The sequence below is a fragment of the Rhodococcus sp. 05-339-2 genome, assembly GCF_002258965.1.
Classification (GTDB): domain Bacteria; phylum Actinomycetota; class Actinomycetes; order Mycobacteriales; family Mycobacteriaceae; genus Rhodococcoides.
Genome location: NZ_NOYW01000021.1, coordinates 341219 through 398719 on the forward strand (window position 1 = coordinate 341219; position 57501 = coordinate 398719).

Annotated in this window: 55 protein-coding genes and 1 other RNA gene (1 of these 56 running past the window's edge); 26 read left to right on the forward strand and 30 right to left on the reverse strand. The window is 65.4% G+C overall.

Annotated elements, in window-relative coordinates; translation table 11 throughout:
- Positions 1-9 precede the first annotated feature (9 nt).
- Positions 10-1503: a CoA-acylating methylmalonate-semialdehyde dehydrogenase gene (locus CH273_RS26105; RefSeq protein WP_032394722.1), complete on the reverse strand. Its 1494-nt coding sequence runs from the start codon at positions 1501-1503 to the stop codon at positions 10-12.
- 112 nt (positions 1504-1615) lie between these two features.
- On the opposite strand from CH273_RS26105, the gene CH273_RS26110 reads away from it, so the two are divergent.
- From CH273_RS26110 to CH273_RS26120, 3 genes are all read left to right on the forward strand, one after another.
- Positions 1616-2512, forward strand: coding sequence for a LysR family transcriptional regulator (locus tag CH273_RS26110; RefSeq protein ID WP_032394452.1), 897 nt, complete (start codon positions 1616-1618; stop codon positions 2510-2512).
- A gap of 191 nt (positions 2513-2703) precedes the next feature.
- Entirely contained in the window at positions 2704-2829 is a 126-nt protein-coding gene (locus CH273_RS28340) for a hypothetical protein (RefSeq protein WP_256978899.1), read from the forward strand.
- A 46-nt stretch (positions 2830-2875) separates the two neighbouring features.
- Complete coding sequence (locus tag CH273_RS26120) at positions 2876-3844, forward strand: cobalamin biosynthesis protein (protein WP_032394450.1); 969 nt, start codon at positions 2876-2878, stop codon at positions 3842-3844.
- Here the strand turns inward: CH273_RS26120 and CH273_RS26125 are convergent.
- The 3 genes from CH273_RS26125 to CH273_RS26135 are packed head-to-tail and all read right to left on the reverse strand — an operon-like array spanning position 3785 to position 5904.
- Positions 3785-4723 (reverse strand): SURF1 family cytochrome oxidase biogenesis protein, encoded by a 939-nt coding sequence (locus tag CH273_RS26125; RefSeq protein WP_032394449.1) that lies wholly within the window; start codon positions 4721-4723, stop codon positions 3785-3787. The genes CH273_RS26120 and CH273_RS26125 overlap by 60 nt on opposite strands.
- 18 nt (positions 4724-4741) lie before the next feature.
- Positions 4742-5215, reverse strand: coding sequence for a low molecular weight protein-tyrosine-phosphatase (locus CH273_RS26130; RefSeq protein WP_032394448.1), 474 nt, complete (start codon positions 5213-5215; stop codon positions 4742-4744).
- The gene (locus CH273_RS26135) at positions 5212-5904 is read right to left on the reverse strand and encodes an HAD-IA family hydrolase (protein WP_032394447.1); all 693 of its coding nucleotides are present in this window, start codon (positions 5902-5904) and stop codon (positions 5212-5214) included. Before CH273_RS26135 ends, CH273_RS26130 begins: the two co-directional genes overlap by 4 nt.
- Positions 5905-5959: 55 nt before the next feature.
- Here CH273_RS26135 and cobC point away from each other — a divergent pair, with 55 nt between their 5' ends.
- The 4 genes from cobC to CH273_RS26155 all read left to right on the forward strand — a co-directional run bounded on the left by cobC (position 5960) and on the right by CH273_RS26155 (position 10090).
- Entirely contained in the window at positions 5960-6997 is a 1038-nt protein-coding gene (gene cobC / locus CH273_RS26140; protein WP_032394721.1) for an Rv2231c family pyridoxal phosphate-dependent protein CobC, read from the forward strand.
- Positions 6998-7011: 14 nt separating this feature from the next.
- Positions 7012-8133: a Nif3-like dinuclear metal center hexameric protein gene (locus tag CH273_RS26145; protein ID WP_032394720.1), complete on the forward strand. Its 1122-nt coding sequence runs from the start codon at positions 7012-7014 to the stop codon at positions 8131-8133.
- A 104-nt stretch (positions 8134-8237) separates the two neighbouring features.
- The gene (locus CH273_RS26150; protein WP_032394446.1) at positions 8238-8975 is read left to right on the forward strand and encodes a zinc ribbon domain-containing protein; all 738 of its coding nucleotides are present in this window, start codon (positions 8238-8240) and stop codon (positions 8973-8975) included.
- A 5-nt stretch (positions 8976-8980) separates the two neighbouring features.
- Positions 8981-10090 (forward strand): bifunctional RNase H/acid phosphatase, encoded by a 1110-nt coding sequence (locus CH273_RS26155; RefSeq protein ID WP_032394445.1) that lies wholly within the window; start codon positions 8981-8983, stop codon positions 10088-10090.
- A 17-nt stretch (positions 10091-10107) separates the two neighbouring features.
- Here CH273_RS26155 and CH273_RS26160 read toward each other — a convergent pair whose 3' ends face one another.
- Positions 10108-11031: a helix-turn-helix domain-containing protein gene (locus tag CH273_RS26160; RefSeq protein WP_230596651.1), complete on the reverse strand. Its 924-nt coding sequence runs from the start codon at positions 11029-11031 to the stop codon at positions 10108-10110.
- Between the two features lie 37 nt (positions 11032-11068).
- Between CH273_RS26160 and CH273_RS26165 the strand changes: the two genes are divergently transcribed.
- Positions 11069-11767: an SDR family NAD(P)-dependent oxidoreductase gene (locus CH273_RS26165; protein WP_032394444.1), complete on the forward strand. Its 699-nt coding sequence runs from the start codon at positions 11069-11071 to the stop codon at positions 11765-11767.
- A 90-nt stretch (positions 11768-11857) separates the two neighbouring features.
- Entirely contained in the window at positions 11858-12460 is a 603-nt protein-coding gene (locus CH273_RS26170; protein ID WP_032394443.1) for a hypothetical protein, read from the forward strand.
- 7 nt (positions 12461-12467) lie between these two features.
- On the opposite strand, the gene CH273_RS26175 is transcribed toward CH273_RS26170, so the two are convergent.
- Together CH273_RS26175 and CH273_RS26180 are read right to left on the reverse strand one after the other, a co-directional pair.
- Positions 12468-13718, reverse strand: coding sequence for an SLC13 family permease (locus CH273_RS26175; protein ID WP_032394442.1), 1251 nt, complete (start codon positions 13716-13718; stop codon positions 12468-12470).
- Positions 13715-14239 (reverse strand): DUF1697 domain-containing protein, encoded by a 525-nt coding sequence (locus CH273_RS26180; protein ID WP_032394441.1) that lies wholly within the window; start codon positions 14237-14239, stop codon positions 13715-13717. Before CH273_RS26180 ends, CH273_RS26175 begins: the two co-directional genes overlap by 4 nt.
- A 71-nt stretch (positions 14240-14310) precedes the next feature.
- On the opposite strand from CH273_RS26180, the gene CH273_RS26185 reads away from it, so the two are divergent.
- From CH273_RS26185 to CH273_RS26205, 5 genes are all read left to right on the forward strand, one after another.
- Positions 14311-14889: a TetR/AcrR family transcriptional regulator gene (locus CH273_RS26185; RefSeq protein WP_230596649.1), complete on the forward strand. Its 579-nt coding sequence runs from the start codon at positions 14311-14313 to the stop codon at positions 14887-14889.
- Positions 14886-16289, forward strand: a complete 1404-nt coding sequence (locus CH273_RS26190) for an MFS transporter (protein WP_032394440.1) — start codon at positions 14886-14888, stop codon at positions 16287-16289. Before CH273_RS26185 ends, CH273_RS26190 begins: the two co-directional genes overlap by 4 nt.
- Before the next feature lie 25 nt (positions 16290-16314).
- Positions 16315-16755, forward strand: an RNA gene (gene rnpB, locus CH273_RS26195) — RNase P RNA component class A.
- Positions 16756-16815: 60 nt separating this feature from the next.
- Complete coding sequence (locus CH273_RS26200; RefSeq protein WP_032394439.1) at positions 16816-16998, forward strand: hypothetical protein; 183 nt, start codon at positions 16816-16818, stop codon at positions 16996-16998.
- A gap of 2 nt (positions 16999-17000) precedes the next feature.
- A complete protein-coding gene (locus CH273_RS26205; protein ID WP_032394438.1) occupies positions 17001-18431 on the forward strand; it encodes an RNB domain-containing ribonuclease in 1431 nt (476 codons plus the stop codon).
- Here CH273_RS26205 and pip read toward each other — a convergent pair.
- The 4 genes from pip to CH273_RS26225 all read right to left on the reverse strand — a co-directional run bounded on the left by pip (position 18421) and on the right by CH273_RS26225 (position 22573).
- A complete protein-coding gene (gene pip / locus CH273_RS26210; protein ID WP_032394437.1) occupies positions 18421-19377 on the reverse strand; it encodes a prolyl aminopeptidase in 957 nt (318 codons plus the stop codon). The two genes, CH273_RS26205 and pip, sit on opposite strands and share 11 nt — an antisense overlap.
- A 1-nt stretch (position 19378) precedes the next feature.
- Positions 19379-19831, reverse strand: a complete 453-nt coding sequence (locus CH273_RS26215) for a hypothetical protein (protein WP_032394436.1) — start codon at positions 19829-19831, stop codon at positions 19379-19381.
- A gap of 41 nt (positions 19832-19872) precedes the next feature.
- Entirely contained in the window at positions 19873-20724 is an 852-nt protein-coding gene (gene panB / locus CH273_RS26220; RefSeq protein ID WP_032394435.1) for a 3-methyl-2-oxobutanoate hydroxymethyltransferase, read from the reverse strand.
- A gap of 118 nt (positions 20725-20842) precedes the next feature.
- Positions 20843-22573: an NAD+ synthase gene (locus tag CH273_RS26225; protein WP_032394717.1), complete on the reverse strand. Its 1731-nt coding sequence runs from the start codon at positions 22571-22573 to the stop codon at positions 20843-20845.
- Between the two features lie 80 nt (positions 22574-22653).
- Between CH273_RS26225 and CH273_RS26230 the strand changes: the two genes are divergently transcribed.
- From CH273_RS26230 to CH273_RS26240, 3 genes are all read left to right on the forward strand, one after another.
- Positions 22654-24222 (forward strand): alpha/beta hydrolase, encoded by a 1569-nt coding sequence (locus CH273_RS26230; protein WP_032394434.1) that lies wholly within the window; start codon positions 22654-22656, stop codon positions 24220-24222.
- A 102-nt stretch (positions 24223-24324) separates the two neighbouring features.
- Entirely contained in the window at positions 24325-25665 is a 1341-nt protein-coding gene (gene glnA / locus CH273_RS26235) for a type I glutamate--ammonia ligase (RefSeq protein WP_032379097.1), read from the forward strand.
- 127 nt (positions 25666-25792) lie between these two features.
- A complete protein-coding gene (locus tag CH273_RS26240; RefSeq protein WP_032394433.1) occupies positions 25793-28840 on the forward strand; it encodes a bifunctional [glutamine synthetase] adenylyltransferase/[glutamine synthetase]-adenylyl-L-tyrosine phosphorylase in 3048 nt (1015 codons plus the stop codon).
- Between the two features lie 9 nt (positions 28841-28849).
- On the opposite strand, the gene CH273_RS26245 is transcribed toward CH273_RS26240, so the two are convergent.
- The 5 genes from CH273_RS26245 to glnA (CH273_RS26265) form a co-directional block, all read right to left on the reverse strand.
- Positions 28850-29833: a glycine betaine ABC transporter substrate-binding protein gene (locus tag CH273_RS26245; protein ID WP_045194853.1), complete on the reverse strand. Its 984-nt coding sequence runs from the start codon at positions 29831-29833 to the stop codon at positions 28850-28852.
- Complete coding sequence (locus tag CH273_RS26250; RefSeq protein WP_032394432.1) at positions 29833-30618, reverse strand: ABC transporter permease; 786 nt, start codon at positions 30616-30618, stop codon at positions 29833-29835. The genes CH273_RS26245 and CH273_RS26250 overlap by 1 nt, the downstream gene beginning before the upstream one ends.
- Entirely contained in the window at positions 30615-31811 is a 1197-nt protein-coding gene (locus tag CH273_RS26255) for an ABC transporter ATP-binding protein (protein WP_032394431.1), read from the reverse strand. Before CH273_RS26255 ends, CH273_RS26250 begins: the two co-directional genes overlap by 4 nt.
- The gene (locus CH273_RS26260; protein ID WP_032394430.1) at positions 31804-32454 is read right to left on the reverse strand and encodes an ABC transporter permease; all 651 of its coding nucleotides are present in this window, start codon (positions 32452-32454) and stop codon (positions 31804-31806) included. Before CH273_RS26260 ends, CH273_RS26255 begins: the two co-directional genes overlap by 8 nt.
- Positions 32455-32630: 176 nt before the next feature.
- The gene (glnA, locus tag CH273_RS26265; protein WP_032368128.1) at positions 32631-34067 is read right to left on the reverse strand and encodes a type I glutamate--ammonia ligase; all 1437 of its coding nucleotides are present in this window, start codon (positions 34065-34067) and stop codon (positions 32631-32633) included.
- Positions 34068-34234: 167 nt separating this feature from the next.
- On the opposite strand from glnA (CH273_RS26265), the gene CH273_RS26270 reads away from it, so the two are divergent.
- Complete coding sequence (locus CH273_RS26270; protein WP_032394429.1) at positions 34235-34699, forward strand: RDD family protein; 465 nt, start codon at positions 34235-34237, stop codon at positions 34697-34699.
- Between the two features lie 39 nt (positions 34700-34738).
- Here CH273_RS26270 and CH273_RS26275 read toward each other — a convergent pair whose 3' ends face one another.
- The 5 genes from CH273_RS26275 to sucB all read right to left on the reverse strand — a co-directional run bounded on the left by CH273_RS26275 (position 34739) and on the right by sucB (position 40202).
- Entirely contained in the window at positions 34739-35494 is a 756-nt protein-coding gene (locus CH273_RS26275; protein WP_032394428.1) for a DUF4191 domain-containing protein, read from the reverse strand.
- A 61-nt stretch (positions 35495-35555) separates the two neighbouring features.
- Positions 35556-36569, reverse strand: coding sequence for a lipoyl synthase (lipA, locus tag CH273_RS26280; RefSeq protein WP_176459221.1), 1014 nt, complete (start codon positions 36567-36569; stop codon positions 35556-35558).
- A gap of 10 nt (positions 36570-36579) precedes the next feature.
- Entirely contained in the window at positions 36580-37365 is a 786-nt protein-coding gene (gene lipB / locus CH273_RS26285; protein WP_032394426.1) for a lipoyl(octanoyl) transferase LipB, read from the reverse strand.
- A 21-nt stretch (positions 37366-37386) separates the two neighbouring features.
- Complete coding sequence (locus CH273_RS26290; protein ID WP_032394425.1) at positions 37387-38277, reverse strand: TIGR01777 family oxidoreductase; 891 nt, start codon at positions 38275-38277, stop codon at positions 37387-37389.
- A gap of 149 nt (positions 38278-38426) precedes the next feature.
- A complete protein-coding gene (gene sucB, locus CH273_RS26295) occupies positions 38427-40202 on the reverse strand; it encodes a 2-oxoglutarate dehydrogenase, E2 component, dihydrolipoamide succinyltransferase (protein ID WP_032394424.1) in 1776 nt (591 codons plus the stop codon).
- Between the two features lie 377 nt (positions 40203-40579).
- Between sucB and CH273_RS26300 the strand changes: the two genes are divergently transcribed.
- Positions 40580-40921: a hypothetical protein gene (locus CH273_RS26300; RefSeq protein ID WP_032394423.1), complete on the forward strand. Its 342-nt coding sequence runs from the start codon at positions 40580-40582 to the stop codon at positions 40919-40921.
- A gap of 49 nt (positions 40922-40970) precedes the next feature.
- Here the strand turns inward: CH273_RS26300 and CH273_RS26305 are convergent, their stop codons facing one another.
- Complete coding sequence (locus CH273_RS26305) at positions 40971-42494, reverse strand: leucyl aminopeptidase (protein ID WP_032394422.1); 1524 nt, start codon at positions 42492-42494, stop codon at positions 40971-40973.
- Positions 42495-42611: 117 nt separating this feature from the next.
- On the opposite strand from CH273_RS26305, the gene gcvT reads away from it, so the two are divergent.
- A complete protein-coding gene (gene gcvT / locus CH273_RS26310; protein ID WP_032394715.1) occupies positions 42612-43712 on the forward strand; it encodes a glycine cleavage system aminomethyltransferase GcvT in 1101 nt (366 codons plus the stop codon).
- A 41-nt stretch (positions 43713-43753) separates the two neighbouring features.
- The gene (locus tag CH273_RS26315; RefSeq protein WP_032394421.1) at positions 43754-44857 is read left to right on the forward strand and encodes a branched-chain amino acid aminotransferase; all 1104 of its coding nucleotides are present in this window, start codon (positions 43754-43756) and stop codon (positions 44855-44857) included.
- Here the strand turns inward: CH273_RS26315 and CH273_RS26320 are convergent.
- The 4 genes from CH273_RS26320 to CH273_RS26335 are packed head-to-tail and all read right to left on the reverse strand — an operon-like array spanning position 44854 to position 47946.
- On the reverse strand, positions 44854-45615 hold the full coding sequence (locus CH273_RS26320; protein ID WP_032394420.1) for an adenosylcobinamide-GDP ribazoletransferase: 762 nt from the start codon (positions 45613-45615) through the stop codon (positions 44854-44856). The two genes, CH273_RS26315 and CH273_RS26320, sit on opposite strands and share 4 nt — an antisense overlap.
- 2 nt (positions 45616-45617) lie before the next feature.
- A complete protein-coding gene (cobT, locus tag CH273_RS26325) occupies positions 45618-46709 on the reverse strand; it encodes a nicotinate-nucleotide--dimethylbenzimidazole phosphoribosyltransferase (protein ID WP_032394714.1) in 1092 nt (363 codons plus the stop codon).
- Between the two features lie 2 nt (positions 46710-46711).
- Positions 46712-47281 carry a bifunctional adenosylcobinamide kinase/adenosylcobinamide-phosphate guanylyltransferase gene (gene cobU, locus CH273_RS26330; RefSeq protein WP_045194867.1) on the reverse strand — a complete coding sequence of 190 codons (570 nt, stop codon included), beginning with the start codon at positions 47279-47281 and terminating at the stop codon, positions 46712-46714.
- Positions 47282-47286: 5 nt separating this feature from the next.
- A complete protein-coding gene (locus CH273_RS26335; protein WP_032394419.1) occupies positions 47287-47946 on the reverse strand; it encodes a DUF3043 domain-containing protein in 660 nt (219 codons plus the stop codon).
- A 100-nt stretch (positions 47947-48046) separates the two neighbouring features.
- Between CH273_RS26335 and CH273_RS26340 the strand changes: the two genes are divergently transcribed.
- The 3 genes from CH273_RS26340 (at position 48047) to CH273_RS26350 (ending at position 50630) form a co-directional block, all read left to right on the forward strand.
- A complete protein-coding gene (locus tag CH273_RS26340; RefSeq protein WP_032394418.1) occupies positions 48047-49120 on the forward strand; it encodes a glycerate kinase family protein in 1074 nt (357 codons plus the stop codon).
- 65 nt (positions 49121-49185) lie between these two features.
- Complete coding sequence (locus tag CH273_RS26345) at positions 49186-49551, forward strand: HesB/IscA family protein (RefSeq protein ID WP_032394417.1); 366 nt, start codon at positions 49186-49188, stop codon at positions 49549-49551.
- Between the two features lie 104 nt (positions 49552-49655).
- Positions 49656-50630 (forward strand): carbohydrate kinase family protein, encoded by a 975-nt coding sequence (locus CH273_RS26350; RefSeq protein ID WP_032394416.1) that lies wholly within the window; start codon positions 49656-49658, stop codon positions 50628-50630.
- 47 nt (positions 50631-50677) lie between these two features.
- On the opposite strand, the gene asnB is transcribed toward CH273_RS26350, so the two are convergent.
- Positions 50678-52606: an asparagine synthase (glutamine-hydrolyzing) gene (gene asnB / locus CH273_RS26355; protein WP_032394415.1), complete on the reverse strand. Its 1929-nt coding sequence runs from the start codon at positions 52604-52606 to the stop codon at positions 50678-50680.
- A 224-nt stretch (positions 52607-52830) separates the two neighbouring features.
- Here asnB and ctaC point away from each other — a divergent pair, with 224 nt between their 5' ends.
- Positions 52831-53910: an aa3-type cytochrome oxidase subunit II gene (gene ctaC, locus CH273_RS26360; protein ID WP_032394712.1), complete on the forward strand. Its 1080-nt coding sequence runs from the start codon at positions 52831-52833 to the stop codon at positions 53908-53910.
- Between the two features lie 18 nt (positions 53911-53928).
- Positions 53929-54345: a cytochrome c oxidase subunit 4 gene (locus CH273_RS26365; protein ID WP_032394414.1), complete on the forward strand. Its 417-nt coding sequence runs from the start codon at positions 53929-53931 to the stop codon at positions 54343-54345.
- Between the two features lie 168 nt (positions 54346-54513).
- Here CH273_RS26365 and CH273_RS26370 read toward each other — a convergent pair whose 3' ends face one another.
- The 3 genes from CH273_RS26370 to qcrA all read right to left on the reverse strand — a co-directional run.
- The gene (locus CH273_RS26370) at positions 54514-54789 is read right to left on the reverse strand and encodes a helix-turn-helix domain-containing protein (protein ID WP_032394413.1); all 276 of its coding nucleotides are present in this window, start codon (positions 54787-54789) and stop codon (positions 54514-54516) included.
- Positions 54790-55018: 229 nt separating this feature from the next.
- Entirely contained in the window at positions 55019-56791 is a 1773-nt protein-coding gene (gene qcrB / locus CH273_RS26375) for a cytochrome bc1 complex cytochrome b subunit (protein ID WP_032394412.1), read from the reverse strand.
- Positions 56788-57501, reverse strand: the 3' portion of a protein-coding gene (qcrA, locus tag CH273_RS26380; RefSeq protein ID WP_230596647.1) for a cytochrome bc1 complex Rieske iron-sulfur subunit. Its footprint extends 495 nt past the window's final position; the window shows 714 of its 1209 coding nt (coding positions 496-1209); its start codon lies off the right edge, out of view; it ends in the stop codon at positions 56788-56790. Before qcrA ends, qcrB begins: the two co-directional genes overlap by 4 nt.

Here is a 57501-nt window from a genome sequence, read left to right on the forward strand (position 1 = left end):
TTTCGGGGCTCAGCTGTTCTCAGGGAAGCCGAGGTTGATGCCGCCGTGGCTCGGGTCGAGCCAGCGGCTGGTGACGGCCTTTCCTCGGGTGAAGAAGTGCACTCCCTCGGTGCCGTGGGCGTGGCTGTCGCCGAAGAGCGAGTTCTTCCAACCGCCGAAGCTGTAGTAGGACATCGGAACCGGGATGGGGACGTTGATGCCGATCATGCCGACCTCGACCTCGTTCTGGAAGCGTCGAGCCGCGCCGCCGTCGTTGGTGAAGATGGCGGTGCCGTTGCCGTAGGGATTGTCGTTGATCAGCTGCAGTGCGTCGTCGTAGGTGTCGACGCGAACGACCGAAAGGACGGGTCCGAAGATCTCGTCGGTGTAGATGCTCATGTCGGGAGTCACGTGGTCGATCAGGGTGGGGCCGAGCCAGAATCCGTCGGTGCCACCGTCGGGCTGGACGGTGCGGCCGTCGACGACGAGGGTGGCGCCTGCCGCTTCACCTGCATCGACGTACGAGGCGACCTTGTCACGGTGTGCCTTGGTGACGAGCGGACCCATGTCTGCCCCTCGGGTGCCGTCGCCGGTGACCAACGGTGTTGTCCGCTCGGCGATCTTGGCGACGAGTTCGTCGGCGATGCTGCCGACGGCGACGAGGGCCGAGATGGCCATGCAGCGTTCGCCTGCGGAGCCGAAGCCCGCGTTGACCATGGCGTCGGCGGCGAGATCGAGATCTGCATCGGGGAGGACGACGGCGTGATTCTTGGCACCGCCCAGGGCCTGGACGCGTTTTCCGTGGGCGGTGCCGGTGGCGTAGACGTACTGGGCGATGGGGGTGGAGCCGACGAAGGAGATCGACTTGATCTTCTTGTTCTCGAGGAGCTCGTCGACGGCCACCTTGTCGCCCTGCAGGACGTTGAAGACGCCGTCGGGTAGGCCCGCCTCGGCCCAGAGCTCGGCGAGCCAGATACTGGCGCTCGGGTCTTTTTCGGACGGTTTGAGGACGACGGTGTTGCCTGCCGCGATGGCGATGGGGAAGAACCACATCGGGACCATGGCGGGGAAGTTGAAGGGCGAGATGATGCCGACCGGTCCGAGCGGTTGACGGATGGAGTAGACGTCGACGCCGGTCGACGCGTTCTCGGTGTATCCGCCCTTGAGCAGATGTGCCATGCCGCAGGCGAATTCGACGACCTCCTGACCGCGGCCGATCTCACCCAGGGCGTCGGAGAGAACCTTGCCGTGTTCGGCGGTGATGATCGCGGCGAGCTCGTTCTTCTTGGCGTTCAACAGCTCTCGGAAGGAGAACAGGATGGAGGTGCGCTTGGCCAGTGAGGTGTCGCGCCACGCCGGGAATGCGGCTGCGGCGGCGTCGATGACCGCACGGGCATCGTCGGTGTCGGCCAGGGTGAGCGTTCCGGTGACCTCGCCGGTGGCGGGGTTGGTGACGGGGGCGGTCCGGTCGGAGACGCCGGAATAGGTCTTTCCATCGAGCCAGTGCGTGATGACGTCGGTCAACGTTCGATCCTTCCATCGGTGTGTCTCGAGTCTCACTTGTACGGATGCACATGTCAAAGGCCAAAACCGCAGATCGCTGTGCAGAAATGCACACCGGCGATATTCTCGGTAGGTGTTCAACGCAGACCATCTCCGCTACTTCCTCGAAGTGTCGAGGACCGGCCGTTTGACCGACGCCTCGCACACTCTCGGTGTCGACCACACCACCGTCGGTCGGCGCATCACGGCTCTCGAGAAGTCGGCCGGGCAGCGCCTGTTCGACAGAACGCCGTCGGGTTGGCGACTGACCGAGGCGGGTCGACGCCTCGTCGCATACGCCGAGACCGTCGAGTCGACACTCATCGCGGCGTTCGAGGATCAGACCTCGGACACCGGCTCCCTGCGAGGAACCGTGCGGATCGCGGCCCCGGACGGTTTCGGAGCGTTCGTGCTGACACCGAAACTGGGAGTACTCCGAGACAAGCACCCCGATCTCGACATCGAACTGGTCACCGCCACCGAGCACAACTCGCTGGCCACCAGGGAGTTCGACATCGCAATCACGTTGGAGCGGCCGTCACCGAGGTTCGTCGTGACTCGCAGGTTGGCGACGTACTCCCTCGAGCTCTATGCGTCCGCCGAGTATCTCGCCGCGATGGCACCGATCAGGACCGTCGACGATCTGCGTGAACACACACTGATCTCGTACGTGGACGCGCTGCTCGATGTGGCACCACTGCGCATCCTGGATGCGATCCTGCCGGAGGGCCGCGCGCAGATTCAGACCAACAACATCACCGGGCAGTGGATCGCGGCGAGATCCGGTGTGGGGATTGCGCCCCTGCCCAGCTATATCGGTGAGCCGGACGGGGCCCTCGTGTCGGTCCTGCCCGGTGTCGTCTCGGTCGAGCGGACGTATTGGACGGTGGTACCGAGAGAGCTGACCGGACTCGCGCGGGTGAAGGCCGTCGACGAATTTCTCCGGTCGGTCGTGACCGACGAACAGCATCTGTTTCCTGTGCCGCAGTAACGACGGGACAAACGCACATCCCGAGAGTGTCGGTGGCCGTTGATATTTGGACGATCCGATGAGAACGACGTCTCGTGACCACGGACACACGTGACGCCGACCTCAAAGGCGTGGGAATCGCCTTACTCGCGGGTAACAATCTGTTACGCCCACATCCGCTCGGCGGATCCACACGAGATTCTGGGGGAATCATGACGATGTTCGTAATGGCAGCAGTCGGCTTCGTAGGAATGGCAATCGCCTTGCTCAACGACGGAAGCGACATCGACTTCCGCAACCGTCAACTGGCAGGTGCGTACCGTCACCGCTGGGCCTGACAGTCCGGTGTCCTGAGCCCGGTGTGCAGTTGGCAAGATTCGTGGGATGTGGACACACCCCCGAGCGATCGGCTTACTGGTCGGCTACGGCCTCGATCGAGTGTTCGCAGACCCGAGACGCTGGCACCCGGTCGCAGGATTCGGGACCACGGCACTGCGCGTCGAACACGCCCTCTACCGCGACAGTCGAGCCTCGGGCGTCGTCCATGCGGCCGCGCTGATCGGCTCGATGACCGCACTCGGCGTCACGTCGAGTCGCGTGGCCGCCCGTGTGGGTGCACCTGCTGAAGTTGCTCTGGTCGCGGCGGCTACCTGGGCCGCGCTCGGAGGCACGTCACTGTCGAAGGTGGGCCGGCAGATGGCCGACCACCTCGACAACGACGACCTCGAGAGCGCGCGCGCACTGCTGCCGTCACTGTGCGGTCGAGATCCGGAACCACTTGACTCCGACGGCCTCGCACGCGCCGCCCTCGAGTCCATCGCAGAGAACACCTCCGATGCGACGGTCGGCGTGTTGGTGTGGGGAGCGCTGGCCGGGGTGCCGGGAATTCTGGCCTACCGAGCGAGCAACACGCTCGACGCGATGGTCGGCTACCGCTCGCCGAAGTATCTGCGCTTCGGTTGGGCCGCAGCACGAATCGACGACGTCCTGAACCTGCTGCCGGCCCGCGTCACCGGCCTGGCGACGGTCGTCGCAGCTCCGTCGGTGCAGGGTTCGCCCACCCGAGCCCTGAAGATGTGGCGACGCGACGCCGCGCAGCACCCCAGCCCCAACGCAGGTGTCGCGGAGGCGTCGGCTGCCGGGGCACTGGGGCTGCAACTGGGTGGCAGAACGCAGTACCGACACGGCGTCGAGATCAGGCCGACACTCGGTGACGGACACGCGCCGACCGCACGCGATCTTCGCCGATCGGTCGCACTGTCGAGCCGAGTGCAAGAACTGTCTGCGGTCGCTTCAGCGATTCTTTCCGTAGCGATCGGCCAGGCGAGGATCCGACGGCGTCGTCTGGCGTGACGCCGCGCGTGCCCTGGCTCGCTTCTCGCGGCGGGTGGGCAGCGTGAACTCTTCTTCCTCGTCCGGACCGGCCTGAGCCGGACCGGCCTCGTTCTCGCCCTCGGGCTCGGTATCCGGCTCGCCGGGGATCGCGTCCGCGAGTTGTGCACGCGCATTGCGGCGTTCCCGTATCTCCGCGCGAGCGAAATACGCCAGACCCAACGGTGCCATGATGCCGAACGCCAGCCACTGCAGACCGTAGGACAGATAGGGGCCTGCGTCGGTCTGCGGCAGTTCGATCAAGCCGAGACCGCCCGGCTGACCGTCGTCGAGCTGGAGGTATCCGTTGATGGCGTCGACTCCTACCGCCGCGCCGATCTGTTCCGGGTTGATGTTGTAGACCTGCAGTCGACCGTCGTCCTCGACGGGCTCGCGCGAGGTGCCCTCGGCTTGTCGTACCCGTGCGTTCAGTGTCACGTCACCGGTGGGGGCCGCCTCGAACTCGGGCGCTCTGGTTCCTTCCACCGGCAGTACGTATCCGCGGTTGACGAGAACGGTGGGCCCGCCGTCGATCACGAACGGGGTGATGACCTCGTATGCGGGCTGATCACGGATGCTGCGCAGCCGCACCAGCACGTCGGAATCTGCGACGTAGGACCCGGGGGCGATGACCCGACGCCACTCGTCCTCGGCCGGAAACCCGTCGGCGGTGAGAGCGTCCGAGATCGGTACCGGATCCGCGTCGACGGATCGGGTGATCAGATCGTTGCGCTCGGACGTCGAGGTGTTCTTTCCCAACTGCCACGGAGCGAGCACGCTGAAGCACAGGAACGCGAAGGCCAGCACCACCGCAGCCAGCACCAACCACTTGGGTCGCAGCAAGAACGCTAACTTGTCCACGCCACCACGGTAGCCGGGTCAGCGAGGGAGCCGAGACCGTGCCCAGTCCAGCAAGCCGGGCACGGCACCTTCGATCTGCTCGCGCACCTCGGTGAATGCCGAATCGGATGAGTAGTACGGATCGGCCACCGACGAGTCGTCGGCATCGGGGTCGAACGACCGCAGCAAGGCGACACGATCGGCCGGAGCACCGAGCTGCAGCAGGGCGCGAGCATGGCCGGTATCGAGTGCGACGATCAGATCCGCTGCCAGATGATCCGGCCCGACCTGCGCCGCCGCGTGCTCGCTGTCGTATCCGTGGGCATCGAGCTCGGCGACGGTTCGAGGATCCGCGCCGTCGCCCACATGCCAACCGCCGGTCCCGGCGCTCGAGACGCGCACCGCCTCGCTCAGGCCGGCGTCGCGCAAACGACCGGCGAAGACCTTCTCGGCCATCGGCGATCGGCAGATGTTGCCGGTGCACACGAACGTCACGTGCAGTGGCTCGGTCATCGCACGGCCGCCGTGTTCTGCTCGAGCACGGTGGCCAGCTCGTCCATGCTCGACGCGGTGAACGCGGCGTCGTCGCTCTCGCCGTCGACGCCGTAGCCCCACTCGACGTACACCGTGGGAATGCCGAATCGAGCGGCACCGTGCACGTCGTGATCACGATCACCGATCATGATCACCCCGGCGGTGCCGCCGTCCGCGGACTCCACCGGGTCGATGCCGAGGTTGGTCAGCGAATGCGCGATCACGTCGGACTTCGCCCGTCGGGTGCCGTCGTTGCTGGCACCGCCGATGAACTCGAAGTACCGCGACAGACCGAAGTGGTCCAGAATCCGGACCGCGAATCGCTCCGACTTCGACGTCGCCACACCGAGCCGGACGCCGCGATCCTGCAATCGCGTCAACACCGACTCGATGCCGTCGAACGCGGTGTTCTCGGCCCAGCCCCGCTCGTCGTAACGCTGGAAGTACGCCGCCAGGGCACGCTGCGCCGCATCCTCGTCCAGGCCGAGGCCGCGCAACGTGTCGATCAGGGGTGGTCCGACGACCATCGACAGCTGTTCCTCGGTCGGTTCGGGTGCATCCACCGACGCCAGTGCGTGGCGAAAACCGGCGTGAATTCCCGGTGCGGAATCGGTCAACGTCCCATCGAGATCGAACAGGACAACGGACGCGGGAGCATCGACAGACATGGTCGGAGCCTATCGGTGCGGGCTGTTCGGTGACGGCGCGGCTACGCTCGTCGCGATGTCCGACACAGCTGCCGATCCCGATGCGCTCCTCCGTCACCACGGAGACGTCGAGGTCGATTCCGGATTCGTCGACTTCGCCGTCAACGTACGCGGCGACGGACCGCCGGCATGGCTTCGCGATCGGCTCGGCGCGGCACTGAATTCGTTGGGTTCGTACCCGAGCACGGCCGCCGAGACGGCCGCGCGAGAACAGGTGGCCGAACACCACGGCCGCTCACCGGACGAGGTACTGCTGCTCAGCGGCGGGGCCGAGGGTTTCTCGATGCTGCCGCGGCTTCGGCCCCAGCTCGTGGCGACGATCCACCCGTCGTTCACCGAGCCCGACTGGGTGCTGGAGCAGGCAGGCATTGCGGTGCACCGAGTGATCCTGCCGCCACCCTTCGAGCTCGACCCGACGCTCGTACCCGACACCGCCGACATGGTGATCCTCGGCAACCCGACCAACCCCACATCGGTTCTGCACCCCCGTGAGGCGGTCCTGAGTCTGCGCGGATCCGGACGCATGCTGGTGATCGACGAGGCCTTCGCCGACGCAGTGCTCGGGGAGGGGGAATCGGTGGCGTCACAGAGCCTGGACGATGTGCTGGTTCTGCGCAGTCTGACCAAGACGTGGGCGTTGGCGGGATTGCGGTGTGGATACGCGCTGGGGCATCCCGACGTCCTCGCGCGACTGCAGTACGGCCGTGCGCACTGGCCCCTGGGGAGTCTGCAGATCGAAGCGATCCGCGCCTGCACCGAACCGTTCGCCGTCGATCGGGCACGCGTCGAATCGGAGCGCATCCACCGCGAACGCACCGCGATGACCCAGCGCCTCGAGGCGCTGGGCCTGGACATCACCGGCCCGGCCCGTGCGCCGTTTCTGCTGCTCCGCGTCGACGGAGCCGATGTTGTTCGAGAACGCCTGCGCACGATGGGTATCGCGGTGCGGCGCGCGGACACGTTCCCGGGACTCGACCGGCACTACCTGCGCGTCGCGGTACGGGACTCGCAGCGGGTCGACATACTGGTGGACGCGTTGAAGACCGTTCTGTGAGGAGAGCAGCGAACATGGCAGTGACACTGGCCGACGTCATCGAGGTGCTCGACGACGCGTACCCACCCCGTCTCGCGGAGAGCTGGGACTCGGTGGGCCTGGTGTGCGGTGATCCGAAAGCTGTTGTGCAGCAAGTCGTGTACACCGTCGACGTCACCGACGCCGTGGTCGACGACGCCATCGCCCGCGGTGCCGATCTCATCGTCGCCCACCATCCGTTGCTGCTCAAAGGCGTCGACACCGTCGCGGCCGACACCGCGAAAGGATCGGTGATCCACCGCCTGATCAAGGCCGACTGCGCGCTGTTCACCGCCCACACCAACGCCGACTCCGCAGATCCCGGAGTCTCCGACGCACTCGCATCCGCGCTCGGGGTGATCGACACCCGGCCACTCGATCCCATTCCGTCTCCCGCACACGACAAGTGGGTGGTCTTCGTGCCCACCGCCGACTCGGCGGCGGTGCGACAGGCCCTGTTCGACGCCGGAGCCGGGCAGATCGGCGAGTACAGCGAAGCGAGCTGGCAGAGTGCGGGTCTCGGCCGATTCCGTCCGGGCCCGAACGCACACCCGACGCTCGGCGTTCTCGGCGAGGTGCACACCGAGGCGGAGGATCGCATCGAGGTCGTGGCCCCCAAAGGGCTACGTGCTCAGGTACTTTCGGCGATGCGTCGGGCACACCCGTACGAGGAGCCCGCGTTCGACGTCTTCGAATCCGCGGCTCTACCGTCGTGCACCGGACTGGGCCGCATCGGAAAACTACCGAATCCGATGACATTGGCCGAGTTCACCGAGGTCGTCCGCGAGGCGTTGCCCGCCACGACGTGGGGAGTACGCGCAGCGGGAAACCCCGACGCCACGGTCTCGGTGGTGGCGATGTGCGGGGGAGCGGGTGACTCGTTCCTCTCCGCGGTGGCGCGCACCGACGCCGATGTGTACGTCACCTCCGATCTGCGGCACCACCCGGTCGACGAGCACCTGCGTGCCGGCGGCCCCGCGGTGATCGACACCGCACACTGGGCCTCGGAGTTCCCGTGGTGCGCACAGGCGCGAGGCATCGTCGACGCCGCGTTCGGTGACACCGAGGGATGGAACAGCTGGGTCACCGAGGTGCGTACCGACCCGTGGACACTGTGATCATCGAACCCACGACCTGCCATCGAGTGGATCCGGCTCACTCATTTTCCTGCAGCCGGTAGGGTAATCCGAATCAACTTCCATAGTCGCAGGAGTCATCAAGCGTGAACGTCGATCCCAAAGTCCAGGCCTCGCTGCTCGAATTGGCCGGTGTGGATACCGAACTCTCGCAGATCGCCCACCGCCGCAAGAGCCTCCCCGAACAGCAGGAGGTGGACAAGCTCGAGACCGAGCGCACCACGCGCAAGGATGCCGCGGTGACGGTGCAGATCTCGATGGACGACCTCGACCGGGACATTCGCAAACTCGAAGGCGAGGTCGACGCGGTTCGGCAACGCGAAGCCCGCGACAAGAAGATGCTCGAGAGCGGCACCATCGCACCGAAGCAGATGACCGAATTGCAGCACGAGCTCGGCAGCCTCGAACGTCGTCAGGGCATCCTCGAAGAGGAACTGCTCGAGGTCATGGAGCAGCGTGAGGCCAGCGAACGTGACTACGAGCACGCCGGTGCGCAACTGACGCAGATCGAGGACGAGTTGGTCGACGCCGGCCGCCGCCGTGACGACGCCGTCGCAGACCTCGATGTCGCCGAGAAGCGCAGCGCCGAGCGCCGCGAATCGTTGGCCTCGGGATTGCCCGCGGATCTGCTTGCGCTCTACGAGAAGCAGCGAGCGCTCACCGGCCGCGGTGCGGCACTGCTGCAGGCTCGTCGATGTGGAGCGTGCCGGATCGAACTCGATCGCAACGAGATCGCGAGCATCGCAAACAAGCCCGCGGATGCTCTGATTCGTTGCTCCGAGTGCAACGCAATCCTGGTGCGCACCAAGGAATCCGGAATTTGAGTCAGGTGTCGAGGGTCGTTGCCGAGGCCGACGGTGGATCGCGTGGAAATCCTGGGCCCGCCGGATACGGCGCGGTGGTGCTCAGTGCAGATCGCTCGCAGGTGCTCGCCGAGCGTCGGGCGTCGCTGGGCGTGGCGACCAACAACGTGGCCGAGTACAACGGACTGATCGCCGCACTGACCGCGGCGCGCGATGTCGGTGCCCGTGAGGTTGCCGTCCGGATGGACTCCAAACTCGTCGTCGAACAGATGTCCGGACGTTGGAAAGTGAAGCACCCGGACATGATTCCGCTTCAGCGACAAGCGGCCGAACTGGCTCGCGGCTTCGATTCCGTCACCTACGAGTGGATTCCGCGTGCACAGAACTCGCACGCGGATGCGCTGGCCAACGAGGCGATGGACGCGGCGGCCGAGGGCGTGGACCTGTCGGATCGGCCCGACGCCGAGCCGGTTGCAGCGAAGCCCGCGTCGCCTGGATGGACCGGTGCGATGGGGGAGCCGACCCGCCTGCTGTTGCTACGACACGGCCAGACCCCCATGTCGGTCGACCGTCGATACTCCGGCCGAGGCAATCCCGACCTGACCGAACTGGGTCGACGCCAAGCAGATGCTGCCGCAACGGTTCTCGGTGCACGGACGGATATCGACGCCATCGTGGCCTCGCCGCTCGCGCGCGCCCAACAGACTGCTGCGGCGACAGCCGACCGCCTGGGATTGCCCGTCACCACGGTCGACGGTCTCGTCGAAACCGACTTCGGCGACTGGGAAGGGCTCACCTTCACCGAGGCCATGGAACGTCACCCCGAGGTCCACAAGGCGTGGCGAGGCGACACCTCCGTTGCACCGCCGAACGGTGAGAGCTTCGACGCAGTACGCACGCGCATCGAAGCGACCCGCGATCGATTGCTCGCCGAGTACGCCGGGAAGACCGTTCTGGTGGTCACCCACGTGACACCGATCAAGATGCTGTTGCAACTCGCACTCGACGTCGGCCCGTCGCTGCTGTACCGATTGCACCTGGATCTCGCGTCGCTGAGCATCGCCGAGTTCTACCCCGACGGCGGGGCTTCGGTGCGCTTGGTGAACGACACCTCGCACCTGGCCTCGTCGGCCTGAATCGCGGCTAGGTTCCGTTAACGGGATCCGGGCGACAACAGCGACAACAGTCTCGACTCGTCTCGCGAGCCGGGTGCTGCGGTGTAGACGATCACTCGCACGTCGGAGCCGGCAGGCCGAAACACGTCTCCATCGAGGACCATCGACCCAACCAGGGGATGGTCGATGCTCTTGCGTGCTCCCCGGTAGACGGTCGGACGTGCGGAGCGCCAACGATCGGAGAACTCGTTGCTGCGGGCCCGAAGGTCACGGACCAGACTGTCGAGCTCGGCGTCGTCGGGATGCGATATCTGTGCCACACGGAGGTCCCCGACCAGCGCGTCCCGATACTGCTCTCGTTGTGCGGGATCGACCCACATCGACGACGTGTCCTCGGTCATCTCGAACCAGACCTGGTTGCGTGAATGTCCGGACAGGTCCATCGGATCGCCCATCAGCGCGGACCACGCCGCGTTCCATCTCAGCAGCCACCAATCCGCCGCGTACACCGCCGTAGGCCAGTGGTCGGCTCGGGCCAGCAGTCGATCGACACTGTCCGGTACCGATCGATCGACAGCCGACGACGGTGCCGCGAGTCCGGCAGCTCGATACAACACCCCGGCATCGGCGAGGTCGAGACCCAAGGCCCGAACCAGAGCAGCGACCACCGCCGCCGACGGATTCGACGCACGGCCCTGCTCGAGTTGAACCAGATAGTCCACGGAGATCCCGGCGAGGGTGGCGAGTTCTTCGCGGCGTAGTCCCGACGAACGCCGAGGTCTGACGGTCGAGTCGGACGGAACGGGTGCGCTGCGGTCACGCCAGCCACGGAGCACCGACGAGAAACCCGCCGGTCGGCGTCCCTGCTGCTCTACGGTCATCTCCCCACTGTGCCACTCGGCCACGTGCGTCTCCTCGACGACGACGTGGGTGGTACCGGCAGACCTACCGACAATCGGCATCTTCTCGATTGGATCGCCGAGCCCTAGCGTTGACGTCATGAGCACAATCACGATGATCACCGGCGGCAACAAGGGAATCGGCCACGAGACAGCACGGCGCCTACAGCGTGCCGGCCACACCGTGATCATCGGTGCCCGCAACCGTGAGCTCGGTCGTGCTGCTGCCGCCGACCTCGGCGTCACCTTCGTCCAACTCGACGTCACCGATCAGGGCAGCGTCGACGCTGCCGCACACCAGGTGCGTGTGGACCACGGACGGCTCGACGTCCTGATCAACAACGCCGGCATCACCGGGGCCTTCGTGCCGCTCGAGCAAGGATCGGCGGACGACGCCCGAGATGTCTTCGACACCAACGTCTTCGGCGTCGTTCGAGTGACCAACGCATTCGTGCCATTGCTGCAGATCTCGAAGAACGCACGAATCGTCAACGTCTCCTCGGGTGTCGGATCCATCCACGACACCATCGAGCAGGGCTGGTTCGACTGGCAGGTGGTGCCGCCGATCTACGCGTCGTCCAAGACGGCACTCAACATGCTCACGGTGAAGTACGCGCACGCACTCCCCACGATGCGAGTGAACGCTGCCGACCCCGGCTACACCCGTACCGATCTGAACGGCGGCAAGGGAGCACACGACGTCGCGCAGGGCACCGACGAGATCGTTCGACTCGCCACGATTGCCGAGGACGGACCGACCGGCACCGTAGGAAACAATCAGGGTCTGCTTCGCTGGTGAGTCATCGACCGAGAAGGCACTGAGCGCCTTCCGACAGGTGGGGCGTCGGACCGGCATGTCGCTCGGGTCGAGTGGGGGATGATGCGTTGCGTGTTCACTGACGCCGAGCGCGAGCCCACAGCGGCGCGCTGGATGGCAATCGCATCGCCCGCATCGGCCGCCGCAGGGCTGGCAGTTGCCTTCACCTGGCGATACTGCGTGCCCCGGATGTGGATCGATGCCGATGCCCCACCACCTGTGAATCCGGGCGACTCCGGGTACTTTCGCGTGTACGACTACGTGCAGTACGTGTCAGGACCGCCGTGGTGGCCGATCACGTTGGTCGCTCCGGTCGCGGCACTTCTGGTCGGGACCGTCGTCTCGATCACGGTCGGATGGATTCTGCGCGGCCGATCTCACGGCCGGTCGTTGCACATGTCGGCCCCACTCGTGGCGGGAGGCCTCGTAGGCGCGGGGGCAGCATGGTGGGCACGACGTCGACCTCCCGAGATCCGCATCAGGATGGTCGCGGATCCTTACTTCGATGACCTCGGGCCGACCGGCGCTGCACGCCAGGAGATCTACGGCGGACCGCCGCTGTTCGACACCGTGCATGCCGGGCTGCTGTTGCCGGTGGTGGGGGCGGTGGTCGGTAGCGTGGTCTTCGCTGTCGGTCTGGCGGTCACGACACTCCGCGTACGGCGCTCGATCTGACCGGGGCTCAAACCTGCAGTGCAAGCCACAGGCCTGCCACTGCACCGACGATCGTCAGCGGTGTCGTGATGACGCCCAACACGGTGAAGGTTCGCAGATCTGCCGGCTCGTCGTTGGCCGAAGCGACGCGTCGCCAGAGCATGATCGCCAGCGATCCGACGTAGGTGAGATTGGGGCCGAGGTTCACCCCGATCACCATGGCCAACAACAGTGCCGGGGGAGCGTCGGCCCCGAATGCGGCCAGCAGCAGCAGCGTCGCGGGCAGGTTGTTGACGATGTTCGACGCCACCGCCGCGATGGCGGCCGCGGCCAGCAGCGAGGCGAAGGTGGTGTCGGACGGCAGAATTCGGGCCAGCCAGTCGCCGATCGGGCCTGTGGTGACACCGAGAACGACGATGCCGAGCAAGAAGACGAAGCCACAGAACGGTAGATCGGCACCGCGCAGAATGGCGCGAGCACTGGTGTGGCGTCCTCGAAGTGCGGGGATGGCCAGTGCCACCGATCCCACCGCGGCCACCCAGAACGGTTCGACGTCGAACAGCCCTGCCACGGCGAAACCGACGAGTGTCGCGGCGAGGATGACCAGCGTGGTCCGGGGTGCAGGGACGTTCTCGGCGCTCTGCAGGGTCGAGCTCTCCGGCGGTGTGGCGGTGCGAGTCAGATCCTCGCGGAAGAAGATCAGGAACACCGCCAACTCGATGGCCACCGCGAATATCCAGGGCAATGCCATCAGAGCGGTGAAGTGCAGGAAGGTGAGTCCGGTCGCGGCGAATGCGAGCAGGTTGGTCAGGTTCGATACCGGCAGCAGCGTCGACGCCGAATTGGACAGGTGCGCCGTGGCGTAACTGTGTGGACGCGGCGACATTCTCAGGACGCGAGCAGCACCGATGATGGCCGGCGTCAACAGCACCACGGTGGCGTCGAGGCTCAGTACTGCCGTGGTCGATGCGGCTGCTGCGAACACGAGTGTCAACAGTCTGCGGGGGCTGCCCTTCGCACCTCCTCGCAGCTTCGCCGCGATCCAGGTGAACACTCCGAGCGCGTCCGACAGATGCGCCAGGATCAGGATGAACGCCAGAAACACGACGGTCGGAGCGAGTTCGAGTACCTGCTCGCGTGCGGCGTCGAGGCTGACGAGGCCGACGACCAGGACTATCGCGGCAGCCGGCAGCGCGGCGACGATCTCGGGCAGACCCCGGGGTCGGACGATCGCGAAAACGAGCACAGCTGCGACCAGTGCCGCGGCGAGAACGGTCACGCGAGAATCTTCACGAGAGTGCGCAGATTTCGAGTGGTGGTCGTCGGCTTGAATTTCGCCTTGGCCGTCGCTTTCCCGAAGCGACTCGTCGTCGTGCTCCCCGCGCGGACCTCCCAGTACACGACATCGCGTCCGGCAGCGACACGTTCGAGCTCGACATCGAGTTCGTCTGCGAGAGCGGACAATTCGGTCAGATGGGTGGGGTCGGTTCCGAACACCACGTAAGGATGCCACCCTTGCCGTTCGGCGTCGAACGGGTAGCACTCCACGATCGCCCGAAGTGTCGGCACGTCCAGGACGACAACCCAGGCCTGATAGCCGAACGCCTGGGCGAGCGTGTTCTCCACCTGTCCTTTCACGACGACGGAAGTCAGCGGGGAGTTCAGCAGGACATTGCCGGTCGCGAGAACAGTGCGGACATCGGTGAAGCCGGCCGACGTCAGGGCCGCACGAAGATCGGCCATCTTGATGTTGATGCCACCGACATTGATGCCACGCAGCAACACGACCCACTCACTCATGAAAGGAACTGTAGTGAAGCGCTCCACAATCGCCCTTGAGTAAGTAGTTAGTAACCAGTAACTTACTTGTCATGGCGCAGCGAGAACGTATGACCGGACCCGACCGTCGCGAGCAGATCCTGCGGATCGCAGCAGACGAATTCGCTACGGCCGGACTCCACGGCGGTTCGACCGAGGCGATCGCCCGGGCAGCCGGGATCACCCAGGCCTACATCTTTCGGATATTCGGAACCAAGAGGTCGCTGTTCTCCGAATTGGTCGTCGCGTCCTTCGACCGGTTGGCGAACGGAATGCGCGAAGCGGCGGGTACGGAAACCGGGCAACAGGCGTTGGCGTCGATGGGGGAGCGCTACTACAGCATGCTCGAGGATCGAACCTCACTGTTGCTGCAACTACAGGGGATCGCAGCATGTGGCGACCCCGAGGTCCGAGACGCGGTGCGGTCCGGCTTCGGCCGGATGTGGAACACCGTCGCGGAGGTCACCGGGCTCGATGCCGTGACCGTCAAGGCGTTTCTCGCGTTCGGCATGCTGCTCAACAGTGGTGCGGCCCTGCAGATCGACGACGTCGACGCACCGTGGGCGAACGGAGTCGGCACTCGCATCCAGGCCGGACTGTTCGACCACATCACGAGCGATACGAACCGATGACCGCCGACGCCGAGTGCCGCGACTCGCGACTGCTCGTGCTCGCGTTGGTGTTCGTCGGAGTGGTCGTGGCCGCCGTCGGCAGTCTCGGTGCTCCGTTGATCACCAGTGTTGCAACCACTTTCGATGTCTCGCTGTCGAGTGCGCAGTGGACGCTCACGGTGGCTCTCCTGACCGGCGCTGTCGCGACGCCGATTCTGGGCCGTCTCGGATCGGGTCCGCATCGACGAGCGGCAATTCTGGGAACACTCGGCGTCGTCTCGGTCGGTGGACTTCTGACTGCATTGCCATTGCCCTTTTCGTGGCTACTACTCGGCCGAGCGGCCCAGGGAGTGGGGCTGGCGCTGACCCCGATGCTGATGGGCGTAGCGCGAGATCATCTGTCCGACAGGCGCTCTGGATCGACCATTGCGTTGTTGTCGGTTGCATCGACGGCGGGCGTCGGCGTGGGCTACCCGTTGTCCGGGTTTCTGACCGACCACGGTGGGATTCGCGCCGCATACGGCCTCGGTGCCGCTCTGACAGTGATGGCGTCGGCTGTTGCTCTGAAGGTGATTCCACCCTCGCCGCAGAAGTGTTCGACTCGAATCGACGTTCCCGGTGCAGTGCTGCTCGCGCTCGCTCTGTCCCTGGTGCTGATTCTCGTCAGTGAAACGGCGCTGTGGACGAGCCACCCATGGGCGGTGGGAATACTGGCCACAATCGCGGTTGTCAGCGCGGGAATGTGGGTCCGCGTCGAACTCAGGAGCTCGGCACCGCTCGTCGAGCTCCGGTTGCTCCGCCGTAGGGCCGTGGTCGGAGCGAACGGGGCGATGTTCCTGGGCGGCATAGGCATGTATCTCCTGCTCACCATCGTGACGCGATACGCGCAGACACCTTCCGCTGCCGGCTACGGCTTCGGGCTCGATGTCTTCACGGCAGGGCTGGTCCTCGTTCCGTTCTCCGTGTCCGGGTTTCTCGCGGGCAAGCTGATGCCCCGCGCACTACGTCGGCTGGGGCCCGCCCATGCGCTGACGGTCAGCGCGCTCGTCGTTCTCGGGGCTCTCGCCCTGTTCGCCGGGACCCGCACCAGCGTTCTGGAACTCGGTGCGGCAATGGCAATTCTGGGCTTCGGCGTAGGTAGCTTCTCGGCTGCGATCCCTGCTGTCGTTCTGCCGGTCGTGCCTCCGGCGGAGACGTCGAGTGCCATGAGTATCAACCAGGTGGTGCGCAGTGTCGGGTTCGCGTTCGGTAGTGCGATCGGTGGTCTGGTACTTGCCGCCGGAACGAATTCGGGTTCGACCTCTCCCGCAGAGGGGTCGTACACGTCGGCCGCCTGGGTCGGCGCAGCCGTCACCGCTGCCGCGGCCGTCACGACTGCCACCGTCCTTCGTGGCCGGGCAGCCGCCGAGCCGTCGACGTGAGCCGAGTAGAGTACGCAACCGCGAACGAGTTGGCCGGACGGCTGCGGCTCGAAGGACGGGCGAACGAGTGTCGTCGCGCTTCGAGCCGAGGAAAGTCCGGACTCCACAGAGCAGGGCGGTTGTTAACGGCAACCCGAGGTGACTCGCGGGACAGTGCCACAGAAAACAGACCGCCTGCGGATCGGTTCTTCGGAATCGAACGGCAGGTCAGGGTGAAACGGTGCGGTAAGAGCGCACCAGCATCCCAGGTGACTGGGATGGCTAGGTAAACCCCGCCCGGAGCAAGGTCGAAGGCTGCACCCGAAAGTGGTGCAGCTGCGCAGGTGCTCGAGGGCTGCTCGCCCGAGCCTGCGGGTGGACTGCTCGAGGTACCCGGCAACGGTGTGCCCAGATGGATGGTCGTCGACGTCGAACCCGCGAAAGCAGGAACGGCAGACAGGATCCGGCTTACAGGCCGACTCGTTCGCACTCACTATTTCTTCCGCAGTTCTCCTGCGGTGTCGCTCCATGGGGCACACTGGAAGTCATGACCGACGACGCCACCTCCTGGTACTACGACATCAGCACCAAGCAGGTCGTACAGGGCAAGCAGACCAATGCCCTCGACCGCATGGGCCCGTATCCGGACAAGGCCACCGCGGAGCAGGCGCTGAAGATCGCCGCGGCGCGCAACAAGGCCGCCGATTCCGACGACGACTGGAACAACTGACGGTGCTGCTCACCCGGCTGAGGGCCCCGGGCTTCGACTTCGAGGCCATCAGATCCGAGTTCGCACTGAACGAAGCGTTCGACGCAGACGTGATGCGCGAGGCGGTCGAAGCCCGAGACCTGCACGCCGACAGCAGAATCGACCGCACCGACATCCCGTTCGTCACCATCGACCCGCCCGGCTCGAAGGACCTCGACCAAGCCGTACACATCGAGAAGACGTCCAACGGATTGGTGGTGCACTACGCGATCGCCGACGTGGGCGCACTGGTGACGCCCGGGGGAGCGCTCGACACCGAAACCCGTCGACGCGGTCAGACGTTCTACCTTCCCGACGGATCCGTACCGTTGCATCCACGAGAGCTGTCGGAGGGCTCGGGCAGCCTGCTCGAGGGACAGACGCGTTGCGCCGCGCTGTGGACCATCGAACTCGACGACGTCGGCGAGGCGGCCGCGTGGACCGTCACCCGCGCGCTCGTTCGATCGACCGCCCGGCTCGATTACGCCGCAGTGCAGGCCGATGTGGACGCGGGGACACCGCATCCGTCCATCGCAGCGTTGGCCGAGTTCGGGGCCCAGCGCGCAGCTGCAGCGAGACGGCGCGGAGCCGTCGACATCACCCTGCCCGAGCAGGAAGTGGTGCCGGACGGGCGAGGCTGGCGCATCGTCCTGCAACCACGCACCGCAGTGGACGGGTGGAACGCCGAAATATCGCTGCTGACGGGAATGTGCGCCGCCAGAATCATGCTCGACGGCGGAATCGGTATCGTGCGCACCCTCCCGCCTGCCTCGTCCGAATCCGTGGACACACTGAAGAAGACGGCAGCAGCCCTCGGGATCGACTGGCCCGCAGGCGCATCCGCCGGGTCTGTGCTGGCGGGTCTGGCCACCGACGAGCCGTCGACACTGGCGATGATGACCCAGGCGACCGGTTTGCTGCGCGGTGCGGACTACCTCGCGTTCGACCGCACGACGAACCCTGTGGACAGTGATACATCGGTCGAGCATTCGGGAATCGGCGCGCCGTACGCGCACGTGACGGCACCACTGCGGCGGCTGTCCGATCGCTTCGCCACCGAGGTGTGCCTGGCCGTCGTGGCCGAAGTGCCGGTACCGGACTGGGCGGCTCAGGCGCTGCCGGAGTTACCCGCCATCATGCGCGGATCGGATTCCGCGGCGTCGAAGGTGGACCGCGCCTGCATCGACCTCACCGAGGCGCACGTCCTGAAAGACAGAGTGGGCGAGCATTTCTCGGCCGTCGTGCTGCGCGGTGCCGAGGGGAAGCGGGACGCCGAGGTGTTGGTGTCGCAGCCGATCGTTCTCGGCAAGTGCGACGGAGAACCGCCCGCAGGGGAGTCGGTGAAGGTCCGGTTGACCCGGGCCGACACCGACTCGCGCACAGTCCGGTTCGACTACCCGGCCGTCACTGCCTGAAACGATCCGTCGCCTCGACGAGGTGATGCACGATGCCGGGTTCGGCTGCAGAGTGCCCGGCGTCGTCGACGATCACCAGATCTGCCGAGGGCCAGGCCTTGTGCAGCGCCCACGCGCTCGTCGCCGGGCACACGACGTCGTAGCGGCCCTGCACGATGACACCTGGAATGCCGTCGAGCAAGTGGGCATCACGTAGCAGTTGATTCTCTTCGAGAAAGCAGTTGTTACGGAAGTAGTGGTTCTCGATACCGGCAAATGCCAGGGCGAACCGCGGATCCGAGTTGTCTTGCACTGCATCCGATTTGGGCAACAGGTAACTCGTCGCCGCTTCCCAGGTGGACCACGCCACCGCGGCTTTCGTAGCGGCCTCGCGGTCGTCGGACGTCAACTGCCGGTGGTATGCCTCGACGAGATTGCCGCCGCGCTCGTCCTCCGGAACAGGTTCGAGAAACTTCTCCCACAGATCGGGGAAGATGTGGCCTGCCCCGCCGCCGTAGTACCAGTCGATCTCCAACGGCCGCACCAGGAAAATCCCCCGCAGAATCAGTCCTCGCACGCGATCCCGGTGCGACTGTGCGTACGCCAGCGACAGCGTCGAGCCCCAGGAACCGCCGAACACCAACCACGTGTCGATGCTCAGATGTTCCCGCAGCTTCTCCATGTCCGAGATCAGCCGGTCGGTGCTGTTGACCGACAGATCGGCGCCGTCGGCGATGTGCGGGGTCGACTGCCCGCAGCCCCGCTGATCGAACAACACGATTCGATAGGCCTGCGGGTCGAAATACCGCCGTTGCAACGGATTGGTGGCCCCGCCGGGACCGCCGTGTACGAATACCACCGGAGCGCCGTCGGGATTGCCGGAGACTTCCCAGTAGATCTGCTGTCCGTCGCCGACATCGAGGTGTCCGGTGTCGACAGGATCGATCTCGGGATACAGAGAACGCATCCTAGAAGCCCACCAGACCGGATGCGAGGTCCGGAATGTCCAGTGAGCGGATAGCCTCGTCCCGCACGTCCGAGCACGTCTCCGTCGTGATGTCGTCGACGATCGCTCGGTTCTGCACCACCTGCAGGTTGATGACGCCGCTCTGCGCCGCCCAGGTCTGCACCAGTATGTTGAGCCCGCCCCGGCCGAGCGTCGGCCCCTGGACACGCCAATTGGACAGCTGCGCCTCGAGATCGGTGCACAGCTGTTGCTTCTGGGCATCGGTGATCACTGCTTCCGCCGGCGGTGCGCTGACCGTGGTGGTCGGCACGACAGTCGTCGTCGTCGTCGACGACGAACCGGTGTTGGTCGTATCCGTGCTGCACGCACCGATCAGCGTGAGGAGCGCAGCCGCGCCGACTACTGCGACTGCGCTTCTCCGTGCCTCGAAGGTCGAACCCCGTCTGAGTTTCATGGTCCGAGTGTGCCATCCGCACCCGACGGAGACGGTAACGATCAGTAGCTGTGTTCGGGCCCGGGGAAGACACCCGACCGCACCTCGGACAGGTACGTCGTTGCCGCGGTCCGCAAGGAATCGCCGACGTCGGCGAACTTCTTCACGAACTTCGCGGTCTTACCGTTGGTGTATCCGGCCATGTCCTGCCACACCAGAACCTGCGCGTCGCATTCGTTGCCCGCACCGATGCCGACCGTGGGAATGGTCAGCTTGCGGGTGACCTGGCCGGCGATGTCGGCGGGAACCATCTCCATGACGACGGCGAATGCTCCCGCTTCCTGGACTGCGATGGCGTCGGCCACCAGCTGCTCGGACGAGTCTCCGCGACCCTGAACGCGGAAGCCACCGAGGGTGTTGACACTCTGCGGGGTGAAGCCGACGTGGGCCATCACCGGGATGCCCGCGGCAGTGATCGCGGCGATCTGAGCGGCCACGCGCTCGCCGCCTTCGAGCTTGACTGCGCCCGCGAGACCCTCCTTCATGAACCGGACAGCGGTTTCCAGTGCCTGCTGCGGCGAGGCCTCGTAGGTGCCGAAGGGCAGATCTGCGACGACGAGGGCGTGCGGTGCGCCGCGGACCACCCCGCGGACCAGCGGAAGGAGCTCGTCGACGGTGATCGGCACGGTGGTGTCGTAGCCGTAGACGACGTTTGCCGCCGAGTCGCCGACGAGGAGAACCGGAACTCCGGCTTCCTCGAAGATGCGGGCACTGGAGTAGTCGTAGGCGGTGAGCATTCCCCAGCGCTCACCGTCGGCCTTCATCTGCAGAAGGTGGTGGGTGCGGGTCTTGCGGGTCAGCGCGGTGGAGGGTGCTTCCTGAGCAGATCCGCCGTACACAGCAGTTTCGGACATCTTTGTCCCTTTCTGGTCCTCGAGGCCCGCTCGGCGGGTCCCCGGGATGGGGTGTGATGACGTGGGCAAGTCTGCCACTGCTCACGACCTGCCGGACCGCTACCGGCAGTGCAATTGGTCACACCCCGCCGCGCGCCGCGTAGTCCCGCCAGCCGTTGGTGATCGGCATGCGGCGGTCACGTCCGAACGCACGAGAGGTGACCTTGGTGCCGATCGGATACTGACGCCGCTTGTACTCCGACGCGTCGACCTTGCGCAGGATGTCCGCGACCACCGCGGCCTCGAATCCGGCCGCCACGATGTCCTCGAAGCCCTGGTCGTGGTCGACGTACCTGAACAGGATGGCGTCGAGCTCGTCGTAATCGGGCAACGAGTCGGTGTCGAGTTGCCCCGGCCTGAGCTCTGCGGACGGCGGCTTGTCGATGCTCGACTCGGGGATCGGAGGAATGTCCCCACGGTCGGCCGCGGACTTGTTTCGCCACCGCGCCAGATCCCACACGAGCGACTTCGGCACGTCCTTGATCGGCGCGAAGCCGCCGACGGCATCCCCGTAGATCGTCGAATAGCCAACGGCCAGTTCGGATTTGTTGCCGGTGGCCAACACCAGATGGCCGAAGCTGTTCGACAGTGCCATCAGCACCATGCCCCGGCACCGCGCCTGGATGTTCTCCTCGGCGAGCCCGGTCAGATGCAGCTGGTCGACGTAGCGGGCGACCATGTCGGCAATCGGCTCGACGCGGAAATGAACACCCGTGCGCGACGCGAAATCCTCTGCGTCGGTGCGAGAGTGAGTCGACGAGTACGTCGAGGGCATCGACACTGCGTGTACCGCATCGTGGCCCAGGGCGTCGACGGCGATCGCAGCGACCACCGCCGAATCGATACCGCCGGACAATCCGAGAGTCACCGAACGAAAACCGTTCTTGTGCACGTAGTCTCGTAGACCCGTCACCAGTGCGCCCCACACCTGTTCCTCGGTGCTCACGATCTCTGCGAGGAACGGCTCGGCTCGCTGCCAGCCGGTGACCGCCACGTCGGGGAGCGTGACCCGATCGATGGTCCAGCCGGGTACCTCGGCGGCATCCGGATGTGGTGCCGTCGGAGCATCGACGTCGACGATCAGCAGATGCTCGACGAATTGCGGGGAGCGACCCCAGGTGGAGCCGTCCGGACCGACGACGAAACTCGCCCCGTCGAACACCAACTCGTCCTGGCCGCCGACGACGTTGACATAGGCGATCGGAGCGCCGATCTCGGTGGCCCGTCGCAGGGCGATGGAGCGACGCACCTCGTCCTTCCCCTGCTCGAAGGGGCTGGCGTTGAGGCAGAGCAGCATGTCCACCCCGGCCGCGGCATAGGCGGGCACGGACCCGCCCGGTTGCCAGATGTCCTCGCAGACAACGACGCCGAGCCGCAGGCCGTTCACCGTCGTGATGCTCAGGCCGGATCCCGGAGCGAAGTAGCGTGCCTCGTCGAACACTCGGTAGGTGGGGAGCGAGTGCTTGTCGTACCGAGTCGTCACCCGTCCGTCGGTGATCACTGCCGCGCTGTTCCGCGAGCCCTCGGCGTCGCGATCGAGGTAGCCGACCACGACGATGCGATCGCCACACCCGGCAGCGTCGAGGGCTGTCGCCAACTCGGTGAGGCAGTGCGCCGACGCGGCGGCGAACGACGGTCGCAGAGCCAGATCCTCGACGGGGTATCCCGTCAGCGCCATCTCGGGAAACACCACCACGTTGGCACCGTCGTGAGCTGCGCGGACCGTCCACTCGACGATCGCTGCGGAATTCGCTGCAAGATCGCCGACCACGGAGTTGATCTGGGCGAGGGCGAGTCGAAGTGCCTGCACGGCATCCACGCTAGTGCTCGCACGACGTCCCCGCCGGGCAGCGGGAGCGGAGGGTCCGAAAGACCTGGCACGATCGTGCCATGAGAACGCGCACCAGGAGCACGGCCGTGGCACTGTCCACGGTCGCCGTGTTGGCCGTCGGCTGCTCCACGTCCGAGCCGACAGCCACTCCCGAGAACTCCGGTGCGTCGGACAGCTCCTCATCGGCATCCGCCGTCGGCCCGATCCCCTCGGGGCTCGAAACGTTCTACACCCAGACGCTGGAGTGGGAAAGCTGCGACCGGTACAACACCGACGGCAGCGAACTGGGAAGTGCCGTCGAATGCGCGATGGTGACCGTGCCGTTGGACTACGCCGACCCCGAGGGCAGGACGATCGAGGTCGCCATCTCACGGACGAAGGCGACGGGCGAGAAGATCGGATCGGTACTGATGAACCCGGGCGGGCCCGGATCGTCGGGCCTCTACCTCGCCGGGCAGGCCGAAGGCACCGCCGTCGCCGATCGCTTCGACCGCATCGGCTTCGACCCACGCGGGATCGGAGCATCCGAGCCGGAGGTCCGTTGTCTGACGTCCGAGGAGGTCGACCAGGAGCGTCGCGAACCCGATGTGGACGTCAGCCCCGAAGGCATCGCGGCGACCGAGGCCGAACATCGGGACTACGCCGCGCAGTGTGTGGAGCGGACCGGGGCGGACGTGCTCGAGCACGTCGGCACCCGCGAGGTGGTGCGGGACATGGACGTCATCCGCGCAGTTCTGGGCGACGAGAAGCTGACCTACATCGGGTACTCCTACGGCACGCGAATCGGGACCGCGTACGCCGAGGAGTTCCCGTCGAACGTGCGCGCGATGGTGCTCGACGGTGCGCTCGATCCCGACCAGTCACCCGTCGACGAGGCCGTTGCCCAGGGGGCGGCATTCCAGACCGCGTTCGACGCTTTCGCCGCGGACTGCGCACAGACCGAGACCTGCCCGCTCGGAACCGACCCGGCGCAGGCCGTCGCGCAGTTCCGGTCCCTGGTGGACCCACTGATCGACCGACCCGCCGACACGACCGATCCCCGTGGCCTCAGCTACGACGACGCGATCACCGGAGCCCAGCAAGCGCTGTACTCCCAGCAGCTGTGGCGTCTGCTCCGGGCCGGGTTGAACGAATTGCGCGATGGTCGGGGCGACACGCTGCTCCGGCTCGCCGACACCTACTCCGGCCGGCTCGAGGACGGTAGCTACACCAACATCGACGACGCATTCAATGCGGTTCGTTGCGTCGACGGCCCACCGACCACCGATCGCGCAGCGGCCGACGAGGCGGACGCCCGGTTCCGTGCCGCCGCGCCGTACCTGGACGACGGTCGGGCGACGGGCAGCGCGCCACTGGACCTGTGCGCCTTCTGGCCGGTGCCGAACACCAGTGATCCGCACATCGTCGACGTCGAGGGACTGCCGACGCTGGTGGTCGTCTCGACGACCAACGACCCGGCCACGCCCTACCAGGCAGGTGTCGAGCTGGCGGCGCAGCTGCGTGCGGATCTGGTGACGTACGACGGAACGCAGCACACGGTCGCCTTCTCCGGCGTCGACTGCGTCGACGAGCCTTTGGTGAACTACCTCGTCGAGCTGGTGCCGCCGGAGGACGGATTGCGGTGTTGACGTGCTAGCTCACGTCCCGCGAAGTGCGCAGAGAGTTTCACGAAGTGAGACCGAATTCACGATGTAACACAGATTTAACTCCGTTTGCTTACTCTCGCGTTCATGGATCGTCAAAAGGAATTCGTGCTCCGGACCCTCGAAGAGCGCGACATTCGTTTCGTCCGCCTCTGGTTCACCGACGTTCTCGGGTACCTCAAGTCGGTGGCCATCGCCCCCGCCGAGCTCGAAGGGGCTTTCGACGAGGGGATCGGTTTCGACGGTAGCGCCATCGAAGGATTCGCCCGCGTGTCCGAGGCCGACACCGTGGCCAAGCCCGATCCGTCGACGTTCCAGATTCTGCCGTGGTCCACCAGCAAGGGGCACCAGCACTCGGCGCGGATGTTCTGCGACATCGCCATGCCCGACGGCTCGCCGTCCTGGGCCGACTCACGCCACGTGCTGCGTCGCCAGCTCAGCAAGGCCGCGGACCTGGGATTCAGCTGCTACGTGCACCCCGAGATCGAATTCTTCCTGCTCAAGGACGCTCCGCAGGACGGCTCACCGCCGACCCCGGCCGACAACGGCGGCTACTTCGATCAGGCCGTACACGACTCGGCCCCGAACTTCCGCAGGCACGCCATCGACGCGCTCGAGTCGATGGGAATCTCGGTCGAGTTCAGCCACCACGAGGCCGCACCGGGCCAGCAGGAGATCGACCTCCGCTACGCCGACGCACTGTCGATGGCCGACAACATCATGACCTTCCGCTACGTGGTCAAGGAAGTCGCGATCGAAGAAGGCGTGCGCGCGACGTTCATGCCCAAGCCGTTCAGTGATCAGGCCGGCTCGGCGATGCACACGCACATGAGCCTGTTCGAGGGCGACGCCAACGCCTTCCACAACCCGGACGACCCGATGCAGCTCTCGGAGACCGGCAAGTCCTTCATCGCAGGCATCCTCGAACACGCCAACGAGATCAGCGCCGTGACCAACCAGTGGGTCAACTCCTACAAGCGGCTCGTGCGCGGCGGCGAGGCACCGACGGCGGCGTCGTGGGGACCGGCGAACCGCTCGGCACTGATCCGCGTGCCGATGTACACCCCGAACAAGGCATCCTCACGCCGAGTCGAGATTCGCAGCCCTGATTCGGCCTGCAACCCGTACCTCGCCTTCGCGGTTCTGCTGGCCGCCGGTCTGCGTGGAATCGAGAAGGGCTACACCCTGCCGCCCGAGGCCGAGGAAGACGTGTGGGCACTGACCTCCGCGGAACGTCGCGCCATGGGATACAAGGAACTGCCGGGCAATCTCGATCAGGCACTGAACGCGATGGAAGGCTCCGAACTCGTCGCCGAGGCACTGGGCGAGCACGTCTTCGACTTCTTCCTCCGCAACAAGCGTCGCGAATGGGAGGAGTACCGCAGCCACGTCACGCCGTACGAGTTGAAGGCCTACCTGGGTCTTTAACAGCACGGCGTCGTCATGGGCTACGTTCTAGTCGATCGTGAATGGTAGTTCCGATGCCGGCGCGGGCACCCTCGCGTCGCATTACTGACGACGGGGTAAAACTGTGGCACGCCGAGGTGGATTCTAGATGGTGCGTCCTCCTACTTCCAGATCCGTCGTTCCCGGACCGGGCCGACTCGGCCTGGTCGAAGAAACTGCGCCGTCCGATCTGCGCACTCTCGGTTGGACGGACGAGGACAGCCTCGAGCTGCTCTGGTCGCTCTCGCGCGCGCCCAATGCCGATCTCGCGCTCCGCACCCTCGTGCGGTTGTACGAGTTGCTCGGTTCCGGTTGGTCGGAGTTCGACACGGCGCTGCGCACGGACAAGGGATTCCGCGGGCGCATCCTCGGGCTCGTCGGTGCGTCGAGTGCGCTCGCCGATCACCTCGTGGCCGACGACAGCACGTGGCGTCTGCTGCTGACCAAGGAAGGTCAGGGCACCGGGGTCTCGGCGAAGATCGAACTCCCCAGCAAGGCGACATTGGTCGCGGAACTCCTCGAGGTGGTCGGGGCCGAGCCAGAGACCGGACCCAATGCCGCGCCCGACCTGTACCGGGCGTCGATCACCGGACCGCCAGCCGTGATCGCCCTGCGCAAGAAGTACCGCGACCAGATCATGGTCCTGGCGGCGTACGACCTCGCCGCAACCGTCGAGAACGAACCCGTCCTGCCGTACACGGTGGTCGGATCGCAACTGTCCGACATGGCCGATGCCGCGCTCACTGCGGCACTCGCCGTCGCCGTCGCCACCGTGTGCCCCGACGCGCCGTGCCCCACGCGCTTGGCCGTCGTCGCGATGGGCAAATGCGGTGCGCGCGAACTCAATTACGTCTCCGACGTCGATGTCGTGTTCGTCGCCGAGCCTGCCGACTCGCAGGCGAGTCGCATCGCCGGCGAGATGATGCGCATCGGATCCTCGGCCTTCTTCGAGGTCGACGCGGCGCTGCGTCCCGAGGGCAAGCGCGGCGAGTTGGTCCGCACCCTCGACTCGCATGTGGCCTACTACAAGCGCTGGGCCAAGACTTGGGAGTTCCAGGCGTTGCTCAAAGCACGCCCGATGACCGGCGACATCGCGCTCGGCAACGATTACGTCGACGCGGTCAACCCGATGGTGTGGTTGGCCAGCCAGCGCGAGGACTTCGTGCCCGAGGTGCGCGCGATGCGGCGTCGAGTCGAGGAGATGGTGCCGCCGGAGCTCCGCGAGCGCGAGATCAAACTCGGCCGCGGAAGCCTGCGGGATGTCGAATTCGCGGTCCAGCTCCTGCAATTGGTGCACGGTCGAACCGACGAATCGCTGCGCGTACTCGGCACGACCGACGCACTGACCGCACTCACCGAGGGCGGCTACGTCGGCCGCGACGACGCCGCGAATCTGACGGCCTCCTACGAGTTTCTTCGGCTGATCGAGCACCGCCTGCAGCTGCAGCGAATGCGGCGCACGCACACCCTGCCTCCGCAGGACGACGAGGAAGCCCTGCGGTGGCTGGCCCGGTCGGCGCACATGCGACCTGACGGCAACCGCGACTCCCTCGGTGTGCTGAACGCCGAGATCAAGCGCAACGCACAACGCATCAGACGGTTGCACGCCAAGCTCTTCTACCGGCCGCTGTTGGACTCGGTGGTCAAGTTCGACTCGGAGACAGTGCGGTTGACGCCGGACGCCGCGACGCGTCAGCTCGCAGCGCTCGGCTACGCGACTCCCCAGAACGCATTGGGCCACCTTCGTGCGCTCGTCGGCTCGGGTACCCGTCGTGGTCAGATCCAGGCCGTGTTGCTGCCGACGCTGCTGGAGTGGCTTGCCGACACACCCGATCCCGACGCCGGACTGCTCAACTACCGCAGGCTGTCGGAATCGGCGGGGGAGCAGACGTGGTTCCTGCGGGTGCTGCGCGACGAAGGCGCAGTGGCTCAGCGGCTCATGATCGTGCTCGGCTCCTCGGCGTACGTGCCGGACCTGCTGATCAAGGCCCCCGAGGTCATTCGGTTGTTCGCCGACGGACCCACCGGCCCTCGGCTGCTCGACGTCGAGCCGGAGGAGACGTACCGCGCGATCCTGTCGTCCTCGGCCAGGTACGAGGACCCGGTACGAGCGATCAACGCCGCCAGGGCGCTGCGACGCCACGAACTGGCCCGGGTGGCCTCGGCAGACATTCTCGGCATGCTCGATGTGCCTCAGGTGTGCCGCGCGCTGTCCTCGGTCTGGGCCGCAGTGATCAACGCAGCGCTCGCCGCTGCAGTGCGAGCCAGCGAGAAGGAACGCGGAGAACCTGCACCGGCAACTCTCGCCGTCATCGGTATGGGACGCCTGGGCGGCGGTGAGCTCGGCTACGGCAGCGACGCAGACGTGCTGTTCGTCTGCGAACCGGTGGACGGCGTCGACGAGACCGTTGCGGTCAAGTGGGCCAACACGATTGCCGACCGCATCCGCAAACTGCTCGGCGCGCCCAGCACCGATCCGCCGCTCGAGGTCGACACCGGTCTGCGGCCGGAAGGCCGCAACGGCCCGGTGGTGCGCACCCTGGCGTCCTACGCCGCGTACTACTCGCAGTGGGCTCAGGCCTGGGAAGTGCAGGCTCTCCTGCGCGCACACCAAGTGGCCGGCGACCAGGATCTCGGCATCCGATTCCTGCTGATGGCCGACAAGGTGCGCTACCCCGAGGGCGGTGTGTCCGCCGATGCGGTTCGCGAGATTCGACGCATCAAGGCGCGCATCGATTCCGAGCGTCTGCCCAAGGGAGCCGACCCATCCACCCACACCAAGCTCGGACGTGGGGGACTGGCAGACATCGAGTGGACCGTTCAGCTGATCCAGCTCAGGTACGCGCACAAGGTCCTCGCGCTGCACAACACCTCGACCCTGCAGTCACTCGACGCCATCGGTGCGGCCGAGCTCATGAGCGAAACCGACGTCGAACTGCTCAGGGAAGCCTGGATCCTGGCGACGAAGGCACGCAACGCGCTGGTGCTGGTCCGCGGCAAGCCCACCGATCAGCTGCCGCGACCGGGAGCTGTGCTCTCCGCAGTAGCGCAGGTGGCGGGCTGGGAGAACGGCGACGCCGGAGCGTTCCTCGACAACTACCTGCGCGTGACACGTCGAGCGAAGGCAGTGGTGGAGCGGACCTTCGGCGGAAGCTAGTCCCCGTCTCTAGTCACTTCCGACGGTGACGAACCCCTGCTGAACCATCCAGTCCCGTGCGACGTCCGCGGGCTCTCGGCCGTCGATGTCCACCTGCTTGTTCAACTCGGAAATAGCCTCGTTGGTCAGCGCCGCCGAGATCGGGGCGGTCACCTCGGCGATCTCGGGGTACTGATCGGCGACCTCCTGACGGATGATGACCGTCGCGTTGTAGCGCGGGAAGAACGACTTGTCGTCTTCGAGCACGGTCAGATTCAGCCCCTTGATACGGCCGTCGGTGGTGAACACCTCGCCGAATCGGCACTGCGAACCGTCCGCGGTCGCCTGATAGATGACGCCGGTCTGCAGGATCTGCACCGGGATGGCGTTGGCGTCGAAACCGTAGGTGGCGGCGAGGCCGGGGAGCCCGTCCTGGCGACTGTTGAACTCGGTTTCGACGCACAGAGCGGCAGCGGCTGGATCGCGGTTCACCAGAGCGGCGTAATCCGAGAGCGTGCGTACGCCGGTCTCCTGTGCTACCTGCTGATTCATGGCCAGGGCGTACGTGTTGTCCATCGGCGCAGGATTGACCCAGTCGATACCGTTGGCCTTGTCGGCGTCACGCACTGCTTCGAACTGTTCGGTGGCATCGGGAATGGGTGTCTCGTTGCCCAGGTAGTTGATCCACCCGGTTCCGGTGTACTCGTAGGCAAGGTCGACCTGGCCGCTCTGCATGGCCAGCCGGACGCTCTGCGAGCCGACGATATTGGTGAGGTCCCGAACGTCGGCACCGGCTGCACTGAGGGCGAATTCGAGGATGTAGCCGAGGATGATCTGCTCGGTGAAGTCCTTCGATCCGACGGTGAACTCGGCACCCTCCAGCCCGGGGAGCGGAGTGATGCTGCCGGCCTCGACCGACAACGGCATAGCGCCGCCGGACTGCAACCCGCACCCCGTCAGCGCGAGAGCAGTGGTGGCGCACAGCGCAGCGAGTCGTCGAGTGGTGCGTCGCATCAGCGGAGTCCTTTCGGTCCGAGGTAAGCCTCGGCGAGTGCGCCCAGCCAATCCACCAGCAGCGCGAGTGCGACCGCGAGAACGGCACCCACCACGAGAATGAGTGGCTGGTTGAGCTTGTAGCCGGTGTCGATCAGGACGCCGAGGCCACCCGCACCGACAAGGAAGCTCAGCGTCGCCGTGCCGACGGCGAGAACCAGAGAGGTACGCAGGCCTGCCAGTATGAACGGCACCGCAAGCGGAAACTCGATGCGGCGCAGAATGCCCATGTTCGACATGCCCTGACCACGAGCTGCATCGATGTAGGTCGGTTCGACGGTCTGGAAGCCCAACATCGTATTGCGCAGAACCGGGAGCAGCGAATAGAACGCGATAGGGAGCACGCCGGTCCAGAAGCCCGTTGCGCCCGTCCAGAGGAACAACAACACCAGAAGTCCGACGGCGGGCGCGGCCTGCCCGATGTTCGCGATACCGATGAACAGCGGCGCGGCCTTGCGATACCCGTTGCGAGTCAACAGAATTCCCAGCGGTACGGCGATGACGAGTACCAGCGTCGTAACCACGAAGGTGATCAGTACGTGCTCGAGAACCCGGGTGGAGATCGTGTTGATGTTGATCGTCTCGGCCTGTGTCGCGGTGAGATCTCGGGTCAACGCATAGACCAACAGAATTGCCACGATGAGCAGCACGACGGCCGGTTGGATGAGCAGACGAATTCGCTCTGCGCGTTTGGCTGCGCGCGCAACGTCCTTGGTCTCGTCGCCGGTATCGGCGAGGGTCGTCACGACGGTGTCCCGACATCTGTGCGCGCCTCGTCGTGATCGTTGGCGTGCTGCGATCGCAGAGATTTGATGGTGTCGATCAGTACGTCGATCGTCACGGTGCCGACGTACTCGCCGCGATTACCGGTGACGGTGGCCGTCGCGTTGCCCTCGGAGAGCAGAGCTTCGAGTGCGTCCTGGAGGGTCGATTGCGTCGAGACCATCTCGCCCATCGGCACACCGACGTCGCGCAGGCTCCCGACTCCGACGAGGTGGCGTCGATCGGTCCACCGAAGCGGGCGCTTGCGCGAGTCGAGGATGATTCCCCACGCCTCGGGATCGGAGCCGAGTGCCGAGTTCATCGACTCCACCGAGTCGTCCTCGCCGAACACCGGCACATCGGACAACTCGATGTCGCGAACTCGCATCAGCGTCAGCTGCTTCAACGCGGCTCCGGCCCCGACGAATCCCGCGACGGTGTCGTCCGCGGGGTTGGCGAGGACGGCCTCGGGAGTGTCGTACTGGAGGATCGTGGACTGGTTCCCGAGTACCGCGATTCGGTCACCGAGCTTGACGGCCTCGTCGAAGTCATGGGTCACGAAGACGATGGTCTTACCCAGCTCGGCTTGCAGGCGCATCAATTCGTCCTGCAGCAGTCCTCGGGTGATCGGATCGACCGCGCCGAAGGGCTCGTCCATCAACAGCACCGGGGGATCGGCGGCAAGTGCGCGGGCGACGCCGACACGCTGCTGCTGGCCACCCGAGAGCTGACGCGGATAGCGCTCGCGGTAGACCGCCGGATCGAGCCCGACGAGATCGAGCATCTCGTCGGTGCGATCGTTGATGCGTTTCTTGTCCCACCCGATCAGCCCGGGCACCATTCCGACGTTCTGCGCGATCGTCATGTGGGGAAACAGGCCCGCCTGCTGGATGGAGTAGCCGATGGTGCGGCGCAGCTCGTTGGGGTCGATCGAGAGCGCGTCCTTGCCGCCGATGGTGATGCGGCCCGATGTCGGCTCGATGAGCCGGTTGATCATGCGCATCGTCGTCGTCTTGCCGCAGCCCGAGGGCCCGACCAATACGACGACCTCGCCGGCCGGAATCGTCATGGACACGTTGTCCACGGCCGCGAGCTTCTGCCCCGGGTAGCTCTTGGTGACGTTCTCGAGCACGATTTCCGCGCCGGAGACGTTCGATGTACGGGTCGAGTCACTCACGAATACCCCTCGAGGTGGTCAGTTTGCCGATCAACACGTAGATCCCGTCCAGGATCAACGCCAGCAGGACGATCAGGACAGTGCCGGTGAGGGCCTGCGGCAGCGCAGTGGGGCTACCGACTCGAGCGAGGCCGGAGAAGAGCAGATTGCCCAGACCCGGTCCCTTGGCGTACGCGGCGATGGCGAGAATGCCCATGGCCATCTGAGTGCTGATCCGCATTCCGGTGAGAATGGACGGCCAGGCGAGTGGGATCTCGATGCGCCGAAGCACCAGGGTGCGGCTCATGCCGATTCCGCGGGCGGCGTCGGAGACGGCGGGATCGACGGCCGCCAGGCCCACCACGGTGTTGCGGATGATCGGCAGCAGGGAATAGAGGACCAACGCGGTCACCGTGGGTCGAACGCCCAATCCCATGATGGGGATGAGGACACCCAGCAGCGCGAACGAGGGGATGGTCAGGATCGTGCTCGCGAGAGCCGTCGCGATCGCCGATCCAGCGGGGCTGCGGTAGACGAGAACTCCTATCGCGACGCCGATGACCGTCGCTATCACGACGCACTGCACGACGGCCGAGACGTGCAGATAGGAGTCGATCGCCAACTGTCTTCGCCGTCCGACGATGAATTCCCACAGTGCATCCATGCAGTTGTCGTCCTCTGTTCGCCGTGAGCGGATAAATACCTTTACCCTCCGTGCCAACTATCAAACGCCGACCGGTCCGGATTTTTTGCCGTTCTGCACGAGAATTCGGCGGCGAAGAACGCGAAACGCCCGGCCGAAAAGATTCGGCCGGGCGTTGTCGACGAGAAATCAGACGATCACACGTCGTAGTACAGCGAGAACTCGTACGGGTGCGGACGCAGGTTCACCGGAGCGATTTCCTGCTCACGCTTGAGCGAGATCCAGGTCTCGATCAGGTCGGTCGTGAACACGCCACCCTCGGTGAGGTAGTCGTGATCGGCCTCGAGACGGTCGATGACCGCGTTCAGCGAGGTCGGTGCCTGAGGAATGTTCTTGGCTTCCTCGGGCGGCAACTCGTAGAGATCCTTGTCGACCGGTGCCATCGGCTCGATCTTGTTCTTGATTCCGTCCAGACCGGCCATCATCTGAGCGGCGAAGTTCAGGTACGGGTTACCCGAGGAGTCCGGCGCACGGAACTCGAGGCGCTTGGCCTTCGGGTTGTTGCCGGTGATCGGGATACGAACCGCGGCGGAGCGGTTGCGCTGGCTGTAGACCAAGTTGATGGGGGCTTCGTAGCCCGGCACCAGACGGTGGTACGAGTTGATCGTCGGGTTGGTGAACGCCAACAGCGACGGTGCATGGTGCAGGATGCCGCCGATGTAGTGGCGCGCGAGATCCGACAGTCCGGCGTATCCGGCCTCGTCGTGGAAGAGAGGCTTGCCGTCCTTCCACAGCGACTGGTGCACGTGCATACCCGAGCCGTTGTCGCCGAAGAGCGGCTTCGGCATGAACGTTGCCGACTTGCCGTTCTGCCATGCGGTGTTCTTGACGATGTACTTGAACAGCTGCAGGTCGTCTGCCGCACGAAGCAGCGTGTTGAACTTGTAGTTGATCTCCTGCTGGCCGCCGGTGCCCACCTCGTGGTGCGCACGCTCGAGCTCGAAGCCGGCGTTCTGCAGGTTGGTGGAGATCTGGTCGCGCAGGTCGACGTAGTGGTCGTACGGAGCGACGGGGAAGTAGCCACCCTTGAAACGCACCTTGTACCCGAGGTTCGGGCTGCCGTCGGCCTCGGTCTCGGCTCCGGTGTTCCACCAACCCGAGGACGAATCGACCTCGTAGAACGCACCGTTCGCCTGCGAATCGAAGCGCACGGAATCGAAGATGTAGAACTCTGCCTCGGCACCGAAGTACGCGGTGTCGGCGATGCCGGTGCTGGCCAGGTACTCCTCGGCCTTACGGGCAACGTTGCGCGGGTCGCGGCTGTAGGCCTCACGCGTGAACGGATCGTGAACGAAGAAGTCGATGTTCAGCGTCTTGGCATTGCGGAAGGGATCGACCTGAGCGGTGGCGTAGTCCGGAAGCAGAATCATGTCGGACTCGTGGATCGACTGGAAGCCGCGGACCGACGAACCGTCGAACGCGAGGCCGTCCTCGAGCGTGTCTGCCGTGAACGCCTTGGCGGCGATCGAGAAGTGCTGCTGTGCACCCGGCAAATCCGTGAACCGGATGTCGACGTATTCGATTCCTTCATCTGCGATGAACTTGATGACCTCTTGGGCCGTGGAAAACGCCACGCTTTTGCTCCTTTGTTGAGTCCGTCAACCTGACGGTATGGACTTGGTGTTGCCCGCCCGTCAAGCTCGTGTTTCGCCCGTGTTACGCGTCCTGGCTCACGACTGGCACGGACAACAGTACGTCCAGGTGTTTTCCCGTGTGCCCGACCGCGCCTATCCTGGAAATCATGGCACGAATGACAGGGTCCTGGTTGTCCGGACCGGCCTCCGCGAACCCACGTGAACCCCAGAACTTCCGCGGGGAGGAGTTGGGCCTACCGCAGCAGGGTGTCGGCGCGTTGGCAGGTACCGGGCGCCGGGTTCTCGCGTTGGTGCTCGATTGGACGATGGCCACCGGCGTGGCATCGCTCGTTCTCGGTGGATACACCACGAGCGGACTGATCTCGACGATCGTGCTGGCCGTGTGGTTCGGCGTCGGACTGGTGAGCGTCTCGCTGTTCTCGTTCACCCCGGGGCAATTCATCGCCGGTATCCAGGTGGCACGCATCGACGCACCCGCGCGGGTCGGCTTCGTGCGCGCGCTCGTTCGGCAGCTCATCCTGCTGTTCGTGGTGCCGGCCGTCGTCACCGACATGGACGGCCGGGGAATGCACGATCGTGCAACGGGAACAGCCCTGCTGCGAACCCGCTGAGGGTTTGCGCACCAGGGCTGTTCGAGCGGTCTTTAGTTGTCAGCGGCGCTTCATGGTCCGCTGAACGCCCTTCATCTTGGCTCCGCCGGGAATGGGTCCCTTCGGCATGGCAGGTCCACCCTTGGTGCCCAGAGCCGAGAGTCGCGACTCGATGGTGTCCATGCGCTTGCCGTCGATGTTCTTCGGCAACTTCGACAGGTACTTCTGCAGACCCGAGAGCGGAATCTGGTTCTCTTCGTTTCCGACGATGATGTCGTAGATCGGGGTGTCGCCCACCAGGCGGGCGGTTTTCTTCTTCTCCTGAGCCAACAGTGACTTCACGCGATGCGGTGCACCCTCGGCAACGAGAATGACACCGGGCTTGCCGATGACACGATGCACGGCGTCGAGGTGGGTGGTTCCGGCGATCGCATTGGTCACCCGCCACGACCCCTGCAGGTTGTCCAGCGCCCATGCAGCCGCGCCTGCCTGCCCGTCTGCCTTCTTGTACACCGACTTCTGCACACGGCGACCGAAGATGATGAACGCAACCAGGACGCCCAGGAGCAGTCCGATGGGGAGCAGGAACCACTGGAAACCGAAGGCCAGGCCGATGAGGAACCCGAGGAGTCCGAGCCCGACCACCGACCCGATCATCAGCGGAAGGAGTGCCTTGTCGTCCTTGCGCTGCATCTGAAACGCCTGCCAGAGCTGCTTGCGCCGTTCCCTCGATGCCTGCTTGCGCGCCGCTTTCGCAGCCGCCTTTGCTTCCTTGCTGGGCTTTGCTGCTTTGCCAGCCTTACTGCCGTTCGCCATACCTCACAGGATACGTGCTGTGCCGACGCTCACGTGCACCGCGCCGGGTTGGCAGAAAGGATCAGCGAGCCGCCAGACGCGCCATCAGCGAACTGGCCTCCTGAGAGGCTTCGCCACCGTCGGTCAGGTGACTCATGCTCTCGGGAAGTTCACGGCCGTGATGAGCCATGGCCTGCGCGTAGAGGCGTCCGGCGCGGTAGGAGGAGCGGACCAAGGGCCCGGCCAGCACACCCGCGAAACCGATTTCGGTTGCGTAATCGGAGTGCTCGACGAACTCCTCCGGCTTGACCCAACGCTCGACCGGATGGTGGCGCGGCGACGGGCGCAGGTACTGGGTGATGGTCAGGATGTCGCAACCGGCCTCGTGCAGGTCGCGAATGGCTTCCTGCACCTCTTCGGGCGTCTCACCCATGCCGAGGATCAGGTTGGACTTGGTGACAAGACCATCGTCGCGGGCCGCGGTGATGACGTCCATCGACCGCTGGTATCGGAACGCGGGACGGATGCGCTTGAAGATGCGCGGCACCGTCTCGACGTTGTGGGCCAGCACCTCGGGACGTGACGAGAACACCTCGGCCAACTGATCGGGCTTGGCGTTGAAATCCGGGATCAGAAGTTCGACGCCGGTGTTCGGATTGAGCTTCTTGATGTATCGAACCGTTTCGGCGTACAGCCACGCGCCGCCGTCCTCGAGATCGTCCCGAGCCACGCCGGTGATCGTGGAGTAGCGCAGACCCATGGCCTGCACGCTCTCGGCGACCCGGCGGGGCTCGTCACGATCGAGATCCTCCGGCTTGCCGGTGTCGATCTGACAGAAATCGCACCGGCGGGTGCATTGCTCACCGCCGATGAGGAAGGTCGCTTCGCGATCCTCCCAGCACTCGTAGATATTGGGGCAGCCGGCTTCCTCGCACACCGTGTGCAGACCTTCACGCTTCACAAGACCTTTGAGCTCGGTGTACTCCGGGCCCATCTTGGCTTTGGTCTTGATCCAGTTGGGTTTGCGTTCGATGGGGGTCTCCGCGTTTCGGATCTCGAGGCGGAGCAGCTTGCGTCCTTCTGGGGCCACAGTCACAGAAACGATGCTACGCGCCGAAGCGAACCGTGGTGAACTGCGGGTTGACAGACGCGCCGTTCGGCGACGGATGCTCGATCTCGTGATCCTGTACGGACAACGATCCGTCCAGCGCAGCAAGAACGGCCTCGGTGACCGCAGCGATGACCTCGCCTGTGCCGACCTCTCGGCCGAGTTCCAGCGACAGCGACGTCACACCGGCATCGGCGATGCCACACGGCACGATCGCGTCGAAACCGGTCATGGCCGCGTTGCAGTTCAGTGAGAAGCCGTGCAGGGTGACCCCGCGTTGCACGCGGACCCCGATCGCAGCGATCTTGCGTTCGGGCAGCCACGTTCCGTCGCGGGTCTCGGCGGCGAGCCATACCCCGGATCTACCGTCCACGCGTCCGCAGGAAATACCGTAGGCAGACACCACGGAGATCAGCGCCTCTTCGATGCGACGTACGTATCTGACGACGTCGATGGGCTGCGCCAATTTGACGATGGGATAGCCCACCAATTGACCGGGGCCGTGCCAGGTGATCTTGCCGCCACGGTCCACCTCGACGACGGGCGTACCGTCTCGCGGCATGTCCTCCTCGGACGTGCGTCGACCCGCGGTGTAGACCGACGGATGTTCGAGCAGCAACAGGGTGTCGGACCCGATGTCGTCCGCCCGGGCACCGGCCAGTTCGCGCTGCAGTGCCCAGGCCTCGGTGTACTCGACGGTGCCCAACTCGCGCACCACGACCGGCTCGGTGCTCGCGCGCGCCGATACCGGAACCTGGACCGTGGGAGAGTTCGCGTCACTCATGAATCGAAACGGTACGCCGAGTCACTTACCGACAGCTACCCGCAGTGCCTCCCCGATCGTGTTGTGCTCGAAGGCGTACCCGGCGTCCTCCAGTGCCTTCGGGATCGCCCTCGGCCCGGTCAGGATCGCCTCCTCGGCGAACTCTCCGATCACGGCCTTCAACGCGAAGCCGGGCACAACCCATGGGGCCGGTCGATGTACCGCTCGCGACATCGCACTGTTGAACTGGGCGTTGGTCACCGGAGTGGGGCCGACCATGTTGACCGGCCCCCGGAGTGCGTCGTTCTCGATGCCGTGCACGATGGCCCCGATCTCGTCCTCCAACGAAATCCACGGGAAATACTGACGGCCGCTGCCCAACCGCCCGCCGAGGGCGAACAGGTACAGCGGTCGAAGCTTGCCCAGCATGCCGCCGCGCTGCGACAGCACCACACCGCTGCGCAGAAGGATGGTTCGGACACCGGCCTCCGACGCCTTCGACGTTGCGTTCTCCCAGTCGCGACAGACCTCGGCCAGAAATCCCTCACCGACCGGTGCGCTCTCGTCGACCACCCGGTCGCCGGTGTCGCCGTAGAAGTTGACGCCGCTGGCATTGATCAAGGTGGGGACCCCGGCGTCGGCCGCTGCCGCAGCGAGTACCTCGGTCGGGGCGATGCGACTGTCTCGTACCAACTGCTTGTATGCACCGGACCATCTCTTGTCGCCGATACCGACGCCGCAGAGGTTGACGATGGCGTCGGCACCGTCGAGCGTGGCCGCGTCGATGCTCCCGCGCGACGGATCCCACTGGGACTCGTCCGGTCCGGCAGGCGTGCGTCGAACGAGCCGGGTGACGTCGTGGCTACGACCCCGCAGTGCTGCGACGAGAGCGGTGCCGATCAATCCTGATGAACCTGCAATGACTACGCGCATGTGAACGAAAGCCTCCTTGACGCAAACGGGGCATCATTCGCGAACGAATGATGCCCCGGATGCACGGTTCGTGCCCCTCTTTTCGAGACTCCGATGCGAATGTTTCGCGCTCTCACCAGAATACGTGAGCGGCGCGATTCGCCGGTTGCCTACAGGCCGAGATCGGCCTCGAACGACGCAACTTCGAGACGCTGCTTGATCGTCGTGAGGAAGCGACCCGCATCGGCCCCGTCCACCAGACGGTGGTCGTAGGTCAGCGGCAGGTAGCACATCGAGCGAACACCGATCGACTCGTTGCCCGAGTCGTCCTTGACGACGACCGGACGCTTGACGATCGCTCCGGTGCCCAGCATGGCCGCCTGTGGCGGAACCAGGATCGGGGTGTCGAACAACGCGCCCTGGCTGCCGATGTTGGTGATGGTGAACGTTCCGCCGGACAGCTCGTCGGGCTTGAGTCCACCCGAGCGTGCACGAGTGGCGATGTCGTTGATCGCCCGAGCCAGTCCGGCGAGCGACAGGTCGCCCGCATTGTGGATGACGGGGGAGAGCAGACCCTGCTCGGTGTCCACGGCGATACCGAGGTGGACGTCGGCGTGGTAGGTGATCTCCTTGGCGTCCTCGTTGATGCTCGCGTTGACGTTGGGGTGCGCCTTGAGAGCCTCGACGACGGCCTTGGCGAAGAACGGCAGGTACGTCAGGTTGACGCCCTCGTTCTCGGCGAACTTCGCCTTCGCCTTGGTACGCAGACCGGCGATCTTCGTCACGTCGACCTCGAAGGTCTGCGTCAGCTGTGCGGAAGTCTGCAGGGACTCACGCGTCTTCTTCGCGGTGATCTGACGAATCCGGTTGATCTTCTGCGTGGTTCCGCGAAGATGCGCGAGCTCGGGGCGAACACCAGCGGTCGCCGGGGCAGCGGGCTTCGATTCGGCGGCGGGCGCAGCAGCGGCGGCCGGAGCGGCCGGAGCCTTCTTGGCCTCGGCTGCGGCGAGCACGTCCTGCTTGCGGATGCGGCCACCGACACCGGTGCCCTTCACGGTCGACAGATCGACGTCGTTGTCCGACGCCAGCTTGCGCACCAGGGGAGTGACGTACGGGCTGGAGTCACCCGACGGTGCCGACTCCTTGGCGGGAGCAGCCTTGGGCGCTTCCTGCTTGGGCTCAGGCTTCGGCTCGGCCTTCGGGGCTTCCTGCTTGGGAGCCTCCTTCTTCGGCTCTTCCTTCTTCGGCTCCTCGGCCTTCGGGGCCTCGGGCTCCGGGGTGGCCTCGGGCTCGGGGGCCTTCTCGGCGGGCGATCCCGAACCGATGACGGCGAGCTGGCCACCGACGGCGACCGTGTCGTCTTCCTCTGCGGAGATCTCGAGCAGAGTTCCGGCGACCGGAGACGGGATCTCGGTGTCGACCTTGTCGGTGGAGACCTCGAGCAGCGGCTCGTCGACAGCAACCTCGTCACCGACGGCCTTGAGCCATCGAGTCACGGTGCCTTCGGTGACGGACTCGCCCAGCTCGGGCATCGTGACCGGCGTGCCGGATCCGGACGAGTCGGACGATGCACTCGCTGCGGGTGCCTCCTCCTCGGCCTGCGGCTCGGGTTCGGCAGCGGGAGTGGGCTCCTCGGCAGCTTCCTCGGGCGCAGATTCCTCGGCGGGCGCGGAGTCCTCGGCCGGTGCGTCGGACGAGGGGGCCTCGCCTGCGTCACCGATCTGGGCGAGCTCGCCACCGATCTCGACGGTGTCGTCTTCCTGAGCGACGATCTTGGTCAGAACACCGGCTGCAGGCGACGGGATCTCGGTATCGACCTTGTCCGTGGAGACTTCGAGCAATGGCTCGTCGACTTCGACGGTGTCGCCTTCTTGTTTGAGCCACCTCGTGACAGTTCCCTCGGTGACGCTCTCACCAAGAGCTGGCATCTGGACGGAGAAGGCCATGTCTGTTGACTCCTCGACAGTTGTGTGCGGGTGATGTAGTTCGACGACTCGTGGTCGCAGACCATTGTGCTGGCGGAACAGGGTTCATGGACGAGAGTTGCGTGATTCGGTTCGACGGGGGCACCGGTGCACACGGCACCGATCGAGCGTGCTCGGCTCGACACAGCGCCCACGTAGACACTCCCTCTCGGCAATTCACTTACTCACTTCACGAGCCTTGGTTCACTATCAAGAGAGCTGAACCCTCTAATGTCATCCTTCCATTGTTATCGCCTCGCCGTTCCCCTAGGGCGTGCAACACGCCTGGCAAACTGGCGGGTAACAAAATTCCGGTACCAGAACCGGTGACCCATCGGCCGTACGAAAAGGATGTTCTCGTGGGATTGTTCGATCGACTCAAGCGAAGCGGTGGGGGCGCGAAACGGGCTCCGGAAGGGTCGGTTGCCCAGTACCTGGCCGATTGGACCGACGCGCGAATCGGTGTCGAGGCCTACGTCGAGCCGAAGACGACCGTGACCCCGCTGACCGTCGTACTGGTCGCGAACGACGGCGAATGGACCCGTCGGCCGCTCGATGAAAAATATGTACGAAAGATCGGATCCGACCTGAAGATCCCGGTGTACGACGTGCGCAAGACCGGCTACCCCCAGCGCATGCGCGATCACGACGCCCGCCAGAAGGTCATCAGGAAGCGCGAACAGCAGCAACGCGATCTCTGACCTGGCCCGTGCGTGCGGACGCCGAATCCGCACGCACGGACTCTCGTGATCAGCCGTTCTCGACGATGTCCTCCAGGACCGCGAACATCGTCCGTACGGGAACGCCGGTGCCGCCCTTGCCGGTGTACCCGAAGGGGCCACCGGTGTTGTACGCCGGGCCCGCGACGTCGATGTGAGCCCATTCGACGCCGTCGGCGACGAATTCTTTCAAGAACAGAGCGGCAGCGAGCATTCCACCGGCCCGGCCGTTGGTGACGTTCGCCAGATCGGCCACCTTGGAGTCGAGTTCGCGTCGAATCTCCTTCGGCAACGGCATCGCCCATGCGTTTTCGCCGATGGCTTGGGAGATCTCCGCGACGCGGTCGCGGAAGTCCTCGGTGCCCATGACTCCCGGCGTTCGATTGCCGAGCGCGACCACCTGAGCTCCGGTCAGTGTCGCGGTGTCGATGAGGTAATCCGGATCGTCCTCGCAGGCTCGCACGATCGCGTCGGCGAGTATCAGGCGGCCTTCGGCGTCGGTGTTGATGACCTCGACGGTGATGCCGCCGTACTGGGTCAGTACATCGCCCGGACGCTGCGCAGTGCCCGACGGCATGTTCTCGGCCATCGGCACCGTCGCGATGACGTCCAGTGGCAGATCGACCTTCGCGGCCAGGATCACCGTCGCGATGACCGCAGCGGCACCGCCCATGTCCGAGGTCATGTTCTCCATGCCCGCAGCGGGTTTGATGGAGATGCCGCCGGTGTCGAACGTGATTCCCTTGCCCACCAGGGCGACCTTCTTCGCGCCCCGCTTCCCACCCGAGTGCGTCAGGCGAACCAGCCGCGGCAGGCGCGAAGAACCCTTGCCGACGCCGTGAATGCCGCCGTAGCCGTCCTTCTCCAGTGCCTTGTCGTCCATGATCTCGACCTTCAGGCCCGCTGCCGTGCCGAGGGCCTTGGCCTGTGCGGCGAACTCCTCGGGGTAGAGGTGGCTCGGCGGGGTGTTGACGAAATCGCGTGCTACGGCGACGGATTCGGCGATGGCGAGCGATCGTGCCAGCTCGTTCTTGGCGTCCTTGGAGCGGGTGTCGGGAACGAGCAACTCGACGCGCGCGAGTGGGAGCGCGTCGGACTTCGGTGCCGAGAGTGCCGATTTGAACTCGGTGAACTGATATGCGCCGAGAAAGAACCCTTCTGCGGCGGCACCGAGATCGAGCGCCGACAACGTGGTCGCCGCAGTGTCGACCCCCTTGAGCGAGCGTGCCGCGGTACCGGCCGACTGCCGAATCCGCTCGCTGTCGATGTCGGCGGCGCTGCCGAGGCCGACCGCCAGCACGCTGTCCACCGACAGGCCGGACGGTGCCGGAATGCGCACCAGCTCGTCGGCCTTTCCGGTGGCACCGACGGATTCGAAGGCGTCGAGTAGCGCAGCGGCGACGGCGTCGTCGGAAATGTCGTCGGTGATGGCGAGTTCGAGGCCGTCGTCACTGGTGCTCAGCGCGACTACGAGAACATCGACTTTCTTGCCGAGCTTGCCCGCGAGGACCAGGTCGGGTCCGAGAGTGCGGGAAGGCGTCGAGGGTGAAGGCACGTGGCTGCTCCTGTAGGGGTTGACGTGTACGTACCTCGATCCTAGTGACGACGCGTCGAGGGACGCAGTCGGTCTGCCGGGCCCGCTACGGCCGCGATGTGAGCTAGCGTGACCGCCATGACCGACACCGAGCTGATCGAGGGACCACTTCACGCCGTGCATACCGAATTGGGCGCGACATTCGCACCTTTCGGCGGCTGGACGATGCCGGTGTCGTACGCCGGAGTCGTCGTCGAGCACACGGCGGTGCGAGAAGCCGTCGGCCTGTTCGATGTGGGGCATCTCGGCAAGGCGTCGGTGACCGGACCCGGAGCCGCCGCGTTCGTGAACTCCGTGCTCACCAACGATCTGAACCGAATCGAACCGGGCAAGGCGCAGTACACGTTGTGCTGCACCGAATCCGGCGGTGTCGTCGACGACCTGATCGCGTACTACGTCTCGGACGAGAACGTCTTTCTGGTGCCGAACGCAGCCAACACTGCGGCCGTCGTCGCGGCGATGGCCGAGCAGGCACCCGAAGGCGTGTCGGTGGTGAACCAGCACCGAGACTTCGGAGTGCTGGCCGTGCAGGGACCGAAATCGAGCGAGGTCCTGCAGGAGCTGGGCCTGCCGACCGACATGGACTACATGGCGTTCGAGGACGCCACCTGGAATTCGGTGGCGGTGCGGGTCTGCCGGACCGGATACACCGGCGAACACGGCTACGAGCTCGTTCCCCCCGCCGGAGATGTGGAACCTCTCTTTCGGGCACTCGTTGCTGCAGTGCGATCGCGCGGAGGGCAGGTGTGCGGGCTCGGCGCACGCGATACGTTGCGCACCGAGATGGGGTACCCGCTGCACGGACACGAACTGGCACTGGACATCTCGCCGCTCGAGGCGCGCTGCGGCTGGGCGATCGGGTGGAAGAAGGATGCGTTCTGGGGCAAGGAAGCACTGTCCGCCGAGAAAGCGAGCGGGCCGGCGCGCGTACTGCGCGGACTGAAGGCCCTCGACCGCGGTGTTCTACGCCCCGGTCTCACCGTGCGTGCGTCGGGGCAGGACATCGGGACGACGACCTCCGGAACGTTCTCGCCGTCGCTGAAGGTCGGAATCGCCCTCGCCCTGCTCGACGCGCAAGCCGCTCCGGAGGTGGGCACGGAGGTCGAGGTCGACGTTCGTGGGCGAGCGTTGCGCTGCGAAGTGGTCGCGCCGCCGTTCGTCGCAGCGAAGACCAGGTGACCGCGCGAGAGCGCAGCGACCTTGACGATAGTATCTCCGGCATGACAGGTGTTTCCGAGTTCGCGTACGTGCAGCATCCTTCTCCCGCCACTCCGGTGGAGCGCGACGCGGTGCTCGCTGCACCCGGTTTCGGAAAGCACTTCACCGACCACATGGTGTACATCGACTACACCCGTGACGGCGGATGGCACGATGCGACGATCGCGCCCTACGGACCGATCGAGCTCGACCCGGCCGCGATGGTGCTGCACTACGGCCAGGCCATCTTCGAGGGACTCAAGATCTACCGTCAGCCGAACGGCGACCTCTCGACCTTCCGGGTGCACTCCAACGCCGAGCGCTTCCGCTCGTCCGCCCGTCGCCTGGCGATGCCGGAGTTGCCGGACGAGCTGTTCATCGGATCGATCGAGAAGCTTCTCGAATTCGACCACGAGTGGGTCCCCGCAGCAGGCGGCGAAGACGCGCTGTACGTCCGGCCGTACATGTTCTCCACCGAGGCCGGGCTGGGCGTGCGCCCCGCCGACTCGTACCGCTACATGTTGATCGCCTCGCCCGCGGGCGCGTACTTCCCTCGAGGCGTCAAGCCGGTGAGCGTCTGGCTGTCCACCGAATACGTCCGGGCGGCGCCGGGCGGGACCGGTGCGGCGAAATTCGCCGGCAACTACGCCGCATCGCTTCTGGCGCAAGCACAGGCCAGCGACGAGGGATGCGATCAGGTGGTCTGGCTCGACGCCACCGAGCGCCGCTACGTCGAGGAAATGGGCGGTATGAACCTGTTCTTCGTCTTCGGCTCGGGCTCCGATGCACGCCTGGTGACCCCGTCGCTGTCCGGATCGCTTCTGCCCGGCATCACCCGCGACTCGCTGCTGGCCCTGGCGACCGACGCAGGCATCCCCGTCGAAGAGCGGCGGATCTCCACCGAGGAGTGGCGCAAGGGTGCCGACTCCGGCGAGATCACCGAGGTGTTCGCCTGCGGCACAGCAGCCGTCATCACACCGGTGGGCAGCGTCAAGTCCACCGAGGGCACGTTCGAGATCGCAGGCGGTGAGCCTGGCGAGATCACTCTCGCACTACGTGACACGCTCACCGGCATTCAGCGCGGAACGTTCGCCGATACTCACGGCTGGATGACGACGCTCCGCTAGCTCCCCAGGAGCAGGCCGACCGCGGCCAGTGCGGTGGTGGTCTCGATTCCGGCTCCGAGCACGTCGCCGGAGAGCCCGCCGAAGCGTCGGACGCAGTGACGAGTGAGAATCACCGTGACGGCGAGTGCGGCGATCACCACCAGCGCTCCCTGCCACGGTCGGTCGGCCAAAATGTACGTGAACATGGCCGTTGCCACGCCTGTCCACAACGCCACGACCGCGGTCGACTGAGTGCCTGCCACCAGCGCGCCGAAGCCGCTCGGTGCCGCCGCGTCGATCCCTCGGCGGCACGCGACCACTGCCGACACCCGTGCGATCACCGACACGCACACGATGGCCCACCACATGTGCAACTGCGCGAGCTGGCCCAGGCTTGCGGCCTGTATCCCCAACACCAGAACGAGTGCTGCCACACCGAACGGGCCTGCACTGCCGGATTTCATGACTTCTCGCGCGCGCTCGGGAGGCCCGTAGCAGCCGAGTCCGTCTGCGGTGTCGGCCAAGCCGTCGAGATGCATACCCCGGGTGAGCAGTGCCGAGGCACCGACGGCGATCAGTCCGCCGAGCAGCGGCGACAGCCCGGCCGCGATCGACACCCACAGCAGCGCGGCGGAGATGCCACCGAGGGCGAGGCCGACGAGCGGAGCGAAAGCGATCGCGTGGCCCGCGGAGTGCCTGTCGACGTCCTCGGGGCCGCGCACGGGCAACACCGTCAGCCAGGAGAACGCGAGCGACACTCCACCGACGCGCCTGCTCACGGTCAGCGATTTTCGATACTGCTGTGGCCTTCGCTGTCGCCGGTGCTGACCCCGGCGTCGGCGAAAGTCGCCATCGAATTCAGGGTGCCGACACCCGCACGAACCAGAGACAACGCCGCCAGCGCACCCGAGCCCTCGCCGAGACGCATCTCGAGCTCCACGAGCGGTTCGAGACGCAAGTGGCGCAACGCAAGTGAATGGGCAGGCTCGGCCGAACGATGCCCGGCCACCCACCAGTTGCGCGCTCCGGCCGCTGCATCCTCGGCCACCAGAGCGGCCGCGGTCACCACGAGGCCGTCCAGAATCACCGGGGTTCGCCGGTGTGCGGCCTGGGCGAGAAACCCGGCGAGAGCCGCGATGTCGGCACCGCCCGCGACCCGGAGCAGGTCGGTGGGGTTCTTCGCGACCGGACGAGCCCTACGCATCGCATCCCGGACCGCCGCGGTCTTCCTGATCCACCCCGCATCGTCGATTCCCGTGCCGCGGCCGACAGCGGCAACCGGTTCGGTATCGGTCAGGGTGGCGATCAATACCGTTGCAGGAGTGGTGTTTCCGATGCCCATGTCGCCTGCGATGAGAAGATCCGCGCCGGCGTCGACTTCCTCGTCGGCGATGGCGGCTCCGGCAGCGACGGCGGCCCGAACCTCGTCCTCGGTCAGTGCGTCCTCGCGGTCGATGGATCCGCTGGACCGTCGAATCTTGAACGCGGACACGGAAGAATCGGTATCGGCGTCGACTGCGATGTCGACGACCCGAACCGCCGCACCGGCGATATCGGCGAGCACGTTGACCGCGGCACCGCCAGCGCGGATGTTCTCGACCATCTGGGCCGTGACCTCGGGAGGGTAGGCGGAGACCCCGTGCGCAGCGACGCCGTGATCGCCGGCGAAGACGACGACACGCACTCGTTCGAGAGACCGCGGCGGGCAGGCGTCCTGGCAGGCCGCGATCCACTCACCGAGCGTCTCGAGGCGACCGAGGCTGCCGGCGGGCTTGGTCAATTCCCGTTGCCGGTCCGCCGCAGCCGATCTGGCCGAGTCCGACGGGGCCGTCACCGGACGAAACGGCGTCGCCGAATCCTCTTCCGAAAGAATTGTCACACTGTGCCTTTCGCGGTTGTGAAGTCCGCCGGAGGTTCCTTGAGGGTCAGCGCGAGTCCCGCAACGACCAGCAGAACCCTGTCACACACTGTCGCGAGCCGAGAATTGAGCAAGCCCAGCTCGTCTCGGAAGAGGCGACCGGAACGGGATTCGGGCACCACGGACAGGCCGACCTCGGGGCTGACGAGCACGAGAGGCGACGCGCATCGCGCGACTGCCCCGACCAGGTCGTCGACAGCCGGTGCGACGGTGCCGCGGGGGAGCTCCCAGGCCTGCGCGTCGTCGAGCATTCCCGTCAGCCACGTTCCGAGGTCGTCGACGACGGTGGTGCCGTCCCACGGCTGCGCGATGACACCGGCCAGTGACGTGACGGTTTCGACGGTGGACCAGTGATTGGGCCTCGACGCGCGATGACGGTCGATACGGCGCTGCCAGTCCTCGTCGGTGGCGTCCCGCCTACCGGTGGCGAGGTAGCGAACCGGCTCGAGAACGGCAAGCGATTCGGCGTGCCCGGACTTGCCGGATCTGGCCCCACCGAGCACGAGAGTTCGAGTCGGTACGCCCACCGACGTCAGACGGCCTCGCCGGCGCTGACTCGCGGCTTGGGGGCGCGCATCTTGCGGATCTGGGACGCGCGTACGAATGCGTACCACCCGATCTTGAAACCACCGTCGGTGGTCTCGGGGAACCGCACCCGGATCTTGTTGTTGATCATCTTGCCGAGGTAGATGCCCTCACCGACCATGAAGAGCATCATCACGAACATGCCGAGGGTGACGTACTGCTGCACCTGAGGCTGCAGGAACAACGCGAAGATCAAGATCAACGCGAGCGGCATGAACAGTCCGACGAGGTTGCGCCGCGCGTCGACGATGTCTCGCACGTATGCGCGGACCGGACCCTTGTCGCGGGGGAGCAGGTACTTGTCGTCGCCCGCGAGCATGCGTGCGCGACGCTCGGCTGCGGCGGCGCGTCGCTCGTTGGAGGCGGCCTTGCGGTCTTCCTTGCTGCCCTTGTTCGCCTTGCGGCGCTCGCGTGCCTCTTTGCTCGTCAGCGGAGCAGGAGCAACCGGTCCACGACGCCGCGCCTCGGCGTCACGACGCTTGGGGGTCGGTCGGCCCTTACCGAGAGACACCGAAGAGGTCGCGTCGCTCCCGGCCGTCGTCGACTCGGATTCGTTCGAGTCGTTTCCGTCCGAATTGTCAGAGTTTCCACGGCGTAGCAGCTTCACGCACTCAGAGTATGGGATGGCTCGTCGGATTCGAACACCGGCCAGGTCAGCGACGAAACAGCGGATGCCGTTCCGTCGCTGCAGCCCTAGACTTCCGACGATGCGAGTGATGATTGCGCCGGATTCGTTCGGAGACACCCTGACTGCCGCGGCCGCGGCCGACGCCATCGCCAGGGGATGGGCGTCGGTTCGGGAGACCGACGAGCTCGAACTCGCCCCTCAATCCGACGGTGGCCCCGGCTTCGTCGAAGTACTGGCTTCGCGCATCGGCACCGTGCAGTTCGCGGATGTGGACGGGCCGCTCGGCAACCCGGTCCGAGCCGAATGGCTGCTCGACGGCACGGCGGCATACATCGAATCGGCTCAGGCCTGCGGACTGCATCTGCTCGACGGGCCGCCCACCCCACTGTCCGCATCAAAGGCGAGCAGCTACGGCGTCGGCCAGTTGCTCGGCGCGGCACTGGACAGCGGAGCCGAAACGATATTCGTCGGACTCGGCGGAAGTAGCTGCAGCGACGGTGGCCGCGCGATGATTCGTGCGCTGGGCGGACTCGGATCGGCAGTCGCCCGGTTGTCCGACATCGACCTCGTCGCCGCGTCGGACGTGGAGAATCCGCTGCTGGGCGACGCCGGTGCAGCCCGAGTCTTCGGTCCACAGAAGGGTGCCGACGCAGAGACCGTTGCTCGGCTCGAGGAGCTGAACGCCGACTGGGCGGCGGTCCTGTCCGCCGCGGGTTACGACGTGGCGGACCGGCCGGGTGCCGGGGCCGCCGGTGGTCTCGGGGCGGCGTTGTTCGCACTGGGCGGCAGGCAGCAGCCCGGGGCGGCTGTCGTGGCCGAGCGGACCGGCCAGCAAGAACTGTTGGACTCCGTCGACCTGGTGCTCACCGGTGAGGGCAAATTCGACTCGCAATCGCTGCGGGGCAAGCTGGTGACGAGAATGGCTGCCGCGGGCGGCGCGACCGGTATCGACACGATCGTGCTCGCGGGACAGGTCACATTGTCCGAGGACGAACTGGAATCGGCGGGTATCTCCGCTGCGCACTCGATCAGTGAGTTCGCAGGATCGGTGGAGCTGGCGATGTCCGACGCGGCGAACCAGCTCGAACAGCTGGCCGCGCGCGTAGCGGCCGACGTGGACGACCCTGCCGTACAACCGAGGCGGCGAGCGTGAGGAATAGAGCCACCGGGAGTACGGTTGAGTAGTTCACGGGTTTGTACGACTGATAGGGAGAGCCCATGACCGTCTCGAACGAGGCCACAACGACCGAAACCACAGCGCACAAGGTCACCATGACGGAGACCGCGTCGACCAAGGCCAAGGCGTTGCTGGACCAAGAAGGCCGCGACGACCTCGCGCTGCGCATCGCGGTGCAGCCAGGTGGTTGCGCAGGACTGCGCTACCAGCTCTTCTTCGACGACCGAAGCCTCGACGGCGACCTCGCGGTCGACTTCAACGGCGTCACGCTCGCAGTGGACCGGATGAGCGCCCCGTACGTGGAGGGTGCATCCATCGACTTCGTGGACACGATCGAGAAGCAGGGCTTCACGATCGACAACCCGAACGCCACGGGATCGTGCGCGTGCGGCGACTCGTTCAACTGAGCTGACTCGTACTCGACTGTGACCGGTACACGCGTGCGTGTATCGGTCACAGTCGTGTCTGCCCAGCAGCTCTCCAGCACTCAAGAACCGAAAGGCCCTCCTTCGTGACTCTCGCGGTATCCGGCTCGATAGCGACCGACCATCTGATGCGATTCTCCGGACGGTTCGCCGAGCAGATAGTCGCCGACCAGCTCTCGAACATCTCGCTGAGCTTCCTGGTCGACGATCTGGTGATTCGCAAGGGAGGCGTCGGCGGAAACATCGCGTACGCACTCGGAGTTCTCGGCGGTGCGCCTCTTCTCGTCGGGGCCGTGGGACCGGACTTCGCCGAATACCGGACCTGGCTCGAGGAGCACGGCGTCGACTGCAGTGGTGTGAGCGTGTCCGCTACCGCGCACACCGCCCGCTTCGTCTGCACCACGGACGAGGACATGGCGCAGATCGCGTCCTTCTACCCCGGAGCGATGAGCGAGGCCCGTGATATTTCCATCGAGACGCTCGCGGCGCAGCACGAGATGGACCTGGTTCTGATCGGCGCGAACGACCCCGACGCCATGACAGCGCATACGGCCCAGTGCCGCGCTGCGGGTATCCCGTTCGCGGCCGACCCGTCGCAGCAGCTCGCCCGGCTCGACGCAGCGCAGGCGACCGACTTGATCGACGGTGCCGCGTACCTGTTCACCAACGAGTACGAATGGGCACTGCTGAAGCAGAAGACCGGCATGTCCGACGCGGACATCGCTGCGAAGGTGGAGCTACGTGTCACCACCCTGGGTAAGCGCGGCGTCGACATCGTGGCCAAGGGCGGCGAACACACCCACATCGGCGTCGTGCCCGAGACGAGCAAGGTCGACCCGACCGGCGTCGGCGATGGCTTCCGGGCAGGTTTTCTCACGGCACACATGGCCGGAGCCAGTATCGAACGCGCAGCGCAACTCGGTTCGCTCGTGGCCGTGCTGGTGCTGGAGACCACCGGCACTCAGGAGTGGGAGCTCAATCGCGACGACGCGATCAAACGTCTGACCGCGGCGTACGGTGCCGACGCGGGCGAGGAGATCGGGGCATTGCTCCCCGTCTGATGCCGATCTCGCCGCCCCGAGCCATCGGGGCGGCGAGGTGACCTCGATCAGATGTTGACCGGGTACTCCGGTTCGGCGATCTGCGGCACGATGCGTTTCTCCACGAAGATTCCGTGCCACACCATGAAGATCAGCAGGGTCCACAGTCGACGGCTGTGATCGGACCGGCCGGCGCGGTGGTCGTCGAGCATTGCGACGACGGCTGCCTTGTTCAGCAGGTGATCGGTCTGCGAATCGGCGATCTGCTGGTGCGCCCAGTCGAAGAGTTCCGTGCCGCGGAGCCAATGGCGCAGTGGCACCGGGAATCCCAGCTTGGCGCGGTGCAGGACATGACCGGGAACGATGCCCTCCAGCGCCTGACGCAGAGCGTACTTGGTGGTGCTCTTGGTGATCTTCTGCTCGAGTGGGAGCTTCTCGGCAACCTTGTAGACCTCGGAGTCCAGGAACGGGACTCGCAACTCGAGTGAGTTCGCCATGGTGATCTTGTCGGCCTTGACCAGAATGTCGCCACGCAACCAGGTGAACAGATCCAGATGCTGCATGCGAGCCACCGGATCCCATCCCTGCGACTGCGCGTAGATCGGGGCGGTGACGTCCTGATGGGTCCATTCGGACCGGAACTCGCGCAACACCGAGCGCAACTGCGCGTCGTTGAAACTGCGAGCGTTGCCGTAGTACCGCTCTTCGAGGGTCATCGATCCGCGGTTGAGCAGGCTCTTGCCGCGCGTGCCCTCGGGGATTCGCTCGCTCAACGAGCCGGCCGCTCGTCGAAGGAAGGCGGGCAGCGACTCGAACGGCTTCAACGACAGCGGTTCGCGGTAGATGGTGTATCCGCCGAACAATTCGTCCGCACCTTCACCGGACAGCACGACCTTCACGTGCTTGCGTGCTTCCTTGGCGACGAAGTATAGCGGCACCAAGGCGGGGTCGGCCACAGGATCGTCCAGATACCAGACGATCTCGGGAATGGATGCCGCAAATTCTTCGGGCCCCACGACCTTCACGATGTGCTTCGCTCCGATGGCGGCCGCGGACTCCGCCGCCACGTCGACCTCGGAGTAGCCCTCGCGCTCGAATCCGGTGGTGAACGTGATCAGGTCGGGATTGTGGCGAATCGCCAGAGCTGCGATGGCCGTCGAATCGATGCCGCCGGAGAGGAACGAGCCGACGGTGACGTCGGCGCGCATGTGTTTGGCCACCGAATCTTCGAGTGCCTCGGCGATTTCCTGGTACCGCGCCTTCTCGGTGCCCGGCGCGAACGGCTGCACCGGGAACTTCGGTGTGAAGTAGCGGGTGATCTTCGGCGTCGTACCGGGGGACAGGGTGGCGTAGCAACCGGACTCGAGCCGCCGAACGCCTGCGTGCAGGGTCTCGGGCTCGGGGACGTACTGCAGAACGGTGTAGTGCTCGATGGCGCGCGGGTCGAGATCGGTGTCGACACCGAGCAACTCCATCAGCTCGAGCACGCTCTTCTTCTCACTACCGAATGCGGTGCCACCCGGACCGGTGGCCAGGAACAGCGGCTTGATGCCGAAGGGATCGCGAGCGACGAACATCTCACGGGTCTCGGTGTCCCAGACGGCGAATGCGAACATGCCCCGAAGCCGCTCCACAGCGGCAGCACCCCAGTAGTGAAACGCTGCGACGATGGACTCGCTGTCACCCTCGGTGCTGAACTCGGCACCGTGCTCGCGTGCCAGTTCTGCGCGCAGTTCCAGATAGTTGTAGATCTCGCCGTTGAAGACGAGCGCGTACCGGTTCGGCGACTCCGGCGGACCCCAACGCATCGGCTGATGCGAGTGTTCGATGTCGATGAAGGACAACCGATTGAAGCCGTAGACGACGTCGTCGTCGTGCCAGGTGCCACCGGGCTCGTCCGGGCCGCGGTGTCGCATGCAATGGGTCGCCGAAGCGACGAGTTCGACTCCGGCGGCGGTCGTTCCGTGAGACGTGAGTACTCCGAGCAGTCCACACACGGCGTCTGCTACCTCTTCTCGCAGTTGGGGACAGTGCAGGGGTCCTGGTCTCCGCGAGCGTCGTCAGCGGGACTGTAGATCAGGATCCGAGTATGCCGCAGACACGCTCGGACGTAGGTAACGACCCAAGGGTGGTTCTCCTCCGGCTTTGGTCTACGCTGCGTAGTACTCGGGCATCTCCATGTGGAAGCCCTTATTCTTCAGTGGTGGGCAATCAGGAAGGCGTGAACGTGGCGCAGAGTCGGATCCTTCGGCGAGCGGGGCTGACAGCATTTCTCGGTGTAGCCGCGTTGATGCTGTCGGGCTGTTCCATCAGCAGCGACAACGTACTCAATTTCGGTTTCGCCTCGGGCGTCACCCCTCAGGGGCGACGCATCGGCGATCTGTGGACGTGGTCGGTCATTGCAGCCCTGGTCATGGGCATCATCGTGTGGGTTCTCATCTTCTGGGTGGTGCTGTTCCACCGTAAGAAGAAGAGCTCACCGGAGTTCCCTCGCCAGACGGCGTACAACGTTCCGCTCGAGCTCTTCTACACGGCGGTTCCGTTCGTGATCATCGCGGTGCTGTTCTACTTCACGGTCGTGGTGCAGAACTACGTCGACGAGAAGCAGGCAGATCCCGATGTCCAGGTGGATGTCACGGCGTACCAGTGGAACTGGAAGTTCGGATACCGGACCATCGACCTCAAGGACGGTGCCGCCAAGTACGAGGGCACCGACGAGGAAGAGCAGGCTGCGGCCGAGGCCGCGGCAACCCCGGGCGAAGGTGCCGAGGGCAGCGAGGACGGCGAATTCGTTCCGGGACCGATCAACGGAGCTTCCACGCAGGATCTGTCGTACCTGCACTACAACAAGATCGAAACGGTCGGATCCAGCGACGAGATCCCGGTTCTGGTTCTGCCTACCGGCAAGCGCATCGAGTTCGTGCTCGCGTCCTCGGACGTCATCCACGGATTCTGGGTTCCGGAATTCCTGTTCAAGCGCGACGTCCTCCCGAACCCCGAGGAGAACCACTCCGACAACGTCTTCCAGATCAGCGAGATCGAACGCGAAGGCTCCTTCGTCGGACGGTGCACCGAGATGTGCGGCACCTTCCACTCGATGATGAACTTCGAGGTTCGTGCAGTGTCTCCGGAGCGCTTCGAGCAGTACATCGAGCTGCGCAAGCCCCTGTCCGAGGGCGGAGATGCGCTGACCAATGCGCAGGCACTCGAAGCCATCGGCGAAAGCCCCCTCGCAACGAGCACCTCGCCGTTCTCTACCGACCGCACCCTCCGAACAGCCGCTGTCGCTGAAGGCAACTGACCAAGGAAGCATGCTGATATGAAAATCGAAGCCAAGATCTTCGAAATCCTCACTGTCTTCTTCCTCCTGGTCGGCATCGTGTACACGTTGTTCACGGGCCTGAGCCGCACAGGAGTGGAGTGGGCCGGAGTCACCGCGATCTTCCTGTCGGTGGGTCTGACCCTGATCATCGGTACCTACTTCAGGTTCGTCGCCCGACGCCTCGATACGCGCCCGGAAGACTTCGACGACGCCGAGGTGAGCGACGGTGCAGGCGACCTGGGCTTCTTCAGCCCCGGCAGCTTCTGGCCGATCGTGCTGGCAGCCTTTGCAGCCGTCACTGCCATCGGCTTCGCCTTCTTCCAGCCGTGGCTCATCGCTCTGGGCGTCTTCTGTGTCATCGCCGCGGCCGCAGGTTTGGTCTTCGAGTACCACGTAGGTGCCGAGCGCCACTGACTCCACCAGCTCCACCCGACAAGGGCCCTGGTCGTTCTCACGAACGATCAGGGCCCTTTTCTGTTGTACACGCACAGGCCGGTCCGGATGCTCGGCTCACGGCGGCTGTGACGTCGACGGAGCTATGAACTCGGGAGGTGTAAGCGGGAGGTGCACCACAGGCGACAGTCAGGAGACGTCGGCCTCCGAGTGGGTCCGACCGGAACAGGACGTCGAATCGGCAAGCGAGTCGAGGGAGATGTCCAGCGCACCGCACAATGCGGCGACGGTGAAGAACGCCGGCGTCGGAATTCGGCCGGTCTCGATCTTCCTCAGAGTTTCGACCGAGATGCCGGCCTTGTCGGCAACCTCGGTCATGGTTCGGCCACCACGGGCAAGACGGAGCGCAGAGCCGAGCCTGGCACCACGGGCGAGTTCGCCGGGGGTGAGGGGAATGCGGACCATGAGACCGATAGTAATACCGGTTCGTCGAGAACCCGCGAGCCGAGATCGGCCGATACAGCGAGTGGGTCGTCCGCCGGTGGGGGAGGGAGGGCCGCTCGGGACTCTCGCGGATCCTCAGCCGTCGTGCTCAGGACAGCGAGCCCCGGCTGTGGGTCCGGATGGTGTCGGCAGACAAGAAAAGAGGGCGACACCGTTGCCGGTGTCGCCCTCTTTCGGACTCTGTCAGATGTCAGTGTTCTCTGTCGTTGTCACTTCGACCCGAAGCAATAGCAGCGTCCTCGTCCGCATGGAGTCCATTGCCGTTGCCGTTCGCGTGGCCATTGCCATTGGCATGGCCGTTCGAGTGGCCGTTGCCGTTCGAGTGACCGTTACCGTTCGCGTGGCCGTTGCCGTGAATGCCCGCCTGGTAGTTGCGGAGCATCGTGAGCTGCTCGTGTTCACCCTTGTGGAGGGCATCTTCGAGAGCCTTGCTCTGTGCCACCGGGTCCGGACTGAACAGCGATCCCGAGCCAGGCTTTCCGGCCGAGCCGAGCTTGTTCATCTTCTTCGGTACGGGTGCGCCCTGGTAGTCGAGGGGGATCGGGTGTCCGTGATCGTCGACCGGTCCGAGCGGCTGGTGGATTTCCACGTACTGGCCGTGCGGGAGGCGCTTGATGATTCCGGTTTCGATGCCGTGCTCGAGAACTGCCCGGTCACTGCGCTGCAATCCGATGCAGAATCGGTACGCGATGAAGTAGGCGAGCGGAGGCATGGTCAGAATTCCGATACGACCGATCCACGTCATCGCGTTGAGCGAGATGTCGAACTTGTACGCGATGAGGTCGTTGATGCACGAGAGCGTGAGGATCACGTAGAAGGTGAGAGCCATCGCGCCGATCGCGGTACGCACCGGAACGTCGCGGGGACGCTGCAACAGGTTGTGATGCGCAGTGTCTCCGGTGAGACGCTTCTCGATCCAGGGGTAGGCGATCATCACGGTGAAGACGAGACCCATGATCACTGCCACCCAGAACACTGCCGGGATGGTGTAGCGCCCAGCGATGTATATCTCCCAGGCAGGCCACAGTCGGGCCATGCCGTCGGTCCACATCAGGTAGAAGTCGGGCTGCACACCGGCCGACACTTGCGACGGGTTGTACGGTCCGAGATTCCAGATCGGGTTGATCTGGAGCAGTCCGCCCATTGCTGCCAGGATGCCGAAGGTGACGGCGAAGAAGGCACCGGACTTGACTGCGAAGACCGGGAGAATACGAACGCCGACGACGTTCTGTTCCGTGCGGCCCGGTCCGGGGAACTGGGTGTGCTTCTGGTACCAGACCAGAGCCAAGTGGGCCGCGATCAGGGCCAGGATGATTGCCGGCAGCAGAAGAACGTGAGCGACGTACAGGCGCGGGATGATGATCGTGCCGGGGAAGTCGCCGTCGAAGATGAGCCAGTGCATCCACGTACCGATGATCGGGATGCTCATCGTGATGCCACCCAGTGCGGCGCGGAGGCCGGTGCCGGAGAGCAGATCGTCGGGCAGCGAGTAGCCGAAGAAGCCCTCGAACATCGCGAGGATGAGCAACAGGCAGCCGATGACCCAGTTGGCCTCACGCGGGCGACGGAACGCGCCGGTGAAGAAGATGCGCATCATGTGCACGATGATCGAGGCGGCGAACATCAGAGCCGCCCAGTGGTGAATCTGTCGCATGAACAGACCGCCGCGAACCTCGAACGTGATGTCGAGAGCCGTTGCGTACGCCCTGGACATCGTCACACCGTTGAGCGGGGTGTACGCACCGTCGTACACGACCTCGCTGAGCGAGGGGTCGAAGAACAGGGTGAGGAACACGCCCGAGATCAGCAAGATCACGAAGCTGTACAGCGCGATCTCACCGAGCAGGAAGGACCAGTGGGTGGGGAACACCTTGTTGATCTGGCGCCGTAGCCCAGGTGCCAGGTGATAGCGACTGTCTACGCCGTCGGCCTGCTTGGCGGCGAGGTTTTGCAATGTACTCATGAGTCACGCTCCGGACGACGTTCCCAGAAGGCGGGTCCCAGTGCTTCGGTGAAGTCTCCCGAAGCGACGAGGAATCCCTCTTCGTTGACAGTGATGGGAAGTTGGGGCAGCGCACGCGCAGCCGGTCCGAAGATCGGCTTGCCGTACTCGAGCGCGTTGAACTGCGACTGGTGGCAAGGGCAGAGAATTCGGTTGGTCTGCTGCTCGTACAACGATGTCGGGCAACCCAGGTGCGTGCAGATCTTGGAGTAGGCGAAGTAATCGCCGTAGTTGAAGCTTTCTTGACCCTTGCGCTTGACGACGTTGCTGGCGGCGTCCGGGCGAAGGCGGATGAGCATGACCGAGTTGCGAACACCACGCAGGGATACGAGCAGGTCGTGCTCGCTCTCGCGATCCGCTTCGCGGAACGGGAAGACGGTCTCCATGGCACCAGCGTCCAAGTCCTCGGGCCGAACGAGAACGACATCTTCCGGTCGCCCGGTGTCTCGTCGGAGGTAGATGGTCTCTCCATCGTAGCGAGGAGTCCAGCCGGATACCCACAACGGCGAATCTTCGCCCTTCGCCCACGGGTTCTTGATCAGGCCGCCCAGGGGGAGAAGCGCCATCACACCGAGTGCGCCACCACCGAAGACCAGCGACCGCTTGATCACCTTGCGACGACCGATGGTCGACGTGTCGAGGGAGTCGCCCAGCTCCGCCACGAGCGTCTT

What these genes read in the sequence shown, in the direction of transcription:
- CH273_RS28340 (WP_256978899.1), top strand. Translation starts at nt 2,704, where the DNA reads ATGACGATGTTCGTAATGGCAGCAGTCGGCTTCGTAGGAATGGCAATC.
- CH273_RS26120 (WP_032394450.1), top strand. Translation starts at nt 2,876, where the DNA reads ATGTGGACACACCCCCGAGCGATCGGCTTACTGGTCGGCTACGGCCTC.
- CH273_RS26130 (WP_032394448.1), bottom strand. Translation starts at nt 5,215, where the DNA reads ATGACCGAGCCACTGCACGTGACGTTCGTGTGCACCGGCAACATCTGC.
- CH273_RS26135 (WP_032394447.1), bottom strand. Translation starts at nt 5,904, where the DNA reads ATGTCTGTCGATGCTCCCGCGTCCGTTGTCCTGTTCGATCTCGATGGG.
- cobC (WP_032394721.1), top strand. Translation starts at nt 5,960, where the DNA reads ATGTCCGACACAGCTGCCGATCCCGATGCGCTCCTCCGTCACCACGGA.
- CH273_RS26145 (WP_032394720.1), top strand. Translation starts at nt 7,012, where the DNA reads ATGGCAGTGACACTGGCCGACGTCATCGAGGTGCTCGACGACGCGTAC.
- CH273_RS26160 (WP_230596651.1), bottom strand. Translation starts at nt 11,031, where the DNA reads ATGCCGATTGTCGGTAGGTCTGCCGGTACCACCCACGTCGTCGTCGAG.
- CH273_RS26165 (WP_032394444.1), top strand. Translation starts at nt 11,069, where the DNA reads ATGAGCACAATCACGATGATCACCGGCGGCAACAAGGGAATCGGCCAC.
- CH273_RS26180 (WP_032394441.1), bottom strand. Translation starts at nt 14,239, where the DNA reads ATGAGTGAGTGGGTCGTGTTGCTGCGTGGCATCAATGTCGGTGGCATC.
- CH273_RS26185 (WP_230596649.1), top strand. Translation starts at nt 14,311, where the DNA reads ATGGCGCAGCGAGAACGTATGACCGGACCCGACCGTCGCGAGCAGATC.
- CH273_RS26190 (WP_032394440.1), top strand. Translation starts at nt 14,886, where the DNA reads ATGACCGCCGACGCCGAGTGCCGCGACTCGCGACTGCTCGTGCTCGCG.
- CH273_RS26200 (WP_032394439.1), top strand. Translation starts at nt 16,816, where the DNA reads ATGACCGACGACGCCACCTCCTGGTACTACGACATCAGCACCAAGCAG.
- pip (WP_032394437.1), bottom strand. Translation starts at nt 19,377, where the DNA reads ATGCGTTCTCTGTATCCCGAGATCGATCCTGTCGACACCGGACACCTC.
- CH273_RS26215 (WP_032394436.1), bottom strand. Translation starts at nt 19,831, where the DNA reads ATGAAACTCAGACGGGGTTCGACCTTCGAGGCACGGAGAAGCGCAGTC.
- panB (WP_032394435.1), bottom strand. Translation starts at nt 20,724, where the DNA reads ATGTCCGAAACTGCTGTGTACGGCGGATCTGCTCAGGAAGCACCCTCC.
- CH273_RS26230 (WP_032394434.1), top strand. Translation starts at nt 22,654, where the DNA reads ATGAGAACGCGCACCAGGAGCACGGCCGTGGCACTGTCCACGGTCGCC.
- glnA (WP_032379097.1), top strand. Translation starts at nt 24,325, where the DNA reads ATGGATCGTCAAAAGGAATTCGTGCTCCGGACCCTCGAAGAGCGCGAC.
- CH273_RS26240 (WP_032394433.1), top strand. Translation starts at nt 25,793, where the DNA reads ATGGTGCGTCCTCCTACTTCCAGATCCGTCGTTCCCGGACCGGGCCGA.
- CH273_RS26245 (WP_045194853.1), bottom strand. Translation starts at nt 29,833, where the DNA reads ATGCGACGCACCACTCGACGACTCGCTGCGCTGTGCGCCACCACTGCT.
- CH273_RS26260 (WP_032394430.1), bottom strand. Translation starts at nt 32,454, where the DNA reads ATGGATGCACTGTGGGAATTCATCGTCGGACGGCGAAGACAGTTGGCG.
- CH273_RS26270 (WP_032394429.1), top strand. Translation starts at nt 34,235, where the DNA reads ATGGCACGAATGACAGGGTCCTGGTTGTCCGGACCGGCCTCCGCGAAC.
- CH273_RS26275 (WP_032394428.1), bottom strand. Translation starts at nt 35,494, where the DNA reads ATGGCGAACGGCAGTAAGGCTGGCAAAGCAGCAAAGCCCAGCAAGGAA.
- lipB (WP_032394426.1), bottom strand. Translation starts at nt 37,365, where the DNA reads ATGAGTGACGCGAACTCTCCCACGGTCCAGGTTCCGGTATCGGCGCGC.
- CH273_RS26290 (WP_032394425.1), bottom strand. Translation starts at nt 38,277, where the DNA reads ATGCGCGTAGTCATTGCAGGTTCATCAGGATTGATCGGCACCGCTCTC.
- sucB (WP_032394424.1), bottom strand. Translation starts at nt 40,202, where the DNA reads ATGGCCTTCTCCGTCCAGATGCCAGCTCTTGGTGAGAGCGTCACCGAG.
- gcvT (WP_032394715.1), top strand. Translation starts at nt 42,612, where the DNA reads ATGACCGACACCGAGCTGATCGAGGGACCACTTCACGCCGTGCATACC.
- CH273_RS26315 (WP_032394421.1), top strand. Translation starts at nt 43,754, where the DNA reads ATGACAGGTGTTTCCGAGTTCGCGTACGTGCAGCATCCTTCTCCCGCC.
- CH273_RS26340 (WP_032394418.1), top strand. Translation starts at nt 48,047, where the DNA reads ATGCGAGTGATGATTGCGCCGGATTCGTTCGGAGACACCCTGACTGCC.
- CH273_RS26345 (WP_032394417.1), top strand. Translation starts at nt 49,186, where the DNA reads ATGACCGTCTCGAACGAGGCCACAACGACCGAAACCACAGCGCACAAG.
- CH273_RS26365 (WP_032394414.1), top strand. Translation starts at nt 53,929, where the DNA reads ATGAAAATCGAAGCCAAGATCTTCGAAATCCTCACTGTCTTCTTCCTC.
- CH273_RS26370 (WP_032394413.1), bottom strand. Translation starts at nt 54,789, where the DNA reads ATGGTCCGCATTCCCCTCACCCCCGGCGAACTCGCCCGTGGTGCCAGG.
- qcrB (WP_032394412.1), bottom strand. Translation starts at nt 56,791, where the DNA reads ATGAGTACATTGCAAAACCTCGCCGCCAAGCAGGCCGACGGCGTAGAC.